A 55,231-nucleotide genomic window follows, 5' to 3' on the forward strand; every position below is an offset into this window, starting at 1 on the left:
CTGCTACTGGCCTTTGGGCTTTTTCTGCTCATCGGGGCACCGATTGCCGTCGCCCTTGGCCTGTCCTCGGCGGTGACCATCTTGGCGCATGGCCTGCCCGCGACGGTTCTGCTGCAACGCGCCGTGAACTCCATCGACAGCTCGCCCCTGCTGGCCGTGCCGATGTTCATCATGGCCGCCGCGCTTCTTAGCGCGACCGGCGTCACGACCTATATGTTCGATCTTGTCCGCATGGTCGTCGGGCGGGTGCGCGGCGGCATGGCGCATGTGAACATCCTGCTGTCGCTGGTCTTCGCCGGCATGTCCGGCGCGGCCTTGGCCGATATCGGCGCGCTTGGCGGGATGCAGGTCCGCGAGATGGAGAAGCAGGGCTATACCCGCCGCTTCGCCGCCGGTCTGACCATCGCCTCGGCCACGATCGGCCCGATCTTTCCGCCCTCGATCCCGCTGATCATCTTTGCCGCGGCGGCCGAGGTCTCTCCGGTCAAGCTGCTCTTGGCGGGGATCGTGCCCGCCCTCATTCTGACCGGGATGCTGATGTTCTATATCGCGCTGGTCGCCAAGCGCCAGAACCTGCCCCGCGACGATGTCTCGCCCAGCCTTCCGGCCTTTCTGCGGCTATCGGTGATCTCGCTTCCGGCGCTGATGACGCCCGTCCTGCTGATCGGAGGACTGCTCTCGGGCTATTTCGGCCCGACCGAGGCGGCGGGCATCACGGTCGCCTATGCCATCCTGATCGGGGTGCTGGTCTATCGCACGCTGACGCTGAAAACCCTGATCGACTCGGCGCGGGATACCGTGCTTGCCACCGCGAATATCCTCTTCGTCGTGGCGGCGGCGGCGATCTTTGCCTGGGTCCTGACCATGGATCAGGTGCCGATGAAGGCCAGCGCATGGCTTCTGGGCATCTCGGACAATCCGCTGGTCCTGCTGCTGATCCTGAATGTCGTGCTGCTGGTGGCGGGGATGTTCCTCGAATCCATCGCGGCGATCCTGATCATCGCGCCGATCGTCACCCCGGCCCTCATTCAAGCTGGTGCCCCGCCCGAGCAGATCGGCGTGGTCATGGTCCTGAACCTGATGATCGGGCTTCTGACCCCGCCCGTGGGGATGAGCCTCTACATGATGTCGATCACCGTGAAGATGCCCTTTGCCGAGGTGGTGCGCGGCGTCGCTCCCTTCTTCGTTCCGCTTTTCCTGGCGCTGGCGCTGGTCACGTTCTTCCCGGGCCTGACCGCATGGCTGCCCACCTATCTGATGGAGTAATCCGATGAGCCGCTTTCTTGGCCCGATCCGCCAACTTGGCTATGTCGTCCCCGATATCGAAGAGGCCATGGCCCATTGGTCGGGCGTGATGGGCGTCGGCCCCTTTTTCTACAACCCCCGCGTCCCGATCGAGGACTACACCTTCGAGGGCCAGCGCTATGAGCCGCATAACTCGGTCGCGCTGGCCAATGCGGGCTATATTCAGGTCGAACTGATCCAGTGCCGCAATGCCGTCCCCTCCTGCTACAAGGAATTCACCGACGCCGGGAATTGGGGCCTGCAGCACACCGCCTATTGGACCGAGGATTATGACCGCGACCTTGCCCGCATGGAGGCCGAGGGTTTCCGCGTGAAGATGTCGGGCCAAGTCGGCGCGGCGGGGCGCTTCGCCTATTTCGACCGCGAGACCCATCCCGGCACCTGCATCGAGCTTTCCGAGGTCAAAGGCCCGAAAGGCCGCATGTTCGACCTGATCCGGGCCGCCTCCGAAGGCTGGGACGGCTCGGACCCCGTGCGCCCCTTCCCCGACCTGTCAAAGATCTGAGCCGATGATCCGCGCTACATATACCGTCGAGACCCCCTGCCCGATCGCCGAGGTCGCCGCCATGATGGCGGGCGAGCAAAGCGCCGGAACCTTTGTCCGGGTCGAGGGTGAGACGGACGAGTTGCGCGCGCGCTTCGGTGCCCGCGTGATCTCGACCGAGCAGATCGGAGAATCCGCCACGCCCTCGCTGCGTTCCGCATGGGCCGAACGGCGCGGGTTGACCGGCGCTCGCGGCATCTACCGCGTCGTGATCGACTACCCCGAGGACAATGTGGGCGTGAACCTGCCCACCTTGGCCTCGGTCGTAGCGGGGAACCTCTACGATCTGGGCGAGGTCACCGGGCTGAAGCTCATGGATGTCGCGGTGACGCCGGAATACCGTGCCCGCTATGACCTGCCCGCCATGGGGATCGCGGGGACGCGCGCATCGGTCGGCGTGCAGGGCCGTCCCATGTTCGGCACGATCATAAAGCCGAATATCGGTCTTTCGCCCGAGGAAATCGCGGATCTGGTCGAGCGTCTTTGCGTCGCGGGCGCGGATTTCATCAAGGATGACGAGATCGCCGGAACCCATCCCCATGCCCCGGTCGATGCCCGTATCCGCGCGGTGATGGACCGGGTCCGGCGGCATCGCGACCGCACCGGCAAGCTGGTCATGGTCGCCTTCAACATCACAGATGAGACCGACGCCATGCGCCGCCATGCCGATCTGCTGGCCGAGCAGGACGGCACATGCGCCATGGTCTCGCTGAACTGGGTCGGTATGGCGGCGGTGCAAACGCTGCGGCGGCACACGCCGCTTGCCATCCATGGCCATCGCAATGGCTATGGCGGCATGGGGCGGCATCCCTTGCTTGGGTTGGGGGTGCGGGCCTATCAGCTGCTCTACCGTCTGGCCGGGATCGACCACATGCATGTGCATGGCATGGGCGGGAAATTCTCGGATCTCGACGAGGACGTGACCGACGCGGCACGCCATTGCCTTGAACAGATGGGACCGGGGGATGACCGGGTGATGCCGATCTTTTCCTCGGGGCAATGGGCGGGAACGCTGCCCCATACGCTGGAGCGGATCGGCTCGGACGACCTGATGTTCCTCTGCGGCGGTGGCATCATGGCCCATCCGGGCGGTCCCGCTGCGGGGCTCGAGAGCCTGCGGCACGCCCATGAAGCGGTCCGCGAAGGCCTTTCGCTCGAGGCTGCTGCCCAGACCCGCCCCGCGCTTGCCGCCGCCCTGACGACCTTCGGCAGAAAGGGCTAGGCCTTGGCCTATATTTTTGTCGCCGACGATTTTACCGGCGCATCCGACACGCTCGCGACCCTCTCGCGCGCCGGCGTGCGGGCGCGGCTCTTTCGCAACCTGCCCGGACCGGCAGATCTGGAAGGGCTCGAGGCATGGGGCATCGCTACGGCCGCCCGCTCGATTGGCCGCCACGAGATCGCGCGGCTGGCTGCAGAGATCGGGGCGGGTCTCGCGCCGCATGCGCCGGATTTCCTGCATCTCAAGGTCTGCTCGACCTTCGACAGCAGCCCTGAGATCGGCAATATCGCGGCCCTCGCCCAAGGGCTGGCGGACGCCTTGGGAATAGCCGACCTCGCGGTGATCGGGGGACAGCCGTCGCTTGGCCGCCATGCTGTCTTTGGCACCCTTTTTGCGCGCGGACCCGACGGACGGGTGCATCGCATCGACCGCCATCCGGTCATGTCGGCCCATCCCGTTACGCCGATGCACGAGGCCGACCTGATCCGCCATCTTGGCGCGCTTGGCCTGAACGGCTTGCACCATGTCGGGCGCGGCTGTCACGGGGGCGCATTTCCAAGGTTCTACGACGCTCTCGATCAGGCCGACATCGCCTTCATCGGCAAGGACCTGCGCGTGGCGGGCGATCGCCTGCTGGTGATGGGCGCATCCTCGGTCGCCGAGGCGTGGCTTGCAGGACGCCCGGCCCGCGCCGAATCCGTGCCGCCGCCGCGCCCCTCGACGGGGCCGGTCTTTGCCTTCGCCGGCTCGCGTTCCTCGCTGACCACCACGCAGATCGCGGCCGCCTCGGGCCTGTCATGCCTGCCACTCAATCCCGCGGATCTGATGGCCGAGGCCGAGGCCTTCCATGCCGCAATCGCCTGGTCGAAGGAACGGCTCGATCGCGGACAGGATTGCATCGTCTACCTGACCGCTGAAATGGCGAGTGCCGCCCCGCCAGCCGAGATCGCCCGGATGAGTGCGGAATTTGTCGCGCAGGTGATCGACACAGCCCGGATCGGCGGGCTGGTCATCGCAGGCGGCGACACATCAAGCGCCATCGTGAACAGGCTTGCGCCCTGCTGGCTCGACCATGCCGGAGACATCTGCCCGGGGGTTCCTATCCTTCATGCAGGTTTCGAAGGGAGGGGCCTTTTGCTGGCGCTAAAGGGCGGGCAGATGGGCGACGCGCGTTTCTTTGACCGGGCCGCAGCGGAAATTCACGGCCACTGATTCGGACGCGATCCAAGGGTCATCTCAGTTGGCCGACTTCCTTGCAAATCAGATCATACCTGCATCGAACCCGACCGATAGCGGGCCTCGCTTTGGCAGCATTACATTCTAGTGTGGCCAACTCGTCGCGCACTTTCGGTGGATTGAACCCAGCGTGACAGGGAGGTGCGGGGCTCTGGCGTCAACTGCGCTCTGCTTTGCGGCAACGGTGGTACCTGCGCCGATCTCTGGACCTACTCACGCGGCAAGACATTCCGCCCGGCGCATTTCGCCGTAAGCATCAAAGGGCTAACACCGGCAACGAGCAAGGGACTGGCCTCGCGGCGGCCCGCCTCGCACATATCACCGTAATAATGTCATATGAAATAAAAAATATATGACATTTCTGATGAGGCTGATACGCTGCCCATAGGGAGATCTGTTGGAGGGAGGAAGGACGATGCTCAATCGTCGCAAGATTCTTGGAACATTGGCTGCGGGCTCGGCCTTGATGGCGCTCGGCGTGCCGGCGCTGGCGCAGGACAAGACTAAGCTTCGGTTTTCCGCGGTTTTCTCGGAGCAGGATATCCGCGCCGAGATGATGAAAAAACTGGCCGCCGCCATCGGTGATCGGTTCCAGACGGAACTGTATTACGGCGGCACCCTGTTCAAGCAGACGACCGAGATCATCGCAATCCAGCGTGGAAATCTTGAGATGGGCAATGTCGCGCCGCAGGATATCGCGACGCAGATCCCGGCCTTCTCGATCCTGACCTCGGCCTATCTGTTCCGGGACGCCGCGCATATGCGCGCCTTTTTCGCGAGCGATGCCGGGGCGGAAATGAAAGCCATGGCCGAGGACCAGCTTGGCATCCACATCTTGGGGCCGACCTATTTCGGAACGCGTCATGTCGGGTTGAACATCGACAAGGACATCAAGACGCCCGCCGACATGTCGGGAATCCGGCTGCGCATGCCGGGCGGGGATGCCTGGCAGTTCCTTGGCCAAGCCCTGGGCGCGAACCCCACCCCGATGGCCTATGCCGAGGTTTATACCGGCTTGCAGACCGGTGCCATCGACGGGCAGGACAACCCCCTGCCCAATGTCGAGAACATGAAGTTCTTTGAGGTCATGAAGCAGATCGTGCTGACCTCGCATCTTGTCGGCTATGATCTGCTCGTGATCTCCAAGAAAATCTGGGACGAGATGGATGACGCGCAGCGCGCGGCCTTCCAGAAGGCCGCGGATGAGGCGATCGACTGGAGCCAGGAACAACACCTCGCGCGGGAAACGGAATTGGCCGCGACCTTCGAAAAGAACGGCCTCAAGATATCGACCCCCGATATCGAGGCGTTCCGCACCCACGCCCAGAAGATGTATCTTGAGAACGAGATCTCGAAGGAATGGCCCGAGGGCATGCTGGACCGCATCAACGCGATGTAATCCCTTCGCCGCGCTTGGCATGTCTCCGGGCGCGGCGACCGTTTCAAGGACATCAAGATGAGCGATCCAGGAAAAATCGGCGGCTGGCTGCACCGCCGGGCCGAGAATGTCGCGGTGCTGATGCTGGCGGTGATGTTTGGCGCATTCCTTGTCCAGATCGCCTCGCGCTATCTGTTCAACCTGCCCGGCGGCATCGCCAGCGAACTGACCATAACCATGTGGCTCTGGGTGGTGCTGTGGGGCGCGGCCTTTGTCCTGCGCGAGCGCGACGAGATCCGCTTTGACGTGATCTACAGCGCGGTCGGCCCGCGACCGCGGCGGCTGATGACGCTTTGCGCCTCGGCGGTGCTGCTTGTCCTATACGGCTATTCGCTGCCGGCGGTCTGGGACTATGTGACCTTCATGAAGGTCCAGAAATCCTCCTATCTGGATATTCGCTATGACTGGCTCTATTCGATCTACATCATTTTCGTGGTGGCCGTGCTGATCCGATATGCCCGGATCTTCATCCGCGCCGTTCTTGGGAACGTCCCGAAATGACGCTCACCGATCCTTTTACCATCAGTATCATCTCGATCGTCTGCCTCGGCGTCCTGGGACTGCCGATCGGTCACGCGATGATCGCCTCATCCATCCTCTACCTCATGCTGGCGGGGCTCGACATGGGCACGGCGGCAGAGCAACTGCTGAATGGCATGTTCTCGAGCTATATCCTGCTTGCCGTGCCATTGTTCATCGTCGCGGCAGAGTTGATGAATGCGGGGTCGATGACCCTGCGGCTACTGGCTTTCTGCAATGCTTTCGTGGGCCGCTTTCCGGGCGGTCTGGCCTTGGTCAATGTCGTGCAAAGCATCATCTTTGCCGGCATGTCGGGTTCCGCCATCGCCGATGCGGCGGGCGGCGGGAAGCTGATGCAAAAAATGATGACCGAGGGCGGCAAATATCCTCCCGCCTTTGCCGCCGCGCTGACCGCCGCCACGGCGGTGATCGGGCCGATCATTCCGCCGTCGATCCCGATGGTGATCTATGCCTTGGTGTCGGATGCCTCGATCGGCTACCTGTTTCTCGCGGGCGTCGTGCCGGGTCTGCTGATGGGGCTGGCGCAGGCGCTGATCGTGATCGTCTCGGCCCGGCGGCGCCGGTTTCCGGTCGAGCCGCCCGTGCCGCTGCGCGACCTGCCCCGCGTCACACTTGACGCCTTTCCGGCGCTGATGATGCCGGTGGTCCTCTTGGGCGGCATCTATGGCGGTGCGACCACGCCGACCGAAGCCGCCGCCATCGCTGCCTTCTATGCGCTGCTGATCTCGGCGTTGCTCTATCGCAGCATCAGCTTTTCGACCGCCTACGACTCGCTTCTGGCCAGCGCGAAAAGTACCGCCTCGGTGGGCATGCTGATCGCGGGTGCTCTGGTGTTCAACTATGTTGTGACGGTCGAGAACATCCCCGCCGCCCTCAGCGCTTGGCTGTCCGGATTCGACCTTTCGCCCTTGGGCTTCCTGCTCATGGTGAACCTTGTCCTGCTGGTACTGGGCTGCCTGCTCGAGGGAACGACGATCCTGCTGATCGTCATCCCGGTCCTGATCCCGACCGCACAGGCTCTGGGCATCGACATGGTGCATTTCGGCGTTGTCTGCGTCGTGAACATCATGCTGGGGCTGATCACGCCGCCCTATGGCCTGCTTCTGTTCATCATGACCAGCATTTCCGGCTGCTCGCTGCGCCAGATCGTGCGCGAGATCCTGCCCTTTCTCGCAGCGCTGCTTGTTTCACTTTTGCTGATCACGCTCTTGCCCGGCCTGTCGCTTTGGCTGCCGCGCCTGTTCGGCTATAACGGATGACGATTTCGATGCCCAAACCGATCCATGTGCTCAATGGCCCGAACCTGAACCGGCTGGGCCGCCGCGAACCCGAAATCTATGGCAGCACGACGTTGGCCGAGGTCGAGGCAATCTGTCGCGACGCGGCGGGCGAGTGCGAATTGGTCTTTCGCCAGACCAATGCCGAATTCCAGATGATCGACTGGATTCACGAGGCAATCGACGACTCTTCGGCGCTTCTGATCAATCCCGCCGCATGGACATTCACGTCGATGGCCGTGATGGATGCGCTGAAGATGTATCCCCACCCGCTGATCGAGTTCCATATCAGCAATGTCCACCGCCGCGAGCCGATCTATCACAAATCGCTGGTCTCGGCCCATGCCACGGCGGTCATGGCGGGCACGGGGGCGCGGGGCTATGGGCATGCGATCCGTATCCTGCGCGAGATGATCGAGGATCGCCGCGTCGCCTGACCGGGTCAGGCGGGGATGCGCCCCGAGGCGATGACATGCTCCATCCCGGCGCGGATATGCGCGGCCAGCAAGGCGACAGTCTGATCAACCTCGCGGGTCAGGACCAGATCGCGCAGCCGCTCATGTTCGCGGGCCGCGGGTGCGCCACGGAAATCCAGGGCCAGCAGGTGATAGCGGATATAGCGCTCGAAGATATTGGCATGGGTGGCCAGCAGGGCGGGCATGTCGCAGGCGGACACGATCGCCTGATGGAAGTTCCAGTCATACTGAACCCATTCCTCGACCGCGATGTCACCGCCCCCGATCAGAGAGCCCTCGGTCGATTTCAGCATATGGAACGCGGATACGACCCGGGCCTCCCAATCCAGCTTTCCCAGTGACAGAGAACGCCGCAAGGCGTGGCATTCCAGCAGGATCCGCATCTCGCCCAGTTCTCGCAACTCGGAAATGCGGACCGGCGCGACTTCGAAACCGCGCTGCCCCTCGGCGACGACAAAGCCTTCGGCGGCCAGACGGCTGAGGACTTCGCGCAGCGTGCTGACGCTTGCCCCGTAAGTCTGCCGCAACGGATCAAGGCGCAGCCGCTGCCCCGGCCGTAGCCCGCCGCGGATGATGTCCGAGCGGATCTGGCCCAGCGCCATGTCCCCCACCGTGCCGCCAGAGACGCCGGGCGCGAAAAGATCGGAATCCATGCGTGTCTGCACCATTACATTGCCGCCTTGCCATTCATATCAAACGGCGCGGCCGATCCAATGCCGTTCGGAGCACTCGGATGAGAATGGGCAGGACGGATCGGGGCCATGCCCGGCGCAGCGGGTCAATCCAGCGCGATCTCGGACAGGAAGGCCGCGCCGAAACGCTCGATCCGGGCCGCGTCGAGATAGCGCGCCAGATCGCGGGGACGGTCTTCGGCGATCCGGCGCAGCGCCGACATGCTGACCGAAAGCGGTTTCTCGGTGCCGTCCTCGCCGCGGGAAAGTCGCGACTGGATCTCTGCGAGCCGGTCGAAAAGCGCCCCCGAGGCCCGCCCGGCCAATGCCTTGCGCAGGGGATGCATCTGGGACGCCGCGCCGGAAATGACCGCAAGAAACTCCTCGCCGTAGCGTGCGAGCTTTTTCGCGCCGATGCCGCCGATATGCGCCATCTCATCCAGGGTTTGCGGACGTTTCTGCGCCATCTCGATCAGCGTCCGATCCGGAAAGATCACATAGGCCGGCACGCGTGCGGTTTCGGCCAGCGCGCGCCGCTTGGCCTTGAGCGCCGAGAGCAGAGGCGCATCCTCGTCATCGACCTGCGCGCGCACGACGACCGCCGGCCGGGCGCGAGCGGTCAGATCGCGGCGCAGGAGGATGCGTTCCTCTCCGCGCAGCACCGAATGGGCGGCAAGGGTGATCGCCAGACCGCCATGGCGCTCCGGGTCGGGCCGGATCAGGTCGCGTCCCATCATCTGGCGCAGGATAGCCTGCCATTGCTGACGCGGAATGTCGCGCCCGACACCGAACGTGGGCAAGCGGTCATGGCCGCGCTGCGAAATCCGTTCGGTCGAATTGCCGATAAGGACGTCGATCACATGGCCCGCGCCATATGTCTGGCCGGTACGCAGGATCGCCGACAATGCCTTTTGCACGGCTTCCGTCCCGTCGAACGTGTCCGGCGGTTCCGCACAGATGTCGCAATTTCCGCAGGCCGAGGCCGTTTCGCCGAAATAGCCCAGCAGAACCGCCCTTCGGCAGGTCGCGGCCTCGGCCAGCCCCAGAAGCGCGTTCAGCCGCGCGTGATCGGCAAGCTTGCGCTCGGGCGGTGCCTGCCCCTCGTCGATCTGGCCGCGGCGCAGGCGGATATCCTCGGGGCCATAAAGGGTCAGCGTTTCGGCAGGCGCACCGTCCCGGCCGCCCCGCCCGATCTCCTGATAATAGGATTCGATGGATTTCGGCAGATCGGCATGGGCCACCCAGCGGATATCGGGCTTGTCGATCCCCATGCCGAAAGCCACGGTCGCGGTGACGATCAGCCCGTCCTCGCGCTGAAATCGGGTCTCGACGGCGCGGCGGGCCTCGGGCTCCATGCCGCCGTGATAGGCAATGGCGGAAAGCCCGGCCTCGTTCAGGGCCTGTGCCAGCGTCTCGGTCTTGGCGCGGGTGCCGCAATAGACGATGCCCGACTGACCCCGCCGTGCCGACGCGAAATCGAGAATCTGGCGGCGCGGCGTATCCTTAGGCTGAAACGCCAGATGGATGTTTGGACGGTCGAAGCCGCGCAGGAAGATCTGCGGTTCGGTCCCGTTGAAAAGCCGGGCCATGATCTCGTCGCGGGTCTCGGCATCGGCGGTCGCGGTGAAGGCCGCCAGCGGAACGCCGAGCGCCCGGCGCAGCTCGCCCACCCGCAGATAGTCGGGGCGGAAATCATGGCCCCATTGGCTGACGCAATGGGCCTCGTCCACCGCGATGGCCTCGACGCCCGCGCGTTTCAGCAGCGGAACCGTCGCCCCCGAGGCCAGACGTTCGGGGGCGATATAGAGCAGCCGCAATTCGCGCGCGTTGAGGGCGCGGATCACCTGGGCGTTGTCTTCCTCGGAATTGCCGCTGGTCAGGGCCGCGGCGGCGACGCCCGCCTCGGTCAGGGCGCGGACCTGGTCGCGCATCAGCGCGATCAGCGGAGAGATCACCACCGTCAGCCCCTCGCGCATCAGCGCCGGCAGTTGATAGCATAGCGACTTGCCGCCGCCCGTCGGCATGATCGCCAGAACGTCGCGGCCCGAGGCCACGGCGTTCACGATCTCTTCCTGGCCGGGACGAAATCCGTCAAAGCCAAAGACCTGCCGAAGCAGCGGCGCGGCCGACATGGTCAATAACCGTAGAAGAAGCCGGCGTTATTGATCAGGGCGCGCTGCAAGATGATGATGCCGATGAACACGACCAGCGGAGCCAAATCCAGTGCGCCGGTATTCGGCAGGATACGGCGGACCGGCGCGTAGAGTGGTTCAAGAACGCGGTTCAGCCCGTCCCAGATCTGTCCGACCAGCGGCTGGCGCAGGTTCAGCACCTGGAAGTTGATGAGCCAGGACATGATGATATGGGCAATCATCACGAACCAGACGACATCCAGTATCAGCATTAGAGCTTCGAACAGCGTGCCCATCATTCCCCCGGCTTTTGCATGTCAAGGACAGGTAAGGCAGGCCCCGCATTTGCGCAACCCTGACCGCCGCAGCGTCCGGATTGACGCATTGCCGCCGCATAGCTAGCCCGGCTCCATTGAAGGAGGACCGATGTACCCCATCCTGCGCTTTGCCAGCGAGATGCTGAAATACCGCCGCGCCCCCCGGATCGGCCTGCTCGAGGCCCATGTCTCGACGCATCGCTGCTGGCCCTGGGATCTCGACCCCTGGATCGAGCTGAACAATGGTCGCACCCTGACGCTTTACGATCTGGGCCGCCTCCCGATGGCGTCGCGCACGGGGATCATCGGCACCATGCGCAGTCAGGGCTGGGGCATCACGGTGGCCGGGAACTCGGTGCGCTACCGCCGCAGGGTCAAGGCCTTCGACCGCTTCACCATGGTGTCGCGCACCATCGGATGGGATGCGCGCTTTCTCTACATGGAGCAGAGCATCTGGCGCAAAGGCGAATGCTGCAACCACATGCTGCTGCGCGCCGCGATCACCTCGGGCAAGGGGATCGTGCCCCCCGCAGAGTTGCTCGCCGCGGCGGGTCAGGACACGCAAAGCCCGGATCTGCCGGGTTGGGTCAGCGCCTGGATCGCGGCGGATGGGCAGCGACCCTGGCCGCCCAGCTTGCCCGACTTGGCGGCCCATGATCCGAAAGACGACTTGCCAGCCTGAACCCGCTTGGGCCTTATGCGCGCAGACGAGGCCAGACGGGACAGGGGCATGGAGCGCAAGCGGATCTGGGGTTGGTGGTTCTTTGACTGGGCCAGCCAGCCCTATGCCACCCTGCTCACCACCTTCATCTTTCCGGTCTATTACGCCGAGGTCGCGCGCAGCCATTATGTCGCGCAGGGCATGACGCCCGAAGCGGCGGGCGCGGCGGCACAATCGCTCTGGGGCTATGGGCTGGCGGTCTCGGGCTTGCTCATCGCGCTGCTCGCCCCCCTTCTTGGCGCGATTGCCGATAATAGCGGACGCCGGCTGGTCTGGGTCTGGACCTTTTCGGCCTTCTATGTGGCGGGGGCCTGGGGCCTGTGGTTCCTCAGCCCGGATCAGCCGCATCTGCATCTGGCCGTGATCTGTTTCGGACTTGGGCTGATCGGGATGGAGTTCGCCACCATCTTTACCAATGCACTTCTGCCGGGGCTGGCACCACGGGACGAGATCGGGCGCATTTCGGGCTCGGGCTTTGCCTTTGGCTATCTCGGCGGGGTGATCGCGCTTTTTGTCATGCTGCTTCTGCTGGCCGAAAACGCGCAAACCGGTCTGACCCTGCTCGGAACCGCGCCGATCCTTGGCCTTGATGCCGCCGCGCGCGAGGGGACCCGGGCAGTCGGGCCTTTCACGGCATTGTGGTATCTGGTCTTCATGATACCCTTTGCGCTTTGGGTGCGCGAAACTCCCGGAACGGACCGGGAGCGGCGTCCATTGCGTTTGAAATCCGCGATGTCGGATCTGTGGCGGCTGATCCGGGGCCTTGGCGAGCGGCGCTCGCTCGCGGCCTTTCTGCTTTCCTCGATGTTTTCGCGCGACGCGCTGAACGGGCTCTATGCGTTCGGAGGGCTTTACGCGGCCGCGGTGCTGGGCTGGCCGGTTATCCTGTCGGGTATTTTCGGCATCGTTGCAGCGCTTTCGGCCACGGTGATCTGCTGGCTCGGCGGCCGCGCCGACCGGCGCTGGGGGCCGAAACCGGTGACGATCGCCTGCACGTTGGTCCTGATCCTCGTCTGCGCGATCGTGATCGGCATGGACCGCCAGAGCATCTTTGGCCTGGCCCTGCCCCCCGGCTCGCGCCTGCCCGACGCGCTGTTCTTTCTGTGCGGCGCGCTGATCGGGGGTGCGGGCGGGGTGTTGCAGGCGGCGGGCCGCACGCTGGTCGTGCTGCATGCAATTCCCGGCCGCGCGACCGAGGTCTTTGGCCTTTACGCACTCTCGGGCAAGGCGACGACCTTTCTTGCGCCCTTCCTGATCGCGGTGGTCACCGATCTCAGCGGGAATCTGCGCCTCGGCATTTCTCCATTGATCGTGATGTTCCTTCTTTCGCTCGTTTTGTTAAGCTGGGTCAAAGCAAGAGGGGAATACGAGCAGTGATCAAGAAATTTCTGAGCGCGCTGGCCGTTTCGCTGGCAGCCGCCCTTCCGGCAACGGCTGATCCGCTTGCCAAGGACGTGTTCGGCCGCACGCCCGGCCCGACCGGAGGCGCACCTGCCGCCATCGGCTTTTACTCCAAGGGCTGCGTCAACGGAGCGATGCAACTGCCGGAATCCGGCCCGACCTGGCAGGCGATGCGGCTGTCGCGCGGCCGCAACTGGGGCCATCCGGAACTGGTCAGCTTTGTCATCGGCCTGTCCAAGGCGGCGCGGCAGGCGGGCTGGCAGGGTCTCTATGTCGGCGACATGAGCCAGCCGCGGGGCGGCCCGATGCTGACGGGACATGCGAGCCACCAGATGGGGCTGGACGCAGATATCTGGCTCTTGCCGCCCTCCAGCCTGCAGCTTTCGCCCGCGCAACGCGAAAGCATCTCTTCCGTATCGGTGACGAATGCCAAGGGCACGGCGCTATCCGGGAACTGGTCGGCCTCGCATATGGCGATCATCCGCGCCGCCGCACGCGATCGCCGGGTCGAGCGCATCTTCATCGACCCGATGGCCAAGGTCGCGATGTGCCAGCAAGAGACCGGAAACCGGGCCTGGCTGCGCAAGGTCCGCCCGATCAATGCGCATAACTACCATTTCCATGTCCGGCTGGGCTGCCCGGCCGGGTCCGTCTGTCGCGAACAGGACGCCCCGCCGCCCGGAGACGGTTGCGCCGAGGCCGCCGAATGGATCAAGAACCGGCTCGATCCCAGCCGGGTCAAACCCGTGCCTCCGGATCCCGATTATCGCCACCCCCGCAGCTATCGACTGAGTGAGATGCCCCAACAATGCCAGGCCGTCGCGACCGCCCGCTAAGCGGAAGCGCCTCAGCCCACCGGATATGGCAAAGGCGGCCCCTGACCGGGGTCGCCCTGGCATTTCTGGCGGTCATCGGGCTGCTGCTGCATTCCTGCGCCGCACAATCGGATTCGCCGTCCGGCGCCGCCTCTCCCCGGGCCGAACCCGTGGGCAGTTTCTCCTGGGATCTGGACGAGCCCGGCTTTGGCGGTTTTTCAGGCATCGAACTCAACGCAGAGGGCAACCGCTTTACCGTCCTCTCGGATAGGTCCTCGCTGCTTTGGGGCCGGATCGAGCGGGATGGCGAGGGTCGGATCACCGCCCTTCTCCCCGAGGGTAAGTCCCGGATCAGGGACAGCAAGGGCAATCTGCTCACGCCCGGCCGGATCGGCGACAGCGAAGGTCTGGCCATTGCGGATGATGGAGCGATCTGGGTCAGCTTCGAGGGCCTGACCCGTGTCGCGCGATACGCAACTCCCGACAGCCAGGCCTCGGTCCTGCCCCGCACCGCGAATTTCCGCGCCCTGCAAAAGAACTCGTCGCTCGAGGCGCTGGCCATGCTGCCCGACGGCACATTGCTGACGCTTCCGGAACGGTCCGGCGCGCTCGACCGGCCTTTCCCGGTCTGGCGCTATCGAGACGGCGTCTGGGACGAGCCCTTTTCCATCCCGCGCCGGGGCGATTGGCTGGCGGTCGGGGCGGATATCGGTCCCGACGGACGGTTCTACCTGCTGGAGCGCGATTTCATGGGGCTCTTGGGCTTTCGCTCGCGCGTGCGCCGTTTCGACCTGTCCGAGAATGGAGTCACCAACGAGCAGGTCCTGCTGACCAGCTATCCGCTGCAATATGACAATCTCGAAGGCATCGCGGTCTGGAGTGACGCAGGCGGGATCAGGCTCACGATGATCTCGGACGATAATTTCAACAGCCTGCAGCGCAGTCAGATCGTGGAATACCGGATCATCGAGTGAGCGGCCGGGCCAAGACCATTGACAGCCGCCCGGCCTGCGGCGTATGCGGCGCTGCCCCGAAAGGCCGGGGCCGAGTCTCCGCTACCTTGTCAAAACGGATCTGACATGACCCGCATTCTTCCTGGCGTAATCGCCATGGCCATCATCGTGGTGGCCTCGAACATCCTTGTCCAGCATCTTCTGGGCGAGTGGCTGACCTGGGGCGCCCTGACCTATCCGGTGGCCTTCCTCGTGACCGATATCATGAACCGGGTCTATGGCCCCGCCGCCGCGCGCAAGGTTGTCTTTGCCGGTTTCGTGACCGGTATCCTGTGTTCGGTGGTCGCCGCCGGGATGGACAAGACGACGCTGCGCATCGCGATCGCCTCGGGCGCGGCCTTCCTCGCCGCGCAATTGATGGACATCTCGGTATTCAACCAGTTGCGGAAATACAACTGGTGGTTACCACCCCTTGTGGCGACGATCGTCGGCTCGATCCTCGACACCGCCATTTTTTTCACCATCGCCTTCTCGACCGCGCTGTCGGGATTGTTTCCTTTGGATGACGTTTCCTGGGCAAATGAACTGGTTCCGCTGCTTGGGCGGGGACCCGCGCAACCGTTGTGGGTTTCATTGGCAGTTGCCGACTGGATGGTCAAACTGGCGCAGGCAGTCTTCGCTTTGGTGCCCTTCCGGATCATCGTCGGAAATTTGATGCAGAAACGCGCCCAAATTCATTGACTGCTAACTGATCTGTGGCACGCTAAGATCATACGGCAACACATTGAAAGGAGGTGGTCCAGTGTCGAGAGTGATATTGGAGAGAGGTGTCGGGACAGTCAGGGGGGCCGTGGCCTGAGGGCAGCCCCTAGGGTCGTAAACCCTGACTGGGACGGTGGGCACCAACCCTAACCGGACCATCTCCGTGGATCTCGCGGGTCGTTTCCCCAGGAAGCGACCCGTTCCCATTTTGCTTCGGGGGGGGCGCGTCTGCGCCCCCTTTCGCGTCAGATCCGCTCGAACGCAAGGGCGATGCCCTGACCGCCGCCGATACACATGGTCACCAGCGCCTTGCGGCCTCCGCTGCGCTGCAATTCATGCATCGCCTTGACGGTCAGGATGGCCCCGGTCGCGCCGACCGGATGGCCCAGGGCGATCGCGCCGCCATTCGGGTTGACCCGCGACGGGTCCAGGCCCAGTTCCTTGTTCACGGCAAGCGCCTGTGCTGCGAAAGCTTCGTTGGATTCGATGACATCGAATTCGTCCAGCCCTGCCCCGATCCGCCCGAGCAGCGCCTTGACGGCGGGGATCGGCCCGATCCCCATGACTTCGGGGCGGACCCCCGAGACCGCATAGCCCATCAGGCGGAATTCCGGCACCGCACCGGCGGCTTTCGCCGCATCCGCCCGGGCCAGGACCAAGGCGGCCGCCCCGTCATTGATCCCCGACGCATTGCCCGCCGTGACGCTGCCGTCCTTTTTGAAGACAGGTTTCAGCCCCGCAAGTTTTTCGAGGCTGGTCTCCTTGGGATGCTCGTCGGTGTCGAATGCCACGACGCCCTTGCGGGTCTTGATCTCGACCGGGACGATCTGATCGCTGAAATGGCCTGCGGCAATCGCCGCGGCAGCACGGCGCTGGCTTTCCAGCGCGAACGCATCCTGGGCCTCGCGCAAGATTTCATGCTCGGCCGAGACATTCTCGGCGGTGACGCCCATATGGCCCGTCCCCATCGGGCAGGTCAGCGCGCCAAGCATCATGTCCATCATCTGAACATCGCCCATCTTGGCACCGAAACGCGCGGCGGGAACGGCATAGGGGGCGCGGCTCATCGATTCCGCGCCACCCGCCACCGCGAAATCCGCATCCCCCAGCATCAAGGCCTGCGCTGCCGACACGATGGCCTGTGCCCCCGAGCCGCAGAGCCGGTTCACGTTCATCGCGGTGGCCGTGTCGGGGATACCGGCCTGAAGTGCTGCGACACGGGACAGATACATATCGCGCGGCTCGGTATTCAGCACATGACCAAAGACGACAGTGCCGATCCGATCCGCCTCGATACGGGCGCGCTCCAGCGCCGCCGCGGTGACGATCCGCGCCAGTTCGATCGGCGGCACGCCCGCAAGACTGCCTCCGAAGCCGCCGATCGCGGTACGCGCGCCCGACAGGATGACGATTTCATTCTCTGGCATGGTGATCTCCTCCGACCCGATTTCGGCGAGAGGCTAGTGCGTCACGTCCGGCCTCGAAAGCCCCCTGAGCCGCTTGCCTACGCCACGTTACTTGCCAAGAATGCGGCATGGAAAACGATCCCCGTCTCAGCCTTCGCCTGCATTTCATCCAGGGCCTGACCTTTGGCCGCGGCAAGGCCGACCTGTTGCAGGCCATTTCCGAGACAGGCTCGATCTCGGCGGCAGGGCGGCGGCTGGAAATGAGCTATCGCCGGGCCTGGGCGCTGGTCGAAGAGATGAACGCGCATTTCCGGTCGCCATTGGTCGAAAGCAGTCGCGGCGGTGCCAAGGGAGGCGGTGCGGCGCTGACCGAACTGGGCGCGGCAGTGCTGGCGGATTATCGCAAGCTCGAGGACATGCTGCGGGCCGCGCCCGAACTGGACCGGCTGCGCAACGCGCTTACCGATATGTCCGAGCAGAAATAACGGTTGCGCTGGTTTCGTCCCGCTGGTTATGTCTGGGAAAACATATCGGAAGGATCGGATTCATGCGCCTGCCCCTTCTTGCCGCGGCTTTCCTCGCGGTTGCCCCCGCCGCTCATGCCGATGAAATCGTCGTCTTTGCCGCCGCCAGCCTCAAGACGGCGCTGGATGCGATCGCGTCGGACTGGCAGCAGAGCCAGGGCGATACCGTGCTGGTGTCCTATGCTGGCAGTTCGAAACTTGCCCAGCAGATCCAAGCCGGCGCGCCCGCCGATGTCTTTATCTCGGCCTCGACGGAATGGATGGACGAGGTGCAGAAATCCGGCGATATCGACGCCGCGACGCGGAGGGATCTCCTGGGAAATACGCTGGTGCTGGTTGCGCCGGGGCAACCCGACCCGGCCGAGATCACCGCACTGCCCGCCTTGCTGGGCGAGGGCAAGCTGGCCATGGCGATGGTCGATTCCGTCCCCGCCGGCCAATATGGCAAGCAGGCGCTGGAGAATCTTGGCCTATGGTCCGAGGTTCAGGCGCAGGTCGCCCAGACCGACAACGTGCGGGCCGCATTGAAGCTCGTCGCCTTGAAGGAGGCGCCCTATGGCATCGTCTATGCATCGGACGCCGTGGCCGAGCCGGGGGTTGGCGTCGTGGCGACCTTTCCCGAGGGCAGCCATGACAAGATCACATATCCCGGTGCGGTAACCAGTTTGGCCCAGACCCCGCAAGCCGCGGCATTCCTCGCGGCACTTGCCAAGGAACCCGCAAGATCGGTCTTCGAGCAGCAGGGATTCACCGTATTGCCATGAGTTTTGGCCTTGGCCCGCAGGAATGGCAGGCAGTGCAACTGTCACTGCTCGTGTCGCTGGTCGCGACTGCCGCCAGCCTGCCCCTGGCCACGGCGACGGCTTGGCTGCTGGCCCGACGGCGTTTTCCGGGGCACGGACTCCTGAGCGGCATCGTGCATCTGCCCCTGATCCTGCCCCCGGTCGTGACCGGCTATCTGCTGCTGATCGTCTTTGGCACGCAAGGCGCGGTCGGCGGTTTTCTCAAGGAACTGGGCATCATCCTCGCCTTTCGCTGGACGGGGGCGGCGCTGGCCGCGGCAGTCATGGCCTTTCCCCTGATGGTGCGGGCGATCCGGCTGGGATTCGAAGCCGTTGACCCCAAGCTGGAACAGGCGGCCGCGACCTTGGGCGCGCCACGAGGATGGATCTTCCTGTCCGTGACGCTGCCTTTGCTCATGCCTGCGATCCTTGCAGGGGCGACGCTGGGCTTTGCCAAGGCGATGGGCGAATTTGGCGCGACGATCACCTTCGTCTCGAATATTCCCGGTCAGACCCAGACCCTTCCCTCGGCGATCTATGCCTTTCTGGAAACGCCAGGGGGCGAGGGCCCGGCCATGCGGCTGGTGGTGATCTCGGTCATTGTGGCGATGGGGGCCGTGCTGCTGTCGGAATTTCTGGCGCGGCGTATGGTGCGCAATTGACGCTCTCGGTCGCCTTTCGCCATGGTTTTCCGGGGCTCGATCTGGACATCCGTTTTGACGCGCCCGAGGGCGTGACCGCCCTGTTCGGCCCGTCGGGCTGCGGGAAAAGCACCACGACCAATGTCATCGCGGGGCTGCTGCGACCGGATTCGGGCCGCATCGCGCTGCAGGACAGGGTGCTTTTCGACGGCCGGACCGATCTTGCGCCACAGGCCCGCCGGATCGGATATGTCTTTCAGGACCCGCGACTTTTCCCGCATATGACGGTCGAGCGAAACTTGCGCTACCCCTCGCGCTGGCACCGCGGCGCGGCGCGCGACTTCGACCGCGTGATCGAATTGCTGGCGCTCGGGCCTTTGCTGAGTCGATACCCGGCCACCCTTTCGGGCGGGGAAAAGCAGCGGACCGCCATTGGCCGTGCGCTGCTGTCGGACCCAGCCCTCTTGGTGATGGACGAACCGCTGGCCGCGCTGGACGAGAGTCGCAAGGCCGAGATCATGCCCTGGCTCGAAAGGCTGCGCGACGAAATTCGCCTGCCGATCCTCTATGTCAGCCATTCGGTCCCGGAGGTGCTGCGCCTCGCCACGACGCTGGTTCTGATGCATGCGGGCCGCGTCACCCATGCCGGTCCCCTGAGCGACGTGCTGGCCGATCCCCAACTTGCCCCGCAACTTGGCGCGCGCGAGGCTGGCGCGCTGATCATGGCGCGGGTCGAGGCGCGCGAGGCCGACGGCATGCTGCGGGTGGCGACCTCGGGCGGGCCGATGCTCCTGCCGGATCTCGATGCGCCGATCGGCCGGTTGCTGCGGCTGCGGATACTTGCCCATGAAGTCATTCTGTCGCGCGATGCGCCCCACGGCCTTTCGGCGCTGAACATCCTGCCGACGACGGTGTTGCAGCTCACCGGCGGGCTCGTGCAGCTTGGGCTTGGCCGCGAGCGGATGCTGGCGCAGGTGACGCCCCGCTCGGTCGCGGCCCTGGATCTGCGCCCGGGCACCGCCTGCTTTGCCATCGTGAAATCCGTCTCGGTCCTGCCCGCCTAGGCGAAATCGAGCCAATGTCATTTGCACGCAGGACGCGAATGCCGTTATGCTCGGTGTCAAAAAACTGGATGAGGGCAGTATGAACAGGTTTCTGAAGCTCGCGATCGTCGGGCTGGTTGCCTCTTGTGGCGGCGGAGGGAATTACAAGGCACCCCGAAATCTTGAGAATGCCTGTCTGCTGGCCGCCGAACGTCCGGCCTATTTCCGCGCCATGAAGAGCACCGAACGGCGCTGGGGCGTGCCGATCTGGGTGCAGATGGCGACCATCCATCAGGAATCCAAGTTCATCGGCAATGCCAAGACGCCGCATCGCTATGCGCTGGGAATCATCCCGATGGGCCGCCAAAGTTCGGCCTATGGCTATAGCCAGGCGCTGGACGGCACCTGGGAGGATTACCTGCGCAAAAGCGGCAACCGGGGCGCAAGGCGCGACGACATCCGCGATGCCACCGATTTCATGGGCTGGTACATGAACGATTCAACCCGGATCCTGGGCATTTCCAAGAATGACGCGGCCTCGCAATACCTTGCCTATCACGAAGGCCGCTCGGGCTATGCGAATGGCTCGCATCGCACAAAGCCCTGGCTGATGAATGTCGCGCATAAGGTCGGCGCCCGTGCCGAGCTTTACCGCTTTCAGCTTGCCTCCTGCCGGTGACGGCAGGCCAGCCTATCTGATCGCGAATTTCGAGGGCGGGATCGAGACGCCCGTCCTCATGTCGCCCAGGATCACGGTCGTGCGCTTGCCGGTATCGTCCTTGACCACCCATTGACGCAGCTGCGTCGGGTTCGCGGTAAAGACCATCTGGATATTGCCATATTCCGGATGCGCCGGATCCTGCGCGGTGACGATGGTGGTGTTCTTTTTCTCGGTATAGCCAGTGACCATCCGCGCCTGCCCCAGGTTGATATTCGGGGCAAGGATCAGGGACAGAGGCGTCTTGGACAGCGGATATTGCTGCGGGCCGCCTCGGGTCTTGCCGTCATAGACCGCAACCTGCCCGGCCGAGGCAAGGACCAGCGTCTTGCTGCCCTTGTATTCGAACCGCACCCGGTTGGGGCGATGGATAAAAACCGTCCCGGTCGAGATGCTGCCATCCGGATTGACCTGCGTAAAGGCCGCCTGGGCGGTCTTCAGGGCGTTGAGATAGCGCGAGATCTCGTTCAACGGGATCTTTTCGGCAAAGGCCGGAAAGGCCATGGCGAGGGCAAGGACGGGCGCGAGGGCGAGCGATCTGATGTTCATGTCGAGGATGCTACCGTATCCGAATTGCATTGCACATTCACGTTCGCTTGGACCGGGCGCGGCCGTCTGATCGCGCCCGCGTGAGCGATCTCATCAGGGCCGCTGCCCGGCAAGAAGCCGCGGCATCGGATCCAGCCGCAGCCCCGCCGCCTGACGCATGAAGCCGCGCCGCAAGGGCGGCAGCGCATCGACGAGGCCCATGCCGATCTCGCGCGCGGCGTTCAGGATCGGATTCGCGTTGGAAAAGAGCGCATTGACCCCGTCCATGCCAAGCGCCAGCGCCGTGGCGTCGGGGCGTCGCCATTCCTGATAGCGCGCCAGCACCGGCTCGGTCCCGATATCCTCGCCGCGCCGCCGGGCCTTGATCAGCACCTCGGCCAGAGCCGCGACATCGCGCAGGCCAAGGTTCAGTCCCTGCCCCGCGAGCGGATGGACCCCATGCGCCGCGTCTCCGATCAGCGCGATCCGGGGCGCGACATAGCGCTCGGCCAAGGTCAGGTTCAGCGGATATGAGAATCGCGGCCCGGCCAAAGCAATATCGCCCAGAAAATCGCCAAAGCGCGGGCGCAGAACATCAAGGAAGGCCGCATCGTCCAGACCGAGAATGGCACGCGCCTGATCCGCATCCTCGGACCAGACGATGGAACTGCGATTGCCCGGCAAGGGCAGGATCGCGAGCGGCCCGGAGGGCATGAAGAACTGATGCGCGGTGCCGTGATGGGGCAATTCGTGATCCACCGCCGCCACCAGCGCAATCTGGCCGTAATCATGGCCAAGACGGCGGATACCGGCGCGCTCGGCCACGCCGGAACGCCGTCCATCCGCCCCGATCAACAGGCTCGCGCTCAGGTCGCGCCCCTCGGAAAGCCGGACCGTGACCCCGGCCGCGCCCGCTTCCTGCCCGACCACCGAGGCCCCGGAAAGATGCGTGACCTTTCCCTGCATCGCGGCCAGCAGGGCGCGGTAGAGGAAACGGTCCTCGAGCATGTAGCCAAGCCGGCCCTCCTCGATCTCTGCGCCGTCGAAATGCAGCCCGAAATGCCCTGCGCCACCGCCCGCGACTCCTTGCGCGGCCTCGACCTTCAGGATGGGCTGGGACTTGTCGGCCAGACCGCCCCACAGACCAAGGACGCCCAGCAGCCTTTGCGAGGCCAGCGCCAAGGCATAGGCGCGGCCGTCAAAATCCTCGCCCGCGCGGGCATCGGCCGCGCGATTGTCCACGACGGCAACATTAAACCCGGCATCCGCCAGGGCCAAGGCCAGCACCGGGCCATTCAGCCCGCCGCCGGCGATCACGATGTCGAAATCCTTCTTCATGATCCTGCACTATGCCCTCGCAAGCGCCATTGTCCATGCGCCATGAGCAGGCAGCGCCATTGCAGCGCGCGGCGCGGGCCGCTAGCCTGTCGCCCTTGGAACAGGGCGGGTAAAAGGAAAGCACGAATGGACTGGCTCAAGGCATCGGCAGCGGAACAGGGCCGGGCGATTCTGGCCGGGCTGGTCAGCCCCGTCGAACAGACCGAGGCCTATCTGGATGCCGCGGCGCGCCATCCCTATGGCGGCAGCATCTATGCCCGCCTGACCCCCGACCGCGCCCGCGCCGAGGCGATCGCGGCCCATGACCGCGCCAAGGCGGGGCTGCGCCGCAGCCTTCTGGACGGTGTGGCCCTGAGTTGGAAAGACAATATCGACAGCGCCGGCATTCCGACCGAGGCGGGATCGCGGCTGCTGGCCGGCCGCACCCCCGCCCAGGATTCGGCGATCCTTGCCGCCGCCACGTTGCAGGGCATGGTCTGCCTGGGCAAGACCCATATGACCGAACTGGCCTTTTCCGGGCTGGGCCTGAACCCGATGACCCGGACGCCGCCAAACGCCTTTGACCCGGCGCTTGCGCCCGGCGGTTCTAGTTCGGGCGCGGCGGTCTCGGTCGCGCTGGGGCTGGCCGCTGCGGCCATCGGCTCGGATACCGGCGGCTCGATCCGCGTGCCGGCGGCCTGGAACGGGCTGACCGGCTTCAAGCCGACCCATGGCGCGGTGGATGGGCGCGGTGTCGTGCCCTTGTGCAACCGGTTCGACGTGGCGGGCCCCATCGCCCGCACGGTCGAGGATTGCGCCGAGATCTTCAGCGTCCTGTCGGGTCAGCCCGCCGCGGATCTGACCGATGCCGAGAATCGTCCACTGCGGCTGATGGTGCTGGATGGCGTGCCCTTTGACGCGGCCCGCGAAGGCCCGGTCGCGGCGTTCGAGGATGCCGTCAGCCGCCTTGCGAAAGCTGGCGCGCGGATCAGCCACGCGGCACCACCTTGCGTCGCCGAGGCCATGGCGCTGTCACCTTTGCTTTTCGCCCCCGAAGCCTATGGCATCTGGCGCGACCAGATCGAGGACGCGCCGGAACTGATGTATCCGCCGATCCTCGAGCGCTTCCGGGGCGGGCGCGACGCCAGCGCCGCCGATTACGTCGCTGGCTGGGAAAAGCTTGCCCGGCTGCGCGCGGATTGGGCGCGGCTGGTCGCGGGCTATGATGCGGTGATCCTGCCGACCGCGCCGATCTTGCCGCCGGATACGCAGCGGCTGCTCGACGAGGCAGATTATTTCGCGACCGAGAACCTGCTCACCCTGCGCAATACCCGCATCGGCAATCTCTTTGGCCTACCCGCGATCAGCCTGCCCACCGGCCACCCGGCCTGCGGCCTGATGATGCTGGGCCATGCGGGCAAGGATCTGGCGCTGCTGGTCGCTGCGGCGGCCGCCGAGGCCGCTCTGAACTAATCGTTGCAAGCTGCGGGAATGCCCCGCGAAACCCTGGGCGCTTGGCCCGAAACTCTGGACGCATGGGGGCTTTGCCGGTATCCTTTCACGGAAACGGGGCGGCACGACCCCGAATGAGAGGCAGTCATGGCACTACCCGAGCGGTTTTCGAACCTGCCGGAATACGCGTTCCCGCGCCTGCGGACGCTGCTCGCGGGCATTTCGCCCGCGGCCGATCCCGTCGTTATGACCATTGGTGAACCACGTCACGCCGTGCCCGAATTCACCGGCCGCATCATGGCGGAACATATCAATGAATTCGGCAAATACCCCTCGAACGAGGGGATACCGGACCTGCTTGCGGCGATTTCGGGCTGGATCCAGCGCCGCCACAACATCGAGGTCGAACCGGCCCGCATCACAGCCGTGAACGGCACCCGCGAGGGGCTCTTCAACGCGGCGCTCGCGCTCTGCCCGGAAACCAAGAACGGCGCGCGCCCCGCAATCCTGATCCCGAATCCCTTCTATCAGGTCTATGCCGTCGCCGCCGCCGCCGTCGGGGCAGAGCCGATCTTTGTCCCGGCCACCGCCGAGACCGGCTTTTTGCCGATGTTCGACAGGCTCGACCCCGAAGTGCTGGACCGCGTCGCGATCACCTATCTTTGTTCGCCCGCCAACCCGCAGGGTTCGGTCGCGAGCGAGGATTACCTCGAACGCCTGATCGCGCTGGCCGATCGCCATGATTTCCTGATCTTCTCGGATGAGTGCTATTCCGAGATCTGGCGCGACGTGCCTCCGCCCGGCGCGCTGGCCGTGGCGACGCGGATGGGTCTGGCGGATCGGGTGGTGATGTTCAACTCGCTCTCGAAACGCTCGAACCTGCCGGGGCTGCGCTCGGGCTTTGCGGCGGGCGGCAAGGCGCAGATCGCCGAATTGCGCCGGCTGCGCAGCTATTCCGGCGCGCCGCTCTCGCTGCCGGCGCAGCGCGTCAGCGCCGCCGCCTGGGCCGATGAGGCCCATGTCGATGAAAATCGCGCGCTCTATCACGCGAAATATGCCGTGGCCGACCGGGTGCTGGGCAATATGCCGGGCTATCAGTCGCCGCAGGGCGGCTTCTTCCTGTGGCTGCGCGTGCCCGAACATATCGGGACCGGCGAGGATGCCGCGAAGAAACTCTGGGCCGAGGCGGGCATCCAGGTCCTGCCCGGCGCATATCTCTCGCGCGACACGGGTCAGGGCAATCCGGGCCGGGACTATATCCGCGTCGCTCTGGTCGATCCGGCCGAACCGACCGAGGCGGCGCTGAACCGCCTGAAGAACTGCTTGTATAAAGGGGGCTAACCGAATGGCGAGCTGGCAGGCGAAACATCGCGATCCGCTCTTCGACCAATCCACCCAGGCGGCGCTGGAACGCCGGGGCAAAGAGCTTGTCGGCGCCGCGGTGGTGATCCTGGCCGCCGCGATTGCGATGATGCTGGTCAGCTATTCCCCGGACGATCCCAGCATGATGTCCGCGACCGATCAGGCGGCCGAGAATTATCTGGGCCGCCCCGGCGCCTATTTCGCCTCGGCGCTTTTCATGCTGGCGGGCTATGGCGCATGGGTTCTGGTCGTGACGCTTGTGGTCTGGGGGCTGCGCTTCCTGCTGCATCGGGGCGAAGAGCGCTATACCCGCGGCTTCTTCCTGCCGATCCCGCTGGTATTTGTCACCTTCTACGCCGCAACCCTGACGCCGCCGCCGGAATGGACGCAGGGCTCAGGCCTGGGCGGGCTTTTCGGCGATATGGGCATGGGGGCGGCGCTTTCGATCATGCCGCTGAAACCGGCGATCTCGATCAAGATCCTCGCCTTGCTCACGGCTGCGTGCTCGCTGGCCGGGCTGAGTTTTGTCCTTGGCTTCGACCGTCAGGAACTGACCGCGATCACGCGCTTTCTGAGCACGGGGCTGCGCACCGCAAAGTTCTTGCTGCTGCTTGTCGTCGACCGGGGCGCGCGGGCCTCCTCGGGGGCCGCCGGTCGGATCAGGACACAGGCGCAGGCGCGCCGCGAACGCAGCGCGCGGGCCTCGGCACCCGATCTGCCGCAGCCGCGCATCCACGCGCCGCGGGTGCGGATGCCGGCCCCGCCGCCCGAGGATGACCGTGACGACCTGCAATCCGAACTGGTCGAACACGAGACGCATTACGCGGATGACGACGAGCGCCCCTCGGACGCCCAGATCACCACGCGGATCACCGATGCGATCCGATCGCGGAACGAACAGCCCGTCGAGAAACCCTCGGTCCTGTCGCAGGTCGCCGCACGCCTCTCGGGGGGCAGCCGGATCGAGGCCGCGCCGCCCGGAAATGACGAGGATGAGGACGAGGACGAGGATGCCCTGCCCCCGCTTCCCCGCACCGCCCCCGCGCCGCGCCGCCCGACCCCGGCCCGCAATGCGCCCGCGACCCATTTCGAGGTGCCTCCGCTTTCTCTGCTGACCGCGCCCTCGACCGTCGAGCGCCACACGCTGCCGCCCGAGGCGCTGATGGAAAACGCCCGCATGCTGGAAGCGGTGCTCGATGATTATGGCGTCAAGGGCCAGATCACCGATGTCCGCCCCGGCCCCGTCGTCACGCTTTACGAATTGGAACCCGCACCGGGTCTGAAAGCCAGCCGGGTGATCGGGCTGGCCGACGACATCGCGCGTTCGATGTCGGCGCTTTCGGCGCGTGTTTCGACCGTGCCGGGCCGTTCGGTCATCGGCATCGAACTCCCCAATGCCCGACGCGAAAAGGTCGTGCTGCGCGAGATCCTCGCCGCGCCCGCCTATGCCGAAGGCAAGCAGCCATTGCCGCTGGCGCTTGGCAAGGATATCGGCGGCGGCCCGGTCGTCGCGAACCTCGCGAAGATGCCCCACTTGCTGATCGCCGGGACCACCGGCTCGGGCAAATCAGTGGCGATCAACACGATGATCCTAAGCCTGCTCTACAAGCTCACCCCCGAGGAGTGCCGCCTCATCATGATCGACCCCAAGATGCTGGAACTGTCGGTCTATGACGGCATCCCGCATCTGCTTTCCCCGGTCGTCACCGATCCCAAGAAGGCCGTCGTCGCGCTGAAATGGGTCGTCGGCGAGATGGAGGAGCGCTATCGCAAGATGTCCAAGATGGGCGTGCGCAACATCGAGGGCTATAACGGCCGCGTCCGCGAGGCGCTTTCCAAGGACGAGATGTTCAAGCGCACCGTCCAGACCGGCTTCGACGAGGATACCGGCGAGCCGATCTTCGAGACCGAGGAATTCCAGCCCGAGACCTTCCCCTATATCGTCGTCATCGTCGATGAGATGGCCGATCTGATGATGGTCGCGGGCAAGGAGATCGAGGCCTGCATCCAGCGTCTTGCCCAGATGGCGCGGGCGAGCGGAATCCATATCGTCATGGCCACGCAGCGCCCCTCGGTCGATGTCATCACCGGCACGATCAAGGCGAACTTCCCGACCCGGATTTCTTTCCAAGTGACGTCCAAGATCGACAGCCGCACCATCCTTGGCGAACAGGGGGCCGAGCAACTTCTGGGCATGGGCGACATGCTTTATATGGCGGGCGGCTCGAAAATCACCCGCGTCCACGGTCCCTTCGTCTCGGATGAAGAGGTCGAGGAGGTCGTGAACCATCTCAAATCCTTCGGCCCGCCCAGCTACATGTCGGGCGTCGTCGAAGGTCCGGACGAAGAGCGCGCCGACAGCATCGACCAGGTCTTGGGCCTGTCCTCGGGCGAAGGCGGGGATGCCGAGCTTTACGACATGGCCGTCGCGATCGTCGCCAAGGACCGCAAATGCTCGACCAGCTACATCCAGCGCAAGCTGGCGATCGGCTATAACAAGGCCGCCCGCCTCGTCGAGCAGATGGAGGAACAGGGCGTCGTCACCCCCGCGAACCATGTCGGCAAGCGCGAGGTCCTGATCCCCGAGGTCTGAGCGGCTCGGATCTTTTCAGAAGTCGGGGGGCGCTGCATCCGCAGCCGCCCCCTTTTCCATCCGCGCACCAGAGCCCGGATGGACAGCGGGTGTGGGGCATGCCTATTCTGGTCGCATCTCTGGTCAGTGTCCCGGCGGATTTGCACGCCGCCGGCAGGTCAGAGCCTCATGCGGAAACGGGTCGGTCCATGCAGGAAGTCGCCAGTTTCATCCGGGACGTGACGTGGATCCTGTGGCAGGTCGTGCTGCTGGTCTTTCTGTGGAAAATCTTTCCGACCATTCGCAAACTGATCGAATCCCGCGCCTTCACCCTGAAATTCGCGGGTCTCGAGATCTCCGCGCAAGAGGCCACCGATCAGATCGCCACGCAGATCCGCGACCTTCAAGACCAGATCATCGCGCTGCGCAAGCAGGTGCCGGATGCCGAGATATCGACAGCCCCTCCTGCGCCCGCGCCAAGCCGGGCCTTGCTTTGGGTCGATGACGACCCGACCGGAAACGCGCTGGAAATCGCGCAGCTCAAGGACAAGGGCTTTACGGTAGAGCTTGCAACATCGACAGCCGAGGCAATGACCTTCCTGAGCCGTCACGCCGTCGATGTCATCATTTCGGACATGGGCCGACGCGAGGGGCAGGGATATGTCCCAGATGCCGGCCTGCAATTGCTGCTGGCCGTGCGGGGCCGCGGTCTTGAACTGCCGTTCGTTGTCTATACGTCACGGCGCAATGCCGCGGAATATGACGCCAAGGTCCGAAATATCGGCGGGACGGGGGCCACCGCATCGCCGGTCGATCTGTTGGCGATGATTCAGAGCCGCCCGGAGCCACGCGATCCCGGCCGCGCGGTGTAAAAGCCGGGCCGCCCCGGCCTTTAGTAATCCCGCTCGTAGAACAGGCCCAGCGTGCTTTCCCCGTCGCTCGCCACCGAACCCCGCGCGGTCAGGCTTTTCGTCATGTCGAGGTTCAGGTTCAGCTTGGTCTTGCCCTCGTCGCCGACCTGAATGTCGGTATAGAGATTCTCGGACAGGTATTTCCCGGCCCGGACCGATACCCGGCCCTCGTCATCCGTGGTCAGGTCGAGATCATCGAGCCCTGTCGATTGCCGCAGCCGCGAGACGATGCCATCGCCCCCCGCCCCGGCCAAGGTCGCAATGGCGCTGGCCAGCTGCGCGGCCTGCAGCCCACTGATATTGTCGAGACCCCGGCCGAACAGAAGCTGTGACAGGACCTCTTCTTCGGGCATTTCGGGCGAAGATTCAAAGGTGATCTCGGGATCGCGCAGATCGCCGTCGATGATGATCCGCGCGGTCATCTCGTCCTGCTCGGATTCCGCGACCAGGCGGATCACCGGGATCAGGCTACCCTGCATCTCGACCAGCCCCTCGGTCAGATCGAAGCGCTTGCCCAAGAGATCGACACGGCCCCGGATCAGTTCGAGCGCGCCAACGGGAATCGGCTGGCGGGCATTACCGGTCAGCCGGATCTCGCCGCCCAGTTCGGCATCGACCCCCCTGCCCCGCACGAAGACCTGATCGGGGGCCGAAATCGTCAGGTCGAAGCGTGCCGGGATCGCGGGTGGCGTCGCCGGGGGCGCGCTCATGCCGACGGCGCGCGACGCGTCGCTGGGAAATTCGATCAGCCCGGCCTTGGCGCGGGTCTGGCGCTGCGGCGGACGCTCGTTCAGATGCGTCATGTCGGGGATCGACCTTGCCCCGCCCAGCCCGGTCGAAGGGATCCGGAATTCCGTCCGCCCCAGATCGATCCTGCCCTGCACCAGCGGCCCGGCCGCCTGCGAGCCTCCGATCCGGATCGTGCCGGTCGCCCGCGTCTCGTAAAGGCTGGGGTCGCGCAGCACCACATCGGCCAGACGCACGGTCAGATCCATCGGCCTTTGCCCGGTCAGGGTGATCGGGCCGCTGACCGAGATCGTTCCGCCCGCCTCGACCTGACCGTTGATATCGACATTGATCCGGCCTCGGTCCAGCGCAGCCGTCGCATTGAGCGCGTCCACCGCCAATCCAAAACGCGGCTCGGCCAAACGGCCGTTCGAAAGCTGCACGCGCCCGCTCAACGCCTCGAGCGAGGGCGCGCCATTCATCCTGATGTCAAAGCTCAGCGGCCCCTCGATGCTGCGGGTGCGCAGGAAGGGATTGGCGGCGGCCGCATTGCTGCTGCCCTCGACCCGCAGATCCATGGTCGAGCCATCCCCGGCGGCGGTGCCGGTGATCGTGGCGCGGGTTTCGCCCGGCGCGGTCGCATCCAGATTGACCTGATAGCCCGCCCCGGTATTGCGGACCGTGCCCGCGACCGTGGCGGGACCGGGAAAACCGGCGACGAGCAGCCCCAGATCATTGAGCCGCGCGTCGAGATTGAGCCCGGTGGCCGGGCTGCCATCGCCCGAAATGCGAAGTTGCCCATTTTCGGCCTGAAGCCGGCTGACGGTCAGGCTGCCATCCGCATTCTGGCTGGCCGCGAGGTCGAAACTGGTCTGCCCCGCCAGCAGGCTGTCGACCCGTGGGTCGCCGATCCCCAGACCCCGCGCCGTGCCGCGCGCCGAAATCGCGCGCCCGCCATCCGCCTCGTCCCGCACCGTGCCGCTCAGTTCGACCGCGCCCCGGAAGCCCTGCCCCAGAAAGCGCAGGTCCGAGGCGCTCAGATCGGCCCGCAGATCGGTCGTGCCTGCGCCGAGGCGGCCTTCGGCCGTCAGGTTCAGGCTGGCGTTTTCCACGCGCGCCGTCTCGATTGTGAAAGTGCCGTCCCGCTCGACGCCGGTCACGGCAAGTGCCGTTTCGCCCGCCAGAGCCCCATCGAGCTGTGTCTGGCCAAAGGACAGATCGCGCCCGGTTCCGGTCACGTCAAGACGCCGGGCACCCGTGCCATCATCCTTGAAACTGCCTTTGGCCGCCAAAGCGCCGCGCCAGCCGCGCCCGAATGTCGCGAGCGATTTCACATCGACCTTCCCGGTCAGATCGGTTCCGCTGGGGGCGATCCGGCCCGCAGCCGAGGCGGTCACCTGCTGGTTCGTCAGATCGAATTGCTGAACGGTGATCTCCTCTCCGTTCTGCTCGGCCCGCAATCTCAGATCGGTCACGCCCGACAGCGCGCCATCCACGTCCTGCTGGCCAAAGCGAAGATCCGTGCTCTGCCCCACAAGGTCGATTTTGCGTGCGCTGCCAACCTGCGACGCCGTGCCCTCGGCCGTGAAACCACCCGAGAACCCGCGCCCGAGCACGGCCAGATCGGGCATCGTAAGTTTGAGCCTGCCGTCCAGTTCGCTCTGGCTGAAACGCCCCGACCCTTCGGCCTCAAGCTGCGGGTTCGACAGCGTGAAGCGTTGCAGCTCATAGGCTCCGTTGACCTGCAGGAGGTCGATATTCAGCGCGGTCTGGCCCTTGAATAACCCGTCCACCTCGGGGATGCCCAGGACCAGATCGCTGGCCTCGCCGGTCACGTTGACCATGCGCTGCCGCGCGGCACCGGTCAGCTTGACCTCGGCCTCGAGCCCGCCCGCGAAATCGGGATCGGCGACGGCCAGATCCGGCATCGTGACACGGGCGGTCACGTCGCTGGCCCAGCTGCTGACAAAGCCCTGCGCCTGCGCAGTCAGATTCTGGGCATCGACCTGCAACCTGCGCAGCTCGATCCCCGAACTGTCGCGCTTGGCGTCCAGTTCGATCCGCGACGCTCCGGCCAGCATCCGGTCGGCCTGTTCCTGCCCGACGCTGAGATCCGTTCCCTCGACGCTGGCCTGAACGTCAAAGGCCTTGCTGAGCAGGACATAGCGCCCCTTGATCTGGGCATTGGCCTTGCCGGCCAGATCCCGTTCGGCGAGCGTCGAGAGCGTGGCGATGTTCAAGTGCTGGGCCGTGACATCGCCCGACAGCGCAAGCCCGGTGCGCAGGCCCGAGACATCCAGATCGCCCTGCAGCCGAAACTCGTCGGCATTGATGTTCATGCCCCAGAGATCGAGCGCATTGCCGGGCGAAAACGCGAAATTCACCCCGCCATTGAGCGTGTCGCCCAGTGCCTGGGCAAGGCCCGGATCACTTGGCACCACGTCATCGACGCCAAAGGCGACCCAGCCGCGCACTTCCTGCAATGCCTGTTCCGGCGTCAGGACCACGCGCCCGCTGCCGTCAAGACGCACCTCGGACAGGCTCAGATCGGGACGGACCAGATCACCCAGTCGCCCTGTCAACTGCCATCCCGCGCCTTGGGCGACGTCGTAATCCAGTTCTATATTGCCTGAATTGACCGTCGTTTCCGTCTGCCCGAAGGGGACCCTGACCGGCAGCACCGTCGCGCCCGCGTCGCGGCCCAACAAAAGCGTCAGTTGCGCCTTCTGGGGCGCGCCTTGCGCATTCGTCTCGACATTGCCTTGCAGATCCAGCGCCCCCGTCGAGACGGTCAGTTCCGGAATCGCCAGGCGACCGTCACTGCCGCGCCAGCCATTGGCCCGGATCACCGACTGGCCTTCGAAGAATTCCTGCCGGTCGGGCGCGATCATCGGCGACAGATCGCCCGAAAGATCGGCGCGGAAAGCGGTGCCTTCGATCCCGTCGCGGGCCTCGGAATTGACCTCGACCTTGCCCGCCACCCGAGGCTGTCCATCGGTTTCCAGCCCGATATCCGCCACGAAATCCGACAAGGGGCCATTGCCCTGAATCTCGGCCTTGACCGCGGGGCGGCCGTTCATCTTGACGGCATTGGCGAACAGGCCATTCGCGGCCTCGTCCAGTTGCAGGTCAAGTTGGAGAACTCGCGTCTCGTTCGAAAAGGCCGTGATCAGCCCGAACCTGCCGCGCGGTCCGTCCACCCGGTCGATGGTCAGGTTCGTATCGCCCTCGCCGCCTTCCAGGTTCATTGCGCCCGTCACGGAAATCACCGCCTCTTGTCCGATGACGGGCTGTCCCAGTTCCACCCGCGCAATATCGAGATTGGCGATATGCAGCCCGACCGGCAGTTGCGGCAAAGAGAATTCGCGCACCTCGGGGGTCGCCGCGCTGGCCTCGCCGCCTGCGGGAAGACGGGGCAGGATGACCCTTTCGGCCGAAAGCTCGTCGATATTGACGCGCCCCCGCAAGAGCGCGGCGCGATGCCATTGCATCGCCCCGTTCTCCAGCGTGATCCAGATACCCTGATCATCGGCAATGGTCATGCGCTCGAAGGTCGCGCGCGACGAAAGCGCGCCGCGAAACCCGTCGATCACGACCTGACGGCCTGCGCCCGAAAGCTTTTCTTCGAGAAAGCGGGTGATGAAACCCTTGTCATCCTCGGTTTCCTGGGAAATCTCGGCGGCGCTGTCGGCATTGGCGTCGGTTTCCTGTGCCCCGGCGGCCAAGGGCAGCCACAGCGACAGCCAGATCAGGACGAGAAGCCGCAGTGCCGAACCATGAAACATCAGAAAGCCTGCCCCAGACCAATATAAAGCTGTGTGCCGCCGCCTTCCTCATCATAGCCCCCGCCCAGCGGGTAGGCCACGTCGATGCGCAACGGCCCGATCGGCGTTTCATAGCGTGCGCCCAAACCCGCCCCGGCATGCCAGTCGCTCTCGCCTGAAAAGCCGTTCTCTTCCCAGACGCGACCGGCATCGACAAAGGCCACGAGGCCCAGCTTTTCGCGGATCTTCATCCGGGCCTCGGCATTGAGGACCGCGATGCTCATGCCGCCGGTCGTCACGAAATCGGTCTCGCCCTCGATGACATCGACGCCAAGCGATTCATAGGGCTGCCCGCGCACCGTGCCGCCGCCGCCGGAAAAGAACAGGTAGTCGCGCGGCACCTCGTCGATTTCCGGCCCCAGAACCGTCCCCAGACGCGAGCGGCCGGCCAGGGTAAAGCGGTCTTCGGTGCCGAAACTGTAATAGCCGCGCCCCTCGGCGACCAGTTGCGCGCCGCTGCCGGTTTCGTCCTGCAGACCATAGAACGGCGTGGCCGATCCAAAGATCCAGAAACCGCGCTTGGCATCGGTCGGCTCGTCCCGGCGGTCCCATGTCGCCGACATGGGCAGCGCCAAGAGGCGGAAATTCGTGCGACCGGATTCGTCATCGACCTGAAGCGCGCGGAACTGCAGAGCAATGTCGGCGGTCAGCTCGTCATTATGCATATAGGTGAAGCCCAGACCGAAGGTGCCGGTCTTTTGGTCGTAATCGTCCTCGTCCTCGCTGGTGACCTCGGCCATGACATAGCCGGTGACGTCGGGATGCAGGGTCGCGGGCCGGTCGAGGCGGATACCAAGGCCGTAATCCATGCCGGTCAGGTCCGAGCCGATATCCTCGACATCGAAATCGACGCGAAGTCTTTCGCCGCCGCGCAGCAGGTTGCGATGCATCCAGTAGCCGGTCAGGTTGAGCCCGTCGATGCTGGAAAATTCGAAGCCGCCGCCGATGCGGCGCAGCTTCTGCTCGGCCACGAGCAGATCCACGTCCAGCGTATTGTCGGCATTGACGTAATCCGCCTCGGTCAGGGTGATGGCCGAGAATATGCCGGTGCGGCGCAGCCGCTTGCGCACATCCTCGAGCAGTTCCGGGTCGAAACGCTCGCCCTCGGGAAAGCCCGCGATCTTGTAGAGGCGGCGTGTCGTCAGACGCTGGTTCCCGCGCACCTGCAGGTTGCCAAAGCGCAGCGCGGGGCCGGGGTCCAGCGCGATGCGGCTGTCAATGAGGTTGGTCGCGTGATCGGCGGTGATGTCGGTCTCGGTCACCTCGGCCTTGGCATGGCCGACATCGCGCCAGCCCGCAACGGCCGAGGTCGCGGCGGTCTTCATGTCGCGGGTCCGGGCCACCGCGCCGCTGCGATAATCGGGGGGAAGTTCCGTGCCGCGCGCCACCGGTGCGATCTGGGCACGCGAATAGCGAAAGCGCGGGCCGGGGTCGATGACGACCAGCACCTTGCGGACGACCTCCGGCGCATCCAAGGGCGCGATGGTCGCAGCCTCGACCCCGTCCAGCTTGATGTCGATCACGCCCGAAAAATAGCCCTCGTCATAGAGCACGCCAAGAAAGCGCGCATAATCGCCCCGTGCCGCCGCCAGAATGTCCTGACCGGTGACGCGCCCCTCGTTCTGGGCCGAAATCAGCAGCGAGGTGTTGCGGATCGCGGGAGGGATATCCTCATCGGTGCCGCGCACCAGAATGTCGATATCGACCGGAGAGGCCTCGTTGCCCTTTGACCCGCCGAAAAGTCCAGAAAATGGCGAGGAGACTGCCGAGAAGGGACCGGAGGATTGCGCCCAGGCGAAACCGCCGCTCACGCCAAGCAGGAATATGGCGGCGGTACCTGCCGTCAGAGCTCGCTTCATCCTCGCCTGCCTGTTCTCGAGATTGTTTTCCAGAATCTTGCAGGCAAGCGCGCCGAAAATCCAGTCTCAAGGGGCAGGTGTCGGCAAAACTTCACTCAATTGCGGCAAGACAGCCATGCAGCGCCGCCATGTCGTCACGGATCATCCCGACCGGAACGGCCTGGGGGATACGCGCCATCAGCGGGTCCGAGAGGAATGCCGCCTCGAAGATCGGAAATCTCTGGGCGGCGCTGCGTGCGACGCTGCCCGCGAGGAACATCCCGTCCATCGGCATGAAGCGCAGCGCCAGTTCGCGGCAGAGCAGGCCGAACAGCCGGGCATAGAGATCGCAGGTCGCCGCCGCCTCGGCGTCTCCGCGATCGGCGGCCTCGACCACGGCTTCGGCGCGTATCGGCCCGGTTCCCGTGCGCTCGGCATGAAGCCGCGCAAGGCCACGCCCGGCAAAAAGCTCCTCGACGGAATCGAAGGCCGAGGCACGTGCCCCCAGTGCCTCGACCAGAGGTGTCCAGATCGAAAGCGGCAACCTCGTATGGCCCTCTTCATGCTCGAAGCAGGCGATACCGCCGCCGGGCAGGACCTTGACCGCGCAGACGTTGAAGCCCGTGCCGGCATTGACGACAAGGCGCTGGCCATTGGTCAGCACCGTGCCCGGCCCCTCGCGCAGGAAGCCCGCCGCCTCGCCCGACAAAGCCGGGGTCGCATAGCCCAAGGCGGAGAGGTCGTTGATCAGCCGCGCGCGATAGCCTCCGGTCAGTTCGATCAACCGCGCCTCGCTGAAATCCCAGTCGCGATTGGTCAGCCGCGCCCGCCCCTGCGAGACGGGACCGGCGACGGCGACGCAGACCGCTTCGATCTCGGGGCCGCCCTGCGTGTCCAGAAAAAGGCCGATCACCTCGTCAAAGGATGCGTGATCGTCCCCCCGGAAACGGGTGATCGTCTCGGCGCGGATTCCCTCGCGATCGGCAAGCGCCAGTCGCGCATTGGTGCCGCCAACATCCGCCAGCAAGATCGTCATCATCCGCTCCTTCAACCCCTGCGTTTTACCGCCTTTTAGGGGATCGGATCGCGCCTTGCTAGCGCTCGCATCGCGGCTACCGTGACGGCCCGCGCGGAACCTGCCCCGGCATTCGCCTGTTATGTCGCTGCAAGACCGCGCAAGCGAGAGGTAAGACAATGGCCCGCAAATCCATCCGCAACACCGCCCTGACCTGCCTTGTCGCAGTCCTTTCCTTCGCATCCGTTCCTGCCAGCGCCGAATTGGTCACGCATGAGGAAAACCGGGCCAATCCCCGCGGCTGGTCCGCGATTGCGGGAACCGAGCCCCGCGCGGTGCGCGACATGGCGCGCGAACTGCCCGTGTCCGATCAGGCCACGGCGGACCAGCCGTGGTGCGCGGCGAGCGACGAGATCGCGCAGTCCCTGAGCGAGGATTTCGAAGAGGAAAAGGTCGCCACCAACGGCTCGGACACGGCGCTTTGGGGTTCCGACATGATGGGTACCTGGACCGTCGTTCTCGAGCGCCCCGATGCCACGAGCTGCGTGATCGCCTCGGGGATCGGCTTCAGCGCGGATCAGGGTCCGAGGCGCTACTTCGTCCAGGCAGGGCTGCTGCGCTGACCGGGCGATTTGCAGAAAATCGCCCCGAATGATATGGCCGGGTCAAGTTTCCCATTCGCCCGAGGCAGAGCCGTGACCGATCATATCATCCGAGACATTACCCTTGCCGATTTCGGCCGCAAGGAACTGGACATCGCCGAGACCGAGATGCCGGGCCTGATGGCGCTGCGCGCCCAGTTCGGCGAGACGAAGCCGCTGAAAGGCGCGCGTATCGCCGGTTCGCTGCACATGACGATCCAGACCGCCGTGCTGATCGAGACGCTGGTGGCGCTCGGGGCCGAGGTCCGCTGGGCCTCGTGCAATATCTATTCGACCCAAGACCATGCCGCCGCCGCGATTGCCGCTTCGGGCATCCCGGTCTTTGCCATCAAGGGCGAGACGCTCGAGGAATATTGGTCCTATACCGACCAGATCTTCCAGTTCGGCGAAGGCACCGCGAATCTGATCCTCGACGATGGCGGCGATGCCAGCATGTACGTGCTGATGGGCGCGCGTGTCGAAGCGGGCGAGACCGATCTGATCGCCGTCCCGACCTCGGAAGAGGAGGAATATCTCTTCGCGCAAATCAAGAAGCGCCTCGCGCAATCGCCGGGCTGGTTCACCAAGCAGCGCAACGCGATCCAAGGCGTCTCGGAAGAGACCACCACCGGCGTTCACCGCCTGTATGATCTGCACAAAAAGGGCCTGCTGCCCTTCCCGGCGATCAACGTCAATGACAGCGTCACCAAGTCGAAATTCGACAACAAGTACGGCTGCAAGGAATCGCTGGTGGACGGCATCCGCCGCGCCACCGACGTGATGATGGCGGGCAAAGTCGCCGTGGTCTGCGGCTATGGTGACGTGGGCAAGGGCTCGGCCGCCAGCTTGCGCGGCGCTGGTGCCCGCGTGAAGGTCACCGAGGTCGATCCGATCTGCGCGCTGCAAGCCGCGATGGACGGCTTCGAGGTCGTGCTGCTGGAAGACGTCGCCGCAACCGCCGACATCTTCGTCACCACCACCGGCAACAAGGACATCATCCGCATCGAGCACATGCGCGAGATGAAGGACATGGCCATCGTCGGCAACATTGGTCACTTCGACAATGAGATCCAAGTCGCCGCGCTCAAGAACCACAAATGGACCAATATCAAGGACCAGGTGGACATGATCGAGATGCCCTCGGGCAATCGCATCATCCTGCTGTCGCAAGGCCGTCTGCTGAACCTCGGCAATGCGACCGGCCATCCGAGCTTCGTGATGTCGGCAAGCTTCACCAACCAGGTGCTGGCCCAGATCGAGCTGTGGACCAAGGGCGACGAATACCAGCCCGGCGTCTACATCCTGCCCAAGCATCTCGATGAGCAGGTCGCCCGCCTGCATCTGGACCGGATCGGCGTCAAGCTGACCACCCTTTCCAAGGAACAGGCCGATTACATCGGCGTGACCCCGGAAGGCCCCTACAAGTCCGAGCATTACCGCTACTGACCGGCAGGGCTGCGGTTTTTCTTGCCATATGACCGCAGCCCGCTACGCTTTCCCCGGAGAACCACATTTCGGGGAAAGCAAAATGAGCAAACGGGACGACCTGATCGCGAAATACGCTGCCGACATGCAGGACAAGCTGGGCCATTCGCCCGATATGGACCTCTTGACCAAGGTGGTGATCGGCTGCGGACCCTCGATTTACAGCGATGATGCGGAAACGGTCGCGGCGTCGGACCCCGAGGAGCTTGAGCGCATCAAGAATAATTATCTGGTGAAAAAGCTTGGCCTGACCGACGGACCGGCGCTGATGGATGCGATCCAATCGGTCGTGGCGAAATACGGCACATCCAACCGCAACAAGTATCGCGCCGTGGTCTATTACATGCTCTGCCAGCATTTCGGCAGGGAATCCATCTACGCCTGACGACAGCGGCAGGTCCGGCTTTCGGGCCGGACCGCTTTTCTTCGCCTGTCATTCAAGTTCCCGCTACATCCCGAACCGGGCACTGGAAAAACTGCCCGACCTGTTCTTTTATGCCTTTGACGTCCGAAGAAAGGTTATCCGATGTTCCGCCTGACGAGCTCTGCCCTGGCCCTGGCGGCCATGACCGCGCCTGCATTTGCCGATGTCACCCCCGAACAGGTCTGGCAATCCTGGGTCGATTACTACCAGTCGGTGGGCTATTCGGTGACCGAGGGCGGCCGCGACAAATCGGGCGACAGGCTGACGCTGCGCGACGTGGTGATCGCCACCGGCGGTGAAAGCGGCAGAATGCAACTGACCCTGCCCCAAGTGGTGCTGACGGATCTGGGCGACGGCAAGGTCAAGACCCTCTTCGCCGAGGAACTCGGACTGGACCTGTCGGGCAGTGAGACCGAGGGTGAAAACTACGAACTTCCGGTCACCGTCCGCATCCCCGGCAACACGATCACGACCAGCGGCGCAGCCGCCGACATGACCCATGAATTCGACTATCCGACGGTCGAACTGACGACCAGCACGATTACCACGAATGGCAGTGAAAGCCCGCTGCCGGTGAAATTCAGCCTCTCCGGCACAAGCGGCACCTTCCACACCGTCACCGGATCGCCGAACAGATATGACTATGAGATGGTCTCGGAGGCGATGACCTTCGAGGGGGACGTGCCCGACGATCAGAATGGCATGGTGAAATTCGCAGGCAGCCTCGACGGGCTGGAGAGCCGGGGCAAGTTGTCGGCTCCGGGCGAATTCACGAATATGGAAGAGGAAATGGATGCCGCTCTGAAATCGGGGCTCAGCATCGAAGGCAGCCTCAAGGCGGGCGTGGCGAAAGCGAATTTCGACTATTCGGGAACCGATGAACAGGGTCAGCCCACCAGCGGCACGGGCACCTATGACGGCAAGGGCTTTGACGCGTCGTTCAACCTGTCGCGACAGGGCATGGGATACAAGCTCGGCTCGGCGGCTGCGCAGTTCCAGCTGACCTCGCCGCAGGTTCCCTTCCCGATCAGCTATGGCTTCGAGAGCGGCAGCATGGACCTGCTGCTGCCGGTGTCGCAACAGGACGCCGCCCAACCCTTCAAATTCGCCTATGCCCTGAACGGGGTCACGATGGCCGAGGAGATCTGGAAGATCTTCGATCCGCAGGCATTGCTGTCGCGCGCCCCGGCCTCGCTCGAACTTGATCTCTCGGGCCTGATGAAGGTCACGCGCGATCTCTTCGCCATGCCCGAAGAGACGCTGCCCGGCACGCCAGAGAACCCGGATGCCGCGCCGGACGCGCAGGCTCCTACGGCGGCGATGGCGGATGCGGAGGACAGCGGTTTCGAGCCGGTCGAGATGCAGATCAACCGGCTTGCGCTGGATCTGCTGGGGGCCAAGGTCAATGCCACGGGTGAATTGAAGGCCGCGGCGGACGGCAATATCGAGGCGCCGGTGGGCCAGATCCACGCCGAATATGAGGGTCTGAACACGCTCCTTGACAGCCTCGGCACGATCGGGATCGTGCCTGCCGAGCAGATGATGGGCGTGCGCATGATGCTGGCGCTTTTCGCCAAGCCGGTCGAAGGCACGACCGACAGGATGGCCACCGATCTCGAATTCCGCGAAGGCGGCGCAGTCTTTGCCAATGGCCAGCAGATCAGGTAAGACCCCGCCGGAGCGGGACTAGCCGCGCTCCGGCCAGATTTCGACGGGGGTCGGACCGGGTTCCGGCCCCCGTCCGCCTTGCAGGGAGCAGCCATGTCCGATCCGATCCGTCTTCAATCCTTGACCCATCAACTGCTTGAGGCCGCGCGCCGTGCCGGGGCCGATCAGGCCGATGCGGTCGCGGTCGAGGCCGCCGCCGTCTCGGTCGATGTGCGGGGCGGCAAGCTTGAACAGGCCGAGCGGGCCGAAGGCGTCGAAATCGGATTGCGGGTGCTGGTCGGGGGCCGTCAGGCCTGTGTCTCGGCCTCGGATCATGCGACACGGACGATCGAGGAAATCGCTGCCCGCGCGGTCGCCATGGCGCGCGAGGCACCGGTGGATGACAGTCTCGGCCTTGCCGAGCCCGAGCAACTGACCCGTGACACCGATAGCGGCCGGCTCGAGCTTTTCGATCACGGCGCCGAGCCCAGCCCGCAGGCCCTGCAAGAGGGCGCGTTGCGCGCCGAGGCCGCGGCGCTGGCGGTCGGCGGAATCTCCAAGATCGAATCCGCCTCGGCCTCGCATACGCGCCGGCATATGTGGATTGCGGCCACGAACGGGTTCTCGGCCGGGCTGGCGCGCAGCGGGCATAGCCTGTCGACCATCGCCATCACGGGCGAGGGCACCGGCATGGAGCGCGACTGGGCGGGTGAATCCCGGGCGCATCTGTCCGACATGCCGGAGCCCGAAGAGATCGGCCGACTGGCCGGCGAACGCACCGTGGCCCGGGCCGGGGCGAGGAAGCCGCCGACAGGGGCCTTTCCGATTCTCTATGACGAGCGCGTCGCATCGGGGTTGATCGGCCATCTGGTCAGCGCGGTGAATGGCGCGGCCGTGGCGCGGGGCGCAAGCTGGCTGCGCAATGCTTTGTCAGAGCAGGTTCTGCCCGCAGGTTTCGATCTGGTCGAAGAGCCGCATCTGCCCCGCATGGGCGGTTCGCGCCTCTTCGATGCCGAAGGGCTGCCGACCGCCCGCCGCGCACTGGTCCAAGACGGGATACTGCAAGGCTGGACGCTGGATCTGGCCACAGGGCGCAAGCTGGGAATGGCCTCGACCGCGAATGCCATGCGCGGAACCGGGAACCCGCCCTCGCCCGGCGTAACCAACCTTGCTCTGACCCCCGGAACCCGGACGTGCGACGATCTGATCCGCGAGATGGGCCGCGGATTGATCGTGACCTCCATGCTTGGCGCCTCGATCAATTCGACCACGGGGGATTATTCGCGCGGGGCCAGCGGCTTCTGGGTCGAGAATGGCCAGATCACCCATGCCGTCAACGAATGCACCATCGCCGGCAATCTGCGCGAGATGCTGACGCGTCTCACGGCGGCGAATGACGCGCGCGACTGGCGGGCGATGCGCGTCCCGAGCCTGCTTGTCGAAGGGATGACCGTTGCCGGCGCGTGATCTGCAACTTCTGGAACAGGCCGCGCGCGAGGCGGGCGAGATCGCCCTGCGCTATTGGCGCAATGACCCGGAGGCATGGGAAAAGGATGCCGGTGCCGGTCCGGTGAGCGAGGCGGATCTGGCCGTCAACGCGCATCTGGAACAGGTCCTGCGCGGCGCGCGCCCAAGTTATGGCTGGCTCAGCGAGGAATCGACCGATGATGCCTCGCGGCTCGATGCCGGGCATTGTTTCATCATCGACCCGATCGACGGCACGCGCGCCTTTCTGGCCGGACAAGAAGGGTTCTCGCATTCCATTGCCGTGGCGACGGGCGACCGGATCACCGCCGCCGTGGTCCATCTGCCCGCCCAGGGCCTGACCTATTCGGCCCATGCCGATGGACCCGCGCTCTTGAACGGACAGCCGCTTGTCCCGGCCGATCACGAGTTGGAGGGGGCGCGTGTCCTGACCTCGAAACCCAGTCTTCAGCCGCAGTTCTGGCGCGGCCGGACGCCGCAGATCCGGCGCGAGTTCCGGCCCTCGCTGGCCTGGCGGCTGTGCCTTGTCGCAGAGGGGCGGTTCAACGCGGCGCTATCCACCCGCGCGGCATGGGAGTGGGACATCGCCGCAGGCAGCTTGATCGCCGAGCGCGCGGGCTGTCTGGTGACCGAGGTCACGGGACGGACGATGCGGTTCAACACCGCCCGGGCATTGACCGATGGGCTGCTGATCGCGCCGCCACGGCTGCATGGCCAGATGGTTGCCGCATTGGGACCCGCCCCGCAAACTTGATGCCCCGCGGCAGCGCCGCTATGAATGGGGCCGACCTCACAGGACAGGGCCCGCATGCGCCGCATTCCCCCCGCGACCCGCGACCGGCTCGCTGACGAAATCACCTTTCACCCCGCCAATGCCGAGGCCCGCCTGCTTCGCGAGGCACTGGGGCGCTTTGCCACCGGCGTGACGGTCGTCACGACCCAGGGCAGCCAGGGCCCGATGGGCATGACGGTGAACAGCTTCAGCAGCGTCTCGCTTGAACCGCCGCTGGTGCTCTGGTGCCCGGCGAAATCCTCGACCCGCCATGCCGATTTTGTCGAGGCGCGGCACTGGTCCGTGCATGTCCTGGGTGCCGAGCAGCTTGAGACCTGCCTGCGCTTCACACGGGGGGGCGCGCAGTTCGACGGCCTGCCCGAGACGCGCAATGACCTGGGGATGCCGGTCCTGCCGGGCGCTGCGGCGCGGTTCGATTGCGAAACCCATGCCGCGCATGAGGCAGGCGATCATACGGTCATGGTCGGCCGCGTGCTGCGCGTGACCGTGGCCGGACCGGGCGACCACCCGCTGGTCTTTGCCGCAGGTCGTTTCGGCCAGTTCGACCCCGAGGAATAGCTCAACTGCCCTCGAGCGGGGGCAGCGGCTGAGAAAAGATGTCGTCCATCGCCGCAGGCGGAGGGGATGAGGTCCGAAGCGCACTGCCCGGCCCGCCCAGCACGGCGATTTGCCGGGCGAGCTGCGCAATCGCCTGTGATTGCGCCCGCGCCACGGCCGCGGGTGAGGCATCTTCCCCCCCGCTCATGGGCACGGCAATGTCGAAGCTGCGCGCCTGATTGGCCCCGCCGGAACGGCTGTCGCCAACGAAATAGCGGCCGCTCAGACGATAGGTCCCGTTGGATTGCGCCAGCGCCTTTTCCACCCGCACCTCCAAAGTCCGCCGCGGCGGCTCGGCCAGGGGCCAGGGCTCGGCGATCACCGTGGCGCCAGAGATATCTGAAATCGTCCGGGCAAGGCTCTGGGTAAAGGCGCGCTGGGGGTTGTCGGCCCAAAGCTGCCGCGTATTCGAGCGCACCGCCCCATCGGCGCTTTGCCAACTGACCTCGCCCGCCGAGGCATATTCCGGCAGCGACACATCCCTCAGCTCGGTCGTGCCCAAGCGGTTCGGCAGCCGCTCGGCGCTCGCGGGCGGATCGATGAGGTAGCGGGCGGTCTTTTCACCATTCGAGCAACCCGCCAGCGCGGCAAGAACAAGCGTGGCGGTCAGGAATTGACGCATCTTATCGTCCCAGAATGAAGGCTTGCGGATTGCGTTCGATGGTCCGCGCGAGGCTGCCGAAGGCATTGGCCGCCCGGCGCATCTCGCGCATCAGGTTGATCGATTCGTTGTTGAAGGCCGAGCGGTCGCCATAGGCGGCAATCACCGACTCGGCCCGCGCGGCCAATGCCTCGAGACGGGCCGAAAGCTGTGGCAGGCGCTGCGCCGAGGTCGAGACGTCATCCGCAGCGGTCTTGGCCGAGGCGAGCGCCGCGTTCAGGCTGCCTGCCGCACCACCCTCGCGAAGCTCGTTCAGCAATGCCGAGGCCGCCTGCAGGGTATCCGAAAGATTCCGCGGCAGCTCCTCGGCATCCTCCGAGCCGATCATCGCCCGCAGGTCTTTCAAGATCCCCTCGGCCTCGGTCGAGATGGCGGCGAAATCCACCTCGCCCACCTTGCCCGCGGCCTTGTCGATTTGCTCGACCATCGAGGGCACATCCGCGGCGGCGAGTTTCACCGCCTCGGCGGCGGCGGCGGCCTCGTCGACCATCTTGCGGATTTGCCCGGCCGCACCGGATTCGCGGAGTTCGGCCGCGATCTGGCGCATCTCGCCGCTGGTCGCCTTGGCGTCCTCCAGCGTGCTGCGCAAAGCGCCCGGAATGGCGCGCGTGTCTTCGCTGCTGGCGATGGCCGTCACCGAGTTCAGCATGTCGGTCACCGATTTCAGCGCCTCTTCCAGCGGAAGCTGGCCCACGCGGGACAGGAAGCCCTGCGCCGTTTCCGAGAAATCCGAAACCTCGCCCGGAACCGAGGGAATGACGGGATAGGGCTGGGCCGCAAGGTCGATCTCGGCCGCAGGGGCATCCGGCAGGCTGACCAGTTCGACTTCGAGCGAGGTGCCGAAGAACCCGGCGCTCGCGATCCGGGCGCGCAGACCCTGGCGAACCTGTTCGGCCGCGAATTCCAGCGCGCGTTCGGGGGTGATCTCTCCATCGAGGCCGATGCGTTCCGGTGTCAGGGTCAGGGTGATCTCTTGCAGGATATGCTGGCTTCCGTCCGCGCCCTGGACCATCCGCGCCGCGATATTGCTCACGCGCCCGACCGTCACGCCCATATGCTGGACATTGGCCCCGGTCTCGAGCCCCTTGACCGTTTCATCGACATGCATGTTCAGCCGCAGGATATTGCGGTTATCGGCGAACAGATTGGCCCGCGCCGTATCCTCGTCCGGCTGGAGCGAGAAGACATGGCCATTCTTGACCGGCTCGCCACCCGACGTCACGGTCGCGAACTCGGCCCCGCCCTGCAACACCGAGGCAAGCGAGTTCACGTTCAGCGCGATCCCCTGCGCCCCGAAGGATATCGAGAAGCCCGACGTGTCCCAGAATACCGTGTTGGTGGTCAGCCGCGCATCATGGGGCGCGGCAATGAAGACATCTGCCGCCACTCCCTCGCCATTCTCGGAAAGGCGCAGGTTCTGCATCTGGCCGACCTGGATGCCGCGATATAGCACCGGCGCGCCTTCGGTCATGCCATGCGAGCGGTCGGCCTCGATCACGATCAGCGTGCCCTTCTGGCCAAGGCTGGTCAGCGGCGGCTTTTCAAGGCCCTGAAAGATGTCTTGCTCGCGGCTGGTCTGCTGGTCGTCCCAATAGCCCTCGATGAAGGCGCCCGTCAGCACGGTATCCAGTCGCGAGATCCCCTGGGTCGAGACCTCTGGCCGGACGATCCAGAACTTGGCCTCGTCATCGATGAAGGGTGCAAGGTCCTTGTCGACTCGCATGTTCACGCGGACCTGCTTGAGATCTTCGGTGAAACGCACGGATTCGACCTTGCCGACGGTGATTTCGCGGAACTTGAGCAGTGTCTCGCCCGGCGTGATCCCCGTCGCATCCGTGAAATCGACCGAAATCACCGTTCCGCGGCTGGCCACCACATTCCAGCCCACGGCAAGGGTCACCGCCAAGGCGAGGATCGGCACCAGCCAGACCAGGGAAAACCCGGCCCGGGCGCGCGCGGAACTGGTCCGGCGAAGGGGTTCGGCAGGTTTCAGGGAGGTTTCGGGGCCGGCGGGCGGAGGCGTGTCGGTCATCTTGCAGTCTCAGTCCTTGCGATTTCGCAACGGCAGCCCTCGCCAGATCAGTCTTGGATCGAAACTCTGCGCGGAAAGCATTGTAAAGGCAACCGATAGCGCGAATGCCACCGCCGCCGGGCCGGGATGGATCGAGGCAACGAAGCCCAGTTGCACCAGAGCCGACAGAATCGCGACCACGAACACGTCGATCATCGACCAGCGCCCGATGAATTCGACGACCTCGTAGAGCAGCAGGCGACGATGCGCGTCATGGACCGTCGCCGGCTTGCCTGCCACGGTCGCAAGCCATGCAATGGCGATGAACTTGCCGATCGGCACGATGATCGACGCCGTGAACACGACGCCCGCAACGAACCAGTTGCCGTAATGAAGCAATTCGATCACGCCGCCAAAGATCGTGGATTCGCTGCTGCCGCCCAATCCCCCCAGGGTCTTGGTCTTGAGCATCGGGAAAAGATTGGCGGGAACGTAGAAGATGAAACCGGCCAGCAGCCAAGCCCAGACCGCTGCCAGGCTGCGCCGGTCCGGAGGCACCAGCGCCGCGCCGCATCGCGCGCAGGTCTCTTCGGCGTCGGGCCAGACGCGGCCGCAGCCGCGGCAGCCGATCAGCCCGGCGCGATGCGCGGTCAGGATGGGGCCATCGCGCGTGTCAGCCAAGGCCCTGTCCCCGAAGCGGCATCCGGTCATCCGTGCGCATCCCGCCATCCTCGATCGCGTCCCAGATCGTCGTCGCGCTGGTAAAGACATTGCTGGCCGCATTGACCAGGATCAGCGCGCAAAAGGCCCAGAAGGCCGGGCCCAGGCTGATCGCCGCGAGCCCCGCCACCTTGACCAGCGCAAGCGCTGTCCCGATGACAAAGATCTCGGCCATCGACCAGGGGCGCAAGGTCTCGGACAGGCGAAAGGCCCAGACCGCATGGGCCAGCGGCGGCCGGTTTCGCGACAAGGGCAGCAACGTATAGACCAGCAGCACAGATCTGAGCATGGGAAGACCGAGGATGGTCACCATCAGCGCCACCGTCAGCGGCATCAGCGGCCCTTCCGAAAACGCCATCGCCACGCCGAATAGCGAGGTCTGGTTGCCAAACCCCATCCGCGAGATTTCGAGAAAGGGGAAAAACATCGCCCCGATCAACAGCACAAGCGAGGCCACCGACAATGCGATGATCCGGGTAAAGGCCCCTGCTCGCGGCCGGGCCAGAACCACATTGCAACGCACACATCTTGCCGTCTCGCCGGGTTCAAGATCATGCTCGACATGCAGGGCATCGCAGCGCGGACATGCAACAAGGCCCGCGCCCGTGGTCAGATCATATGTGCCTTCGCTCTGCATCCCGCACAGGATAATGCGCGTCTCGGGCCATGCAAGGCCATGCGCTGCGTCAAGCCCTGGGTGAAATAGGCGGGATTTGATCTGTTAACTGGCTTTTAGAACTCCCCGGTTAGACCATCCTGCCAAGGCCGATGGCATGGAGTGGCAGATGGCAGCGCAACGAGGCGGCAACCCGATCATCATCCGCCGGGTCTCGGGCAAGGGCGAATCAGCACATCATGGCGGGGCATGGAAGGTCGCCTATGCGGATTTCGTGACGGCGATGATGGCCTTTTTCCTGCTGATGTGGCTGCTCAATGCGACGACCGAGAAGCAGCGTCAGGGCCTTGCCGATTACTTCAACCCGACCATTGTCCATTCGGGCAAAGGCGGCGCGGATGGCGCCTTCGGTGGCGACATACAGGATTTCGACACGAATTCGGGCCAGGGCCTGGGGGCGGCGCGGGATACCAGGGGCGGTCAGGCGCAGGATGCCGAACTGGATGCCCTCGTCCGTCATCTGCAGGACGAGTTGACCGGCAGCGGCGCCGAATCCATGCAGAAAGTGAACCTGCTGAAACATGTCGTCACGCGCATGACCGATGAGGGGCTGGTCATCGAACTGACCGACCTCACGGATGCCCCGCTTTTCGTCGGCGACAGCGCGCAGGCCAGCCCCGTCTTGCAAGAGCTGTCCGTGATCCTCGCCCGCGTCCTCAAGCGGGTCCGCAATCCGATCGCCATCGCGGGCCATGTCCGCTCCTATCCAGAGCTTCTGATCCACTCTCCGGTCTGGGCGCTTTCCGATGCCCGGGGTCACACCGTGAGAAACCTCATCGAGAAATGGGGCTTCGACGCGCGGCGGATTCAGCGTGTCAGCGCCATGGCCGATCGCCGTAACCGCGCGGTCAATCCGATGGACCCCGAGAATAACAGGATCGAAGTCATTTTACTGAGATAGGGGCGCAGGCCGCCTGTTCCGTTAGGCCAATCTTTACCGCCTCTGACCCAGACTATCCCGGATCCGACTCAGACAGGAGCCCATATATGTCGATCTCTTCCGCTCTCAGCGCCGGCGTCTCGGGGCTTTCCGCGAACTCGGCCCGCCTCGCGAGCATTTCTGACAATATCGCGAATTCAAGCACCTATGGTTACCGGCGGGTGACCACGGAATTCGAAAGCGTCGTGCTCGGCGGCGCTCGAAACAGCGGCCAATATACCGCCGGCGGCGTCCTGGCGCAAAGCAGTCGCGTCGTCGACCAGCGCGGCAGCCTTGTCGGCACGAGCAATCCGCTGGACATCGCCATCAGCGGCCGGGGCATGCTGCCTGTCATCAATCTTTCGGAAATGAATGGCACCCAGGCCAGCAACGCGCCGCTTGCCATGACCCGCACCGGTGCGTTCCGGACGGATGAAAACGGGGTGCTGCGCACCTCATCCGGCCTTGTCCTGATGGGTTGGCCGACCAATGCCAACGGAACCGTTCCGGCCGTGCCTCGGGATTCGGCGGCGGGACTGCAACCCGTCGTGCTGAATACGAGCGGAGTTTTTGCCGAGCCGACAACCGGCATGACCATCGGGTTCAATCTGCCCGCCGCAGCCACTGTCGGCGGCTCAGACGTGACGCCGTCAACCACCTCGATCGAATATTACGACAATCTTGGGGCGTCCCATTCGCTGACCATGACCTTTACCCCCACGGTCGGGGCGGAAGGGACAGGACGCAGCAACCAATGGACGATGGAAATCCGCGACTCGGCCACCCTGGACGATCCCGCCACCCCCGACGATGAATCGGTGGTCGGCCTCTATGAATTGACATTCGCGGACGCTCCGGGTGGGCCCTTGCAATCAGTCAACATGCTCTCCGGGCAAGGCTATGAGGCGGGCAGCGGCGAAGCGACGGTGCGCGCCGGACATGGCGACATCACGATCATGATCGGAACACCTGGCGGAACGGACGGACTGACCCAGATCAGTTCCGGCTTCTCGCCGACCAACATCACCAAAAACGGCTCTGCCCCCGGCGTGTTGACCGCGGTCGAGATCGATGAAAGCGGTTTTTTGCTGGGCACCTATGATAATGGCATGACCCGCCGCCTGTTCCAGATCCCCCTGGTCGATGTGCCGAACCCCAACGGCCTCACGGCTCTGGACAATCAGGCTTACGCCGCCTCTCCCGACTCGGGTGCATTCTATCTGTGGAACGCGGGCGACGGACCCACTGGCTCGGTTTCGGGCTATGCGCGCGAAAGTTCGACCACAGATGTCGCGGCCGAACTCACCGATCTTATCCAGACACAGCGCGCTTATTCGTCAAACGCCAAGATCATTCAGACGGTGGACGAGATGCTGCAGGAAACCACCAATATCAAGCGCTGATCCACGCTGAGAAAGGAGCCGGAACATGAGTCTGTCATCCGCAATCTCCAGCGCCCTTTCCGGCCTCGCCGCCACGACGCGCGGAACCGAGATTGTCGCAACCAATATCTCGAACAAGTCGGTCGCCGGCTACGCCCGTCGCGAGCTCAGCCTGTCTTCGCGAGTCCATGCCGCCGACGGCGCTGGGGTCAAGATCGACGGCGTTCAGCGAATGGTGAATGCCGCGCTCTTGCGTGACAGCCGGATCGCTCAGGCCAATGCTGCTGCCTCCGGAAATATTTCAGCCTTCCAAGGCGTCATGGAAACCACCTTTGGTGGGGCGAATGACAGTTCCTCCCTCGCGAGCATGCTGACAAATTTCGATTCGGCATTGATCTCGGCTTCGGCGCGGCCTGACAGCGATGTCCGACTGCGCGAGGTTCTGGATGCCTCGACGGCGCTTTCGAGCAAGGTTCGCGATATTTCTCAGGCAATCGCCGATGCCCGTACGACTGCGGACACGGCCATCGCAACCGATGTCGAACGACTGAACCTGTCGCTCGCAAGGGTTGCCAGTTTGAACAGGCAGATCACCGCGCTGTCCTCCCAGGGTCAGGATACATCCAGCCTCATGGACCTTCGGCAAGCTGCGATAGACGAAATTTCCGAGACGGTTCCGATCGTCGAAGTCACCCGAAGCAACGGGCAGATCGCTCTGTTCACGCAAGGCGGAATTGCGTTGCTTGATGGGTCTAAGCCAGCCAGCATCGAGTTCAGTCCGGCCGGCGACATCGCTGCCGACATGACCATGCAAAATGGCAGTCTTGGCACCCTTGTGATCAATGGAAGATCCCTCAGCGCCAACGAACTTGCCGGCTTTGCCGGTGGGTCGATCGCGGCGAATTTCGAAATCCGGGATCGCCTGGCCCCAGGTTACCAGGCCAAGATCGATGGCTGGGCACGCGATCTCTACGAGCGGTTTTCCGACCCTTCGGTCGATCCCAGCCTCTCGCCCGGCTCGCACGGGCTTTTCACCGACCTCCATTCCGCTTTCGATCCCGCAAACGAAACCGGATTTGCCTCGCGCATTTTCGTCACAGGGCTCGTCTCACCAGATCAAGGCGGGGATTTGTGGAGACTTCGGTCCGGGATCCAGGCCGTGGAAGCCGGTGACGTCGGCGCAAGCGATGGCCTTTTGCGAATGAGCGCAGTCTTGTCCGAAAACCGGGTTCCAAGCTCATCCTCACTTTCGCATTCGCCCCGCTCGCTACTCACCATTGCGGGTGAGTTGTCGTCTCAGGCAGCATCCCTTCGCCTCAGCACCGAGGCAACGGCAGGACAGGATCAAGCCCGATCAGACAGCTTGACGACGGCGCGTCTGTCGCTTGGCGTCGATACCGACAGCGAAATGCAGGCTCTTCTGGCCCTTGAAACGGCCTATGCCGCGAATGCCAAGGTGCTCCAGACAACGAACGACATGCTTGATCAGATTTTGAGGCTGACATGACGAGTTTCAATTCCGTAAGCGATCTTGCCCGAAGCTATCAACTCCGCATGTCCCAATCGGCGCTCAGATCCAAGTTGAACACTCTCACTGCCGAGGTCAGCAGTGGCGTCAAGCAGGATATTTCGAAGTCGCTGCGCGGCGACCTAAGCCATATTACCCAGGTCGAGAACCGATTGGCGCTGCTGACGACGTACGGACAGAATATCGCAGAAGCGCAAAGCCTTCTTGAAGCGGTACAAAATGCAATGGCAAATATTCAGTCCATTGCCGCATCCGTCGGAACACATTTGCTTTCCGACGCCCTCGTGTCATCTGAAGCAACGCTCGACATATATCTTAAAAAATCGCCAGCTGACCTTCACGCCGCTCTGGGCGCATTAAATACCTCGGTCGGAGGCCGCTTCGTTTTTTCCGGGGCGGCGAGCGATACCCCCGCCGTCGGAACGGGTGCAGAGATGATCGCGCAACTCTCGGCTGCCGTTGCCGACGCAGAGGATATCACGTCCATAACAGATGCAATATCGGGATATTTCGACGCGCCGGTTGGGGCAGGAGGATTTGCCGATTTCTATCTCGGACGAAGCGGAGAGAGCACGTCAATAGCGGTGTCAGGCGAACATAGTGTTCCGCTGGATTACACGGCACTTTCCGAAAGTTTCAAGTCGACCCTCAAGGGCCTGGCGATCCTGTCCTACACTTCGGATCGAACCGACCTGAGCTATGACACGCGACGTGAGCTTGCCAGAACGGCCGGCGAACTTCTTGTCAGCGGAGAGACGGCCCTTACTTCCGCGATGACGATCGTCGGAAGCAGGCAGGAATCGGTAGAAAAGGCTCTGAACCGCAATCACGAGGAGATCACAAAATTCTTGAGCATCAAAAATTCAATGAATTCGTCTGATCCTTACGAAAGCGCTATTGCGCTACAAGAAATAGAAGCAAATATCGAGACGCTTTATGCGGTGACCGCCCGGCTATCCAAGCTCAGTATAGTGGAGTATCTGTAGTGCGGTTTATTTTTCACCTCCTCATTGTTCTCGCGCTGGTCAGTCCCATCCATGCGGCCCCCATTAGAATAAAGAACATTGCCAATGTTGAAGGCGTTCGGGGCAACGACCTCGTCGGTTACGGCATCGTCGTCGGGTTGAACGGCTCCGGGGACAGCTTTCGAAATTCGCCCTTCACCGAAGAAATCATGTCCAGCCTCCTTGAGCGTCTTGGAGTGAACATGAGCGATGAAACATTTCGACCAAAGAATGTTGCCTCCGTAATCGTGACGGCGACCCTGCCGCCTTTTGCGCGGACGGGGTCCCAAATTGATGTAAACGTCTCGGCCATCGGAGACGCGAAAAGCCTTCTGGGGGGCACATTGGTGATGACCCCGTTAAATGCCGCAGATGGTGAGGTCTATGCAGTGGCACAGGGATCTGTTTTGGCCGGCGGCACAGAAGCCAGAGCCGAGGCCGCCTCGGTCGTACAGGGGGTACCAACGACGGGTGCAATTCCCTCGGGGGCCAGAATTGAACGGGAGGTCAATTTTTTATTCTCTGAAATGGAGACGCTGCGGCTTGCGCTTAGAAATCCGGATTTCACGACGGCTTCTAGAATGGAGACAGAGATAAACCGGACATTGGGAAAGGGGCTGGCGCGGATGATCGACGCCGGGACCATCGAAATCAGTCCGCGACAAGTGGGAAAAGTTGAGCTTGCGCGTTTGGTCAGCGAGATTGAAAATGTCAAAGTCGAACCCGAGGCCTCGGCGCGCGTGGTGATCGATCACAAATCTGGTACCTTGGTCATGGGGGCAGATGTCCGAATTTCTCATGTGGCCGTTTCACAGGGGAATTTGACACTCCGAATCCGTGAGGCACCCATTGTCAGCCAGCCAAACCCATTTTCCCCCGGAGACACGATCGTTCTTCCCAGAAGCCAGGTTGATATCACGAAGGAGCCGGGAATTGGCTTTGCCGAGTTGCCCTCAGGAACCTCGCTGACCGATGTCGTCGCAGGTTTGAACTCCCTCGGTGTCCATCCGAGAGAAATGATTGATATTTTGAAGGCGGTACACGCTGCCGGCGCGCTTCACGCGGAACTTATTGTCAATTAGGTCATGCCGACGATCTGCCTGCGGTGATGGCTATTACGGAGAGTTACCAGTTAGAGGTCGTGATCCTCCCCATTTTTAGCACGACATGACCGTAGAACTCAGACGACCACTTTCAGTTTTACAGCGAGGTGCGCCCGCAGATGTCCCAGCTCATTGGGCTTGACCCCCATGGAGCCACAATTCACGCTCGGGGGTAGATTATTGTAGCTCCGTAGCCATTCGGTCGTCCGGTCTGAGCAACTTTTCAATCGGCGATTGTGGCGGGAAGCGGGGATTTTCCTGCCAAAGGATCGCCGCGATCAGGTGGAGGAACAGGGACAAAAAGCGTCCTGAGATGGGCAAGAATCTTTCGGATATTGTGGCCGCAGTCTCAAAGAACCGCCAAACCATGGGCTTGGCGGCAATGACCATCGGGTTCTGTTGGATCGCCTTGGCGTCGCCGGGTTCGACCTGAAGCGCGTATCATCGGCCGCCCTCGCACGGACCCGCGAGGCGCTGCACAACAGTCGGGACAGTCGGAGGGACCGTGGCCCCGGCGGGGCCGCGTAAGCCCGAAGACGATCCCAAGGATGCGCAGGTCATCTTGCACATGCTGCAGATCCGCGCGGTGCGGATCTTTCAGGACCCGATTGTGGCTGGCACGCACGACATTCAGGAGTTGTCCAAGACCCATGATGCAGCGTCGAGGACCAAGACTGAGCTGTGGCACCGCATCTTGACCTACTATCTGCCGCTTTACTTTCCGGAAGCCGGCCGTTTCCATCGTAGCTCGCGCATGGACTGGTTCCTGGCCTTTCTCGAGATGTTTCCTTCTCCGCATATGATCTCAGCGTTGACCCAGGAGGAGTTCGCCAAGGCCGCGTGGGCGGGGGTTGGACCCAAGGTCTAAAAGGCCCTCATGTTGTGTCCGTCAGTTTCTGCGCGGTGACCTGCCCCCCGGTCGTCCCTCGTTCATAACGAGAGTCCTTGGGTTGATAGTGGTCGGTTTCCGGTGTGGCAAGCGCGCCGGGCGCGTTGCCATCAAGTGCCTCAAGCGTCCGGCGCGCTTCTGCTGGTGTTCTGTTCCCCAGCGAGGAATGCGGCCTGACGTTGTTGTAGTCGTAGCGCCAGATCGCCAGTTTGCGGCGGGCTTCGCCCAGGCTGTCGAATATCTCCTCGTTGAGGCATTCGTCCCGCAGGCTGCCGTTGAAGCTTTCGATGTAGCCATTCTGCTGCGGTTTGCCTGGGTCGATGTAATGCCATTCGACGCCATTGTCGTTGGCCCACCTCAGGATGGCCTTGCTCGTGAACTCGGTGCCGTTGTCCGAGACGATGCAAGCCGGTTTTCCATAGATCCGGACCAAGGCATCCAACTCACGCGCGACCCTTGCCCCCGAGATGCTGGTATCGGCGATCAGACCAAGGTTTTCGCGGCAAAAATCATCGTTCACCGCCAGAATGCGGAACTTTCGGCAGGCCCCGAAGGTGTCCGACAGGAAGTCCAGCGACCAGCGCTGGTTCGGGCGCAGCGGCACTGGCCTCGGTGTGCGGCTGCCATGCGCCCGTTTGCGGCCACGCCGGCGGCGCACCGACAGCCCTTCTTCACGGTAAATCCGGTAGAGCTTCTTCTCGTTCATCACCATGCCCACACGCTCCAGCATGACACCGATGCGTCGATAGCCAAACCGGCGCCGCTTCTCGGCGATCTTGTGCATTTCCAACCGGATA

At 64.2% G+C, this 55,231-nt stretch carries 48 protein-coding genes and 1 pseudogene (1 of these 49 cut by a window edge); 35 read left to right on the forward strand and 14 right to left on the reverse strand.

The genetic code is table 11. The annotated features are described in order from the left end of the window. The 8 genes from ESZ60_RS06420 to ESZ60_RS06455 form a co-directional block, all read left to right on the forward strand. Positions 1-1,266: the 3' portion of a TRAP transporter large permease gene (locus tag ESZ60_RS06420; protein WP_134679587.1), read on the forward strand. It extends 12 nt beyond the left edge of the window; only the last 1,266 of its 1,278 coding nucleotides appear in the window; its start codon lies off the left edge, out of view; its stop codon occupies positions 1,264-1,266. Positions 1,267-1,270: 4 nt separating this feature from the next. Next, the gene (locus tag ESZ60_RS06425; RefSeq protein WP_134679588.1) at positions 1,271-1,810 is read left to right on the forward strand and encodes a VOC family protein; all 540 of its coding nucleotides are present in this window, start codon (positions 1,271-1,273) and stop codon (positions 1,808-1,810) included. 4 nt (positions 1,811-1,814) lie between these two features. Continuing rightward, positions 1,815-3,071: a RuBisCO large subunit C-terminal-like domain-containing protein gene (locus ESZ60_RS06430; protein ID WP_134679589.1), complete on the forward strand. Its 1,257-nt coding sequence runs from the start codon at positions 1,815-1,817 to the stop codon at positions 3,069-3,071. A 3-nt stretch (positions 3,072-3,074) separates the two neighbouring features. Continuing rightward, positions 3,075-4,283 carry a four-carbon acid sugar kinase family protein gene (locus ESZ60_RS06435; protein WP_134679590.1) on the forward strand — a complete coding sequence of 403 codons (1,209 nt, stop codon included), beginning with the start codon at positions 3,075-3,077 and terminating at the stop codon, positions 4,281-4,283. 439 nt (positions 4,284-4,722) lie between these two features. Next, a complete protein-coding gene (locus ESZ60_RS06440; RefSeq protein ID WP_134679591.1) occupies positions 4,723-5,706 on the forward strand; it encodes a sialic acid TRAP transporter substrate-binding protein SiaP in 984 nt (327 codons plus the stop codon). Between the two features lie 57 nt (positions 5,707-5,763). After that, positions 5,764-6,246 (forward strand): TRAP transporter small permease, encoded by a 483-nt coding sequence (locus ESZ60_RS06445; protein ID WP_134679592.1) that lies wholly within the window; start codon positions 5,764-5,766, stop codon positions 6,244-6,246. Beyond that, positions 6,243-7,544 (forward strand): TRAP transporter large permease, encoded by a 1,302-nt coding sequence (locus ESZ60_RS06450; RefSeq protein ID WP_134679593.1) that lies wholly within the window; start codon positions 6,243-6,245, stop codon positions 7,542-7,544. Before ESZ60_RS06445 ends, ESZ60_RS06450 begins: the two co-directional genes overlap by 4 nt. 8 nt (positions 7,545-7,552) lie before the next feature. After that, a complete protein-coding gene (locus ESZ60_RS06455) occupies positions 7,553-7,999 on the forward strand; it encodes a type II 3-dehydroquinate dehydratase (RefSeq protein WP_134679594.1) in 447 nt (148 codons plus the stop codon). A 5-nt stretch (positions 8,000-8,004) separates the two neighbouring features. Here ESZ60_RS06455 and ESZ60_RS06460 read toward each other — a convergent pair whose 3' ends face one another. The 3 genes from ESZ60_RS06460 to ESZ60_RS06470 all read right to left on the reverse strand — a co-directional run bounded on the left by ESZ60_RS06460 (position 8,005) and on the right by ESZ60_RS06470 (position 11,137). Then, positions 8,005-8,706: a GntR family transcriptional regulator gene (locus ESZ60_RS06460; RefSeq protein ID WP_245155598.1), complete on the reverse strand. Its 702-nt coding sequence runs from the start codon at positions 8,704-8,706 to the stop codon at positions 8,005-8,007. A gap of 110 nt (positions 8,707-8,816) precedes the next feature. After that, a complete protein-coding gene (recQ, locus tag ESZ60_RS06465; RefSeq protein ID WP_134679595.1) occupies positions 8,817-10,841 on the reverse strand; it encodes a DNA helicase RecQ in 2,025 nt (674 codons plus the stop codon). 2 nt (positions 10,842-10,843) lie between these two features. Then, positions 10,844-11,137, reverse strand: a complete 294-nt coding sequence (locus ESZ60_RS06470) for a YggT family protein (protein WP_134679651.1) — start codon at positions 11,135-11,137, stop codon at positions 10,844-10,846. A 130-nt stretch (positions 11,138-11,267) separates the two neighbouring features. Here ESZ60_RS06470 and ESZ60_RS06475 point away from each other — a divergent pair, with 130 nt between their 5' ends. The 5 genes from ESZ60_RS06475 to ESZ60_RS06495 all read left to right on the forward strand — a co-directional run bounded on the left by ESZ60_RS06475 (position 11,268) and on the right by ESZ60_RS06495 (position 15,789). Then, the gene (locus tag ESZ60_RS06475; protein WP_134679596.1) at positions 11,268-11,840 is read left to right on the forward strand and encodes an acyl-CoA thioesterase; all 573 of its coding nucleotides are present in this window, start codon (positions 11,268-11,270) and stop codon (positions 11,838-11,840) included. A 48-nt stretch (positions 11,841-11,888) separates the two neighbouring features. Then, entirely contained in the window at positions 11,889-13,256 is a 1,368-nt protein-coding gene (locus ESZ60_RS06480) for an MFS transporter (protein WP_134679597.1), read from the forward strand. Further along, on the forward strand, positions 13,253-14,116 hold the full coding sequence (gene mepA / locus ESZ60_RS06485; protein WP_134679598.1) for a penicillin-insensitive murein endopeptidase: 864 nt from the start codon (positions 13,253-13,255) through the stop codon (positions 14,114-14,116). The genes ESZ60_RS06480 and mepA overlap by 4 nt, the downstream gene beginning before the upstream one ends. A gap of 149 nt (positions 14,117-14,265) precedes the next feature. Further along, positions 14,266-15,069 carry an esterase-like activity of phytase family protein gene (locus ESZ60_RS06490; RefSeq protein WP_245155599.1) on the forward strand — a complete coding sequence of 268 codons (804 nt, stop codon included), beginning with the start codon at positions 14,266-14,268 and terminating at the stop codon, positions 15,067-15,069. Between the two features lie 105 nt (positions 15,070-15,174). Beyond that, entirely contained in the window at positions 15,175-15,789 is a 615-nt protein-coding gene (locus tag ESZ60_RS06495; RefSeq protein ID WP_134679600.1) for a queuosine precursor transporter, read from the forward strand. A gap of 266 nt (positions 15,790-16,055) precedes the next feature. On the opposite strand, the gene ESZ60_RS06500 is transcribed toward ESZ60_RS06495, so the two are convergent. Next, entirely contained in the window at positions 16,056-17,237 is a 1,182-nt protein-coding gene (locus ESZ60_RS06500) for an acetyl-CoA C-acyltransferase family protein (protein ID WP_134679601.1), read from the reverse strand. A 107-nt stretch (positions 17,238-17,344) separates the two neighbouring features. Between ESZ60_RS06500 and ESZ60_RS06505 the strand changes: the two genes are divergently transcribed. The 5 genes from ESZ60_RS06505 to ESZ60_RS06525 all read left to right on the forward strand — a co-directional run bounded on the left by ESZ60_RS06505 (position 17,345) and on the right by ESZ60_RS06525 (position 20,885). Next, a complete protein-coding gene (locus ESZ60_RS06505) occupies positions 17,345-17,701 on the forward strand; it encodes a winged helix-turn-helix domain-containing protein (protein ID WP_134679602.1) in 357 nt (118 codons plus the stop codon). Positions 17,702-17,763: 62 nt separating this feature from the next. Next, positions 17,764-18,504: a molybdate ABC transporter substrate-binding protein gene (gene modA / locus ESZ60_RS06510; protein WP_134679603.1), complete on the forward strand. Its 741-nt coding sequence runs from the start codon at positions 17,764-17,766 to the stop codon at positions 18,502-18,504. Then, complete coding sequence (gene modB, locus ESZ60_RS06515; RefSeq protein ID WP_134679604.1) at positions 18,501-19,184, forward strand: molybdate ABC transporter permease subunit; 684 nt, start codon at positions 18,501-18,503, stop codon at positions 19,182-19,184. Before modA ends, modB begins: the two co-directional genes overlap by 4 nt. After that, on the forward strand, positions 19,181-20,227 hold the full coding sequence (gene modC / locus ESZ60_RS06520; protein WP_134679605.1) for a molybdenum ABC transporter ATP-binding protein: 1,047 nt from the start codon (positions 19,181-19,183) through the stop codon (positions 20,225-20,227). Before modB ends, modC begins: the two co-directional genes overlap by 4 nt. A gap of 79 nt (positions 20,228-20,306) precedes the next feature. After that, positions 20,307-20,885, forward strand: a complete 579-nt coding sequence (locus ESZ60_RS06525; RefSeq protein WP_134679606.1) for a transglycosylase SLT domain-containing protein — start codon at positions 20,307-20,309, stop codon at positions 20,883-20,885. Positions 20,886-20,897: 12 nt separating this feature from the next. Here ESZ60_RS06525 and ESZ60_RS06530 read toward each other — a convergent pair whose 3' ends face one another. Both ESZ60_RS06530 and ESZ60_RS06535 read right to left on the reverse strand, forming a co-directional pair. Beyond that, complete coding sequence (locus ESZ60_RS06530) at positions 20,898-21,473, reverse strand: LolA family protein (protein ID WP_134679607.1); 576 nt, start codon at positions 21,471-21,473, stop codon at positions 20,898-20,900. A gap of 93 nt (positions 21,474-21,566) precedes the next feature. Then, positions 21,567-22,790, reverse strand: coding sequence for a UbiH/UbiF/VisC/COQ6 family ubiquinone biosynthesis hydroxylase (locus tag ESZ60_RS06535; protein ID WP_134679608.1), 1,224 nt, complete (start codon positions 22,788-22,790; stop codon positions 21,567-21,569). Between the two features lie 126 nt (positions 22,791-22,916). On the opposite strand from ESZ60_RS06535, the gene ESZ60_RS06540 reads away from it, so the two are divergent. The 4 genes from ESZ60_RS06540 (at position 22,917) to ESZ60_RS06555 (ending at position 29,027) form a co-directional block, all read left to right on the forward strand. Then, positions 22,917-24,242 (forward strand): amidase, encoded by a 1,326-nt coding sequence (locus ESZ60_RS06540; RefSeq protein WP_134679609.1) that lies wholly within the window; start codon positions 22,917-22,919, stop codon positions 24,240-24,242. 126 nt (positions 24,243-24,368) lie between these two features. Further along, the gene (locus ESZ60_RS06545; protein ID WP_134679610.1) at positions 24,369-25,562 is read left to right on the forward strand and encodes an aminotransferase class I/II-fold pyridoxal phosphate-dependent enzyme; all 1,194 of its coding nucleotides are present in this window, start codon (positions 24,369-24,371) and stop codon (positions 25,560-25,562) included. Positions 25,563-25,566: 4 nt separating this feature from the next. Beyond that, positions 25,567-28,176, forward strand: coding sequence for a DNA translocase FtsK (locus ESZ60_RS06550; RefSeq protein WP_134679611.1), 2,610 nt, complete (start codon positions 25,567-25,569; stop codon positions 28,174-28,176). 188 nt (positions 28,177-28,364) lie between these two features. Further along, entirely contained in the window at positions 28,365-29,027 is a 663-nt protein-coding gene (locus tag ESZ60_RS06555) for a response regulator (protein WP_167620077.1), read from the forward strand. Between the two features lie 20 nt (positions 29,028-29,047). On the opposite strand, the gene ESZ60_RS06560 is transcribed toward ESZ60_RS06555, so the two are convergent. The 3 genes from ESZ60_RS06560 to ESZ60_RS06570 form a co-directional block, all read right to left on the reverse strand. Next, complete coding sequence (locus ESZ60_RS06560; protein WP_134679613.1) at positions 29,048-33,577, reverse strand: translocation/assembly module TamB domain-containing protein; 4,530 nt, start codon at positions 33,575-33,577, stop codon at positions 29,048-29,050. Continuing rightward, entirely contained in the window at positions 33,577-35,475 is a 1,899-nt protein-coding gene (locus tag ESZ60_RS06565; RefSeq protein ID WP_134679614.1) for an autotransporter assembly complex protein TamA, read from the reverse strand. The genes ESZ60_RS06560 and ESZ60_RS06565 overlap by 1 nt, the downstream gene beginning before the upstream one ends. 91 nt (positions 35,476-35,566) lie before the next feature. Next, positions 35,567-36,493 (reverse strand): glucokinase, encoded by a 927-nt coding sequence (locus tag ESZ60_RS06570; RefSeq protein WP_245155600.1) that lies wholly within the window; start codon positions 36,491-36,493, stop codon positions 35,567-35,569. A gap of 155 nt (positions 36,494-36,648) precedes the next feature. Here ESZ60_RS06570 and ESZ60_RS06575 point away from each other — a divergent pair, with 155 nt between their 5' ends. From ESZ60_RS06575 to ferA, 7 genes are all read left to right on the forward strand, one after another. Continuing rightward, positions 36,649-37,092 (forward strand): hypothetical protein, encoded by a 444-nt coding sequence (locus ESZ60_RS06575; RefSeq protein WP_134679615.1) that lies wholly within the window; start codon positions 36,649-36,651, stop codon positions 37,090-37,092. Between the two features lie 33 nt (positions 37,093-37,125). Beyond that, on the forward strand, positions 37,126-38,556 hold the full coding sequence (gene ahcY, locus ESZ60_RS06580; RefSeq protein WP_425331307.1) for an adenosylhomocysteinase: 1,431 nt from the start codon (positions 37,126-37,128) through the stop codon (positions 38,554-38,556). An 82-nt stretch (positions 38,557-38,638) separates the two neighbouring features. Further along, positions 38,639-38,980 carry a DUF2853 family protein gene (locus ESZ60_RS06585; protein WP_134679617.1) on the forward strand — a complete coding sequence of 114 codons (342 nt, stop codon included), beginning with the start codon at positions 38,639-38,641 and terminating at the stop codon, positions 38,978-38,980. A gap of 141 nt (positions 38,981-39,121) precedes the next feature. Beyond that, positions 39,122-40,687, forward strand: coding sequence for a DUF2125 domain-containing protein (locus ESZ60_RS06590; RefSeq protein ID WP_134679618.1), 1,566 nt, complete (start codon positions 39,122-39,124; stop codon positions 40,685-40,687). A 93-nt stretch (positions 40,688-40,780) separates the two neighbouring features. Next, a complete protein-coding gene (locus ESZ60_RS06595) occupies positions 40,781-42,133 on the forward strand; it encodes a TldD/PmbA family protein (protein ID WP_134679619.1) in 1,353 nt (450 codons plus the stop codon). After that, positions 42,120-42,905 carry an inositol monophosphatase family protein gene (locus ESZ60_RS06600; RefSeq protein ID WP_134679620.1) on the forward strand — a complete coding sequence of 262 codons (786 nt, stop codon included), beginning with the start codon at positions 42,120-42,122 and terminating at the stop codon, positions 42,903-42,905. Before ESZ60_RS06595 ends, ESZ60_RS06600 begins: the two co-directional genes overlap by 14 nt. 54 nt (positions 42,906-42,959) lie before the next feature. Then, a complete protein-coding gene (ferA, locus tag ESZ60_RS06605; protein ID WP_134679621.1) occupies positions 42,960-43,502 on the forward strand; it encodes a flavin reductase FerA in 543 nt (180 codons plus the stop codon). Position 43,503: 1 nt separating this feature from the next. Here ferA and ESZ60_RS06610 read toward each other — a convergent pair whose 3' ends face one another. Genes ESZ60_RS06610 through ESZ60_RS06625 form a run of 4 tightly spaced genes read right to left on the reverse strand, consistent with a single transcriptional unit; the run spans position 43,504 to position 47,570 of the window. After that, a complete protein-coding gene (locus tag ESZ60_RS06610) occupies positions 43,504-44,163 on the reverse strand; it encodes a PqiC family protein (RefSeq protein ID WP_134679622.1) in 660 nt (219 codons plus the stop codon). 1 nt (position 44,164) lies between these two features. Next, entirely contained in the window at positions 44,165-46,234 is a 2,070-nt protein-coding gene (locus tag ESZ60_RS06615; RefSeq protein WP_134679623.1) for a PqiB family protein, read from the reverse strand. Between the two features lie 9 nt (positions 46,235-46,243). Then, positions 46,244-46,894 carry a paraquat-inducible protein A gene (locus ESZ60_RS06620; protein WP_245155601.1) on the reverse strand — a complete coding sequence of 217 codons (651 nt, stop codon included), beginning with the start codon at positions 46,892-46,894 and terminating at the stop codon, positions 46,244-46,246. After that, positions 46,887-47,570, reverse strand: coding sequence for a paraquat-inducible protein A (locus ESZ60_RS06625; protein ID WP_134679625.1), 684 nt, complete (start codon positions 47,568-47,570; stop codon positions 46,887-46,889). Before ESZ60_RS06625 ends, ESZ60_RS06620 begins: the two co-directional genes overlap by 8 nt. A 148-nt stretch (positions 47,571-47,718) precedes the next feature. Here ESZ60_RS06625 and ESZ60_RS06630 point away from each other — a divergent pair, with 148 nt between their 5' ends. From ESZ60_RS06630 to ESZ60_RS06655, 6 genes and pseudogenes are all read left to right on the forward strand, one after another. Then, positions 47,719-48,510: a flagellar motor protein MotB gene (locus tag ESZ60_RS06630; RefSeq protein ID WP_134679626.1), complete on the forward strand. Its 792-nt coding sequence runs from the start codon at positions 47,719-47,721 to the stop codon at positions 48,508-48,510. A gap of 86 nt (positions 48,511-48,596) precedes the next feature. Beyond that, a complete protein-coding gene (locus tag ESZ60_RS06635; protein ID WP_134679627.1) occupies positions 48,597-49,931 on the forward strand; it encodes a flagellar hook protein FlgE in 1,335 nt (444 codons plus the stop codon). A 25-nt stretch (positions 49,932-49,956) separates the two neighbouring features. Further along, on the forward strand, positions 49,957-51,417 hold the full coding sequence (gene flgK / locus ESZ60_RS06640; protein WP_134679628.1) for a flagellar hook-associated protein FlgK: 1,461 nt from the start codon (positions 49,957-49,959) through the stop codon (positions 51,415-51,417). After that, positions 51,414-52,424, forward strand: a complete 1,011-nt coding sequence (locus ESZ60_RS06645; protein WP_134679629.1) for a flagellar hook protein — start codon at positions 51,414-51,416, stop codon at positions 52,422-52,424. Before flgK ends, ESZ60_RS06645 begins: the two co-directional genes overlap by 4 nt. Beyond that, positions 52,424-53,524, forward strand: a complete 1,101-nt coding sequence (locus ESZ60_RS06650) for a flagellar basal body P-ring protein FlgI (RefSeq protein WP_134679630.1) — start codon at positions 52,424-52,426, stop codon at positions 53,522-53,524. The genes ESZ60_RS06645 and ESZ60_RS06650 overlap by 1 nt, the downstream gene beginning before the upstream one ends. Before the next feature lie 399 nt (positions 53,525-53,923). Beyond that, positions 53,924-54,410: pseudogene (locus ESZ60_RS06655) on the forward strand (IS110 family transposase); the annotation flags it as partial. 10 nt (positions 54,411-54,420) lie between these two features. Here the strand turns inward: ESZ60_RS06655 and ESZ60_RS06660 are convergent. After that, positions 54,421-55,231: IS3 family transposase (locus tag ESZ60_RS06660; RefSeq protein WP_245155602.1), on the reverse strand; the 811-nt coding region annotated here is incomplete at its 5' end.

It is taken from the genome of Paracoccus ravus (assembly GCF_004522175.1).
Taxonomy (GTDB): domain Bacteria; phylum Pseudomonadota; class Alphaproteobacteria; order Rhodobacterales; family Rhodobacteraceae; genus Paracoccus; species Paracoccus ravus.

Coding starts and splice junctions, on each gene's coding strand:
- ESZ60_RS06565 (WP_134679614.1), bottom strand. CDS start 35,475: ATGAAGCGAGCTCTGACGGCAGGTACCGCCGCCATATTCCTGCTTGGC.
- ESZ60_RS06625 (WP_134679625.1), bottom strand. CDS start 47,570: ATGCAGAGCGAAGGCACATATGATCTGACCACGGGCGCGGGCCTTGTT.
- ESZ60_RS06475 (WP_134679596.1), top strand. CDS start 11,268: ATGTACCCCATCCTGCGCTTTGCCAGCGAGATGCTGAAATACCGCCGC.
- ESZ60_RS06430 (WP_134679589.1), top strand. CDS start 1,815: ATGATCCGCGCTACATATACCGTCGAGACCCCCTGCCCGATCGCCGAG.
- ESZ60_RS06480 (WP_134679597.1), top strand. CDS start 11,889: ATGGAGCGCAAGCGGATCTGGGGTTGGTGGTTCTTTGACTGGGCCAGC.
- ferA (WP_134679621.1), top strand. CDS start 42,960: ATGCGCCGCATTCCCCCCGCGACCCGCGACCGGCTCGCTGACGAAATC.
- ESZ60_RS06575 (WP_134679615.1), top strand. CDS start 36,649: ATGGCCCGCAAATCCATCCGCAACACCGCCCTGACCTGCCTTGTCGCA.
- ESZ60_RS06610 (WP_134679622.1), bottom strand. CDS start 44,163: ATGCGTCAATTCCTGACCGCCACGCTTGTTCTTGCCGCGCTGGCGGGT.
- ESZ60_RS06470 (WP_134679651.1), bottom strand. CDS start 11,137: ATGGGCACGCTGTTCGAAGCTCTAATGCTGATACTGGATGTCGTCTGG.
- ESZ60_RS06550 (WP_134679611.1), top strand. CDS start 25,567: ATGGCGAGCTGGCAGGCGAAACATCGCGATCCGCTCTTCGACCAATCC.
- ESZ60_RS06570 (WP_245155600.1), bottom strand. CDS start 36,493: ATGATGACGATCTTGCTGGCGGATGTTGGCGGCACCAATGCGCGACTG.
- ESZ60_RS06495 (WP_134679600.1), top strand. CDS start 15,175: ATGACCCGCATTCTTCCTGGCGTAATCGCCATGGCCATCATCGTGGTG.
- ESZ60_RS06530 (WP_134679607.1), bottom strand. CDS start 21,473: ATGAACATCAGATCGCTCGCCCTCGCGCCCGTCCTTGCCCTCGCCATG.
- ahcY (WP_425331307.1), top strand. CDS start 37,126: ATGGCCGGGTCAAGTTTCCCATTCGCCCGAGGCAGAGCCGTGACCGAT.
- ESZ60_RS06445 (WP_134679592.1), top strand. CDS start 5,764: ATGAGCGATCCAGGAAAAATCGGCGGCTGGCTGCACCGCCGGGCCGAG.
- ESZ60_RS06440 (WP_134679591.1), top strand. CDS start 4,723: ATGCTCAATCGTCGCAAGATTCTTGGAACATTGGCTGCGGGCTCGGCC.
- ESZ60_RS06455 (WP_134679594.1), top strand. CDS start 7,553: ATGCCCAAACCGATCCATGTGCTCAATGGCCCGAACCTGAACCGGCTG.
- ESZ60_RS06590 (WP_134679618.1), top strand. CDS start 39,122: ATGTTCCGCCTGACGAGCTCTGCCCTGGCCCTGGCGGCCATGACCGCG.
- ESZ60_RS06450 (WP_134679593.1), top strand. CDS start 6,243: ATGACGCTCACCGATCCTTTTACCATCAGTATCATCTCGATCGTCTGC.
- ESZ60_RS06595 (WP_134679619.1), top strand. CDS start 40,781: ATGTCCGATCCGATCCGTCTTCAATCCTTGACCCATCAACTGCTTGAG.
- ESZ60_RS06615 (WP_134679623.1), bottom strand. CDS start 46,234: ATGACCGACACGCCTCCGCCCGCCGGCCCCGAAACCTCCCTGAAACCT.
- ESZ60_RS06560 (WP_134679613.1), bottom strand. CDS start 33,577: ATGTTTCATGGTTCGGCACTGCGGCTTCTCGTCCTGATCTGGCTGTCG.
- modA (WP_134679603.1), top strand. CDS start 17,764: ATGCGCCTGCCCCTTCTTGCCGCGGCTTTCCTCGCGGTTGCCCCCGCC.
- ESZ60_RS06525 (WP_134679606.1), top strand. CDS start 20,307: ATGAACAGGTTTCTGAAGCTCGCGATCGTCGGGCTGGTTGCCTCTTGT.
- ESZ60_RS06645 (WP_134679629.1), top strand. CDS start 51,414: ATGACGAGTTTCAATTCCGTAAGCGATCTTGCCCGAAGCTATCAACTC.
- ESZ60_RS06500 (WP_134679601.1), bottom strand. CDS start 17,237: ATGCCAGAGAATGAAATCGTCATCCTGTCGGGCGCGCGTACCGCGATC.
- ESZ60_RS06460 (WP_245155598.1), bottom strand. CDS start 8,706: ATGGTGCAGACACGCATGGATTCCGATCTTTTCGCGCCCGGCGTCTCT.
- modB (WP_134679604.1), top strand. CDS start 18,501: ATGAGTTTTGGCCTTGGCCCGCAGGAATGGCAGGCAGTGCAACTGTCA.
- flgK (WP_134679628.1), top strand. CDS start 49,957: ATGAGTCTGTCATCCGCAATCTCCAGCGCCCTTTCCGGCCTCGCCGCC.
- recQ (WP_134679595.1), bottom strand. CDS start 10,841: ATGTCGGCCGCGCCGCTGCTTCGGCAGGTCTTTGGCTTTGACGGATTT.
- ESZ60_RS06635 (WP_134679627.1), top strand. CDS start 48,597: ATGTCGATCTCTTCCGCTCTCAGCGCCGGCGTCTCGGGGCTTTCCGCG.
- ESZ60_RS06535 (WP_134679608.1), bottom strand. CDS start 22,790: ATGAAGAAGGATTTCGACATCGTGATCGCCGGCGGCGGGCTGAATGGC.
- ESZ60_RS06540 (WP_134679609.1), top strand. CDS start 22,917: ATGGACTGGCTCAAGGCATCGGCAGCGGAACAGGGCCGGGCGATTCTG.
- ESZ60_RS06545 (WP_134679610.1), top strand. CDS start 24,369: ATGGCACTACCCGAGCGGTTTTCGAACCTGCCGGAATACGCGTTCCCG.
- ESZ60_RS06630 (WP_134679626.1), top strand. CDS start 47,719: ATGGCAGCGCAACGAGGCGGCAACCCGATCATCATCCGCCGGGTCTCG.
- ESZ60_RS06585 (WP_134679617.1), top strand. CDS start 38,639: ATGAGCAAACGGGACGACCTGATCGCGAAATACGCTGCCGACATGCAG.
- ESZ60_RS06505 (WP_134679602.1), top strand. CDS start 17,345: ATGGAAAACGATCCCCGTCTCAGCCTTCGCCTGCATTTCATCCAGGGC.
- ESZ60_RS06555 (WP_167620077.1), top strand. CDS start 28,365: ATGCAGGAAGTCGCCAGTTTCATCCGGGACGTGACGTGGATCCTGTGG.
- ESZ60_RS06425 (WP_134679588.1), top strand. CDS start 1,271: ATGAGCCGCTTTCTTGGCCCGATCCGCCAACTTGGCTATGTCGTCCCC.